The sequence below is a fragment of the Streptomyces sp. G-G2 genome (genome assembly GCF_030063135.1).
Classification (GTDB): Bacteria; Actinomycetota; Actinomycetes; order Streptomycetales; family Streptomycetaceae; genus Streptomyces.
Map to the genome: position 1 here is coordinate 174,411 of NZ_JASISO010000005.1, position 57,671 is coordinate 232,081.

At 75.2% G+C, this 57,671-nt stretch carries 9 protein-coding genes and 1 pseudogene (1 of these 10 only partly in view); 6 read left to right on the forward strand and 4 right to left on the reverse strand.

What is annotated here, in order from left to right; translation table 11 throughout:
* From QMF80_RS06475 to QMF80_RS06490, 4 genes and pseudogenes are all read right to left on the reverse strand, one after another.
* Window positions 1-190 (reverse strand): annotated as a pseudogene (locus tag QMF80_RS06475) (crotonyl-CoA carboxylase/reductase); the annotation flags it as partial.
* A gap of 50 nt (window positions 191-240) precedes the next feature.
* The gene (locus tag QMF80_RS06480) at window positions 241-636 is read right to left on the reverse strand and encodes a DUF3037 domain-containing protein (RefSeq protein ID WP_283450354.1); all 396 of its coding nucleotides are present in this window, start codon (window positions 634-636) and stop codon (window positions 241-243) included.
* Complete coding sequence (locus tag QMF80_RS06485; RefSeq protein WP_283450356.1) at window positions 633-1,412, reverse strand: HipA family kinase; 780 nt, start codon at window positions 1,410-1,412, stop codon at window positions 633-635. Before QMF80_RS06485 ends, QMF80_RS06480 begins: the two co-directional genes overlap by 4 nt.
* Before the next feature lie 198 nt (window positions 1,413-1,610).
* Window positions 1,611-2,282 carry a 4'-phosphopantetheinyl transferase family protein gene (locus QMF80_RS06490; RefSeq protein WP_283450358.1) on the reverse strand — a complete coding sequence of 224 codons (672 nt, stop codon included), beginning with the start codon at window positions 2,280-2,282 and terminating at the stop codon, window positions 1,611-1,613.
* A gap of 435 nt (window positions 2,283-2,717) precedes the next feature.
* Between QMF80_RS06490 and QMF80_RS06495 the strand changes: the two genes are divergently transcribed.
* The 6 genes in view from QMF80_RS06495 to QMF80_RS06520 are tightly spaced (at most 57 nt apart) and all read left to right on the forward strand, a layout consistent with a single transcriptional unit that may run on beyond the window.
* Window positions 2,718-8,891: an SDR family NAD(P)-dependent oxidoreductase gene (locus tag QMF80_RS06495; RefSeq protein ID WP_283450360.1), complete on the forward strand. Its 6,174-nt coding sequence runs from the start codon at window positions 2,718-2,720 to the stop codon at window positions 8,889-8,891.
* A gap of 57 nt (window positions 8,892-8,948) precedes the next feature.
* A complete protein-coding gene (locus tag QMF80_RS06500; protein ID WP_283450362.1) occupies window positions 8,949-22,337 on the forward strand; it encodes an SDR family NAD(P)-dependent oxidoreductase in 13,389 nt (4,462 codons plus the stop codon).
* Window positions 22,334-27,037 carry a non-ribosomal peptide synthetase gene (locus tag QMF80_RS06505; RefSeq protein ID WP_283450364.1) on the forward strand — a complete coding sequence of 1,568 codons (4,704 nt, stop codon included), beginning with the start codon at window positions 22,334-22,336 and terminating at the stop codon, window positions 27,035-27,037. The genes QMF80_RS06500 and QMF80_RS06505 overlap by 4 nt, the downstream gene beginning before the upstream one ends.
* Window positions 27,037-46,620 (forward strand): L-histidine N(alpha)-methyltransferase, encoded by a 19,584-nt coding sequence (locus tag QMF80_RS06510; protein WP_283450366.1) that lies wholly within the window; start codon window positions 27,037-27,039, stop codon window positions 46,618-46,620. Before QMF80_RS06505 ends, QMF80_RS06510 begins: the two co-directional genes overlap by 1 nt.
* Window positions 46,617-53,621 carry an SDR family NAD(P)-dependent oxidoreductase gene (locus tag QMF80_RS06515; protein WP_283450368.1) on the forward strand — a complete coding sequence of 2,335 codons (7,005 nt, stop codon included), beginning with the start codon at window positions 46,617-46,619 and terminating at the stop codon, window positions 53,619-53,621. Before QMF80_RS06510 ends, QMF80_RS06515 begins: the two co-directional genes overlap by 4 nt.
* Window positions 53,618-57,671: the 5' portion of a type I polyketide synthase gene (locus QMF80_RS06520; protein WP_283450370.1), read on the forward strand. 5,213 nt of this gene lie beyond the right edge of the window; only the first 4,054 of its 9,267 coding nucleotides appear in the window; its start codon is at window positions 53,618-53,620; the stop codon falls past the right edge of the window. The genes QMF80_RS06515 and QMF80_RS06520 overlap by 4 nt, the downstream gene beginning before the upstream one ends.

Genomic DNA, 57,671 nt, shown 5'->3' on the forward strand with positions numbered 1-57,671 from the left:
GTTCGGGCACCGGCACCTCGTCCAGGTGTATCGACGCGCGCGGGTCCTTGTCGCGGGTGGCGAGCCCGGAGAACAGGTCCGTCTCGCTCTTGTGCAAGGTGACGGCCCGGTACGCCTCGGGGAGGGCGAGCGCGGCGAAGTCCTCCCGCACCGCTTCCCCGCTCACGACGGCATTGACGATGTCCTGCATGTGGCGTCCTCGGAGGCGGGGGCGGGGAAGCGGTGCGGGAGGGCGGCGGGTCAGCGCACCAGGCGGTTCATCAGCCGGTCCAGTTCGGCCGTCGGGTCGGCCGTGAGGCCGCCGTGCACCGGCCCGGTCTGGACGACGGCGCTGCGGGGGGCCGTGAGCCAGCCGAATCGTGAGCGCAGCGTGCCGGCGCCTGCCTGGCCGGCCTTCGGGTCGCCCGCGCAGATGGCGCGGATCGCTTCGAGCGCGTCGGTGACACCGGTGAGGTCGACCTCGGCGTCCAGGGTGCGCAGCCGTGCGGCGTCGATGTGGATCTCGGCCGCGAGGAAGTCGGCTTCCTTGCAGTAGAGCAGCGCGCCGACGTTGATCCGCTCGCCGCGGTCGACGCGGGGAACGGCTTGCAGCAACGCGTAGTCGAAGCCGAGGGAGGGGGTGAGGGGAGTGCTCATGCCGTGACCTCCGGCCACCAGGCGCGCTCGCCGGAGAGGCGGGCCAGCAGGTATTCGCAGTAGCGTCCGCGCAGGGTCTGCGGGTCCGCGCCGTTCGCCGAGTTCATGGTCACCAGGAAGTCGTCGGGCACGAGTGCGAGGATCCGCTCCAGCGCCTCCGGTGTCACGAGGGCGGTCAGTTCGGCGTCGAGGGCGTCGAGGAACGAGGACTTCAGCGTGGACACCCGCTCGGACAGGACGTGCGAGCCCAAGCCGTAGTCCCGGTTGGCCCAGCCGTCCACCGACGGCCACGAGTGCTGGAAGATCAGCGCCGCGCCGTGGTCGATCGCCCACAACTGGCGGTGCCAGATCAGGAGGTTGGGGTTGGACCAGGTGCGGTCCACATTGGCCGTCAGGGCGTCCAGCCAGTAGATGCGGGCGGCCTCCTCCGCCGGTGCCCGCCAGCCGATGCCGTCGTAGCCCACCGAGCCGGGCAGGAAGTCCATGGCCAGGTTGGGGCCGGTGCTGGCCTGAAGGAGCTGTTGCACCTCCTGGTCCGGCTCGCGCCGGGCCAGTTCGAGGTCCACGTCGAGGAGGACCAGGTCGGGCACCCGGATGCCGAGGTGCCGGCCCAGCTCGCCGACCACGATCTCGGCGACGAGGGCCGCGCTTCCCTGCCCGGCTCCCCGGAACTTGACGACGTAGGTGCCGTCGTTGTCGGCCTCGACGATCCCGGGAAGTGAACCGCCCTCACGCAGGGCCGTCAGATATTGCGTTCCTTTTACTTCTTGCAGCATGTCGATCACCCTACTGTCGCCGGAAGGGCCCTCCAAGGGTGTGAGCGAGTTCCGGCCATTCGCCCGGCCGCCTCGCGCGGGGAGGCGGCACGGGCTCCGGTGAATTACTTGGCTGGTTTTTTTCGGAGGGCGGGGAGGGGAACTCCTCGCCCTTATGAATTTCGGCCAGCGTCTGGGAGGCGGCCGAAATCCGGTGTTTCATGACCGGTCAGCGGACGCCGCGGGTGCCGGGCCGGCCGGTACGACGATCATCGTCGCCACGTACTCGACGCCCTCCCGGGTGGCGGTTCGCCACTGCCCGGTGAGGGTGTCGACCCGACGGCCGCCGACGACCGGGCCCGGTACGTGCAGTGAACTGCTGAAGGTGCCGCTCTCCGGATCCGGGGTGATGGTGCAGTCGCTGAAATCCATCAGCCGGCCCATGAGCGGGAAGCAGGCCTTGTACGTGCTCTCCTTCGCGCTGAACAGCAGCCTGTCCCAGGCGACGCCGGGATGGGACAGGGTGAGCCGGTCCAGCGCGCGGCGCTCCCCGGGCGAGGCGACCATCCTCTCGATGCCCCTGGGCAGCGCGGAGTTGGGCTCGGCGTCGATCCCGACCGAGGCGACCGCGGCGGTCCTGGCGACCGCCGCCGCCCGGTAGCCGGGGCAGTGGGTCATGCTGCCCGCGACGCCTTCCGGCCAGGCGGGGGCCCCCTCGGGGCCGTGCAGGATCGGCCCGGGCGGAATCCCGAGCCCGGCCAGCGCCGTACGGGCGCACAGCCGGACGGTGGCGAATTCGCGTCGGCGCTTGTCGACCGCGCGCTTCACCATGTCCGCTTCCTCCGGATAGAGGTGGATGTCCGGCGGGTCGGCGAACAGCTCGGCGATCATGACGTCGGGCAGTGTACCGACGAGTAGGTCGGACCCCGCGGAGTCGGTGCGAGGGCTGCCTCCCGGTGCCTTGCCGGGCGCGCGATCCGGGCCGTCCGGCCAGGTGGGTGCGGGTATCCGTATCGGATGGCGGACGCCGGTATCCAGCTCTGAAATTCCTGACACGAGCGATGCCTCCACTTGCGTAGGCAACCATGATCACCCAAGATGCTTTCTTGTCGACCTTCGAATTCTGGTCAGAGGGCGGGGGTCGCGGCGAGAGTAGTTTCAATGGTCAACTACCTTTGCCACTGCTGTGCTAGACAGGGTCTACAGGTAAATGCATCGGGGGATGTAGATGATTCAGCGTTGTGATGAGGCATGGCCGCAACCGGGTCGGGACGCACGTCGGTCCGCCGGGACCACCGAGCCCACCCGCGTCGGCCGGGCATCCATATGCTGACCCGCAAGATCGCCCTCGGCCTTCCCGCGCTCTCCGTGGGCGGCCTCTCCGAGAACTGGCTGTTACGCGAAGCGGGCGACCTCCACTGGTCGCTGATCGGCGAACACTTCGGCCTCCCGGTCGCGGAGCTCGCGGACGCCGACGGCGAACGGCTGCTGCCCGCCTTCACCCGCGCCCGGCTCACCGCGGCCGACTCCCTCGGCTTCTTCACCGAACACGACGAGGGCGAGCTGAGCGGAACGCTCGCCAAGCTCGACGAGCACGCCTTCGTCAGCGACATCCGCTTCGCCACACCCACGACGTCGGTCGAGGTCCGCCTCCTGACCTCCTTCGTCCGCCGGGGCGCCGGCAACTGGCTCGTCCCCGGCACGCCGCGGCACGAGGGGCGCGCTCCGGTGGCGGACGCGCGACCGGAACACCGGGACTTCCAGGGCGAGTTCCGCGCCCTGACCCGGCTGGAACCCGACGGCGCCCCCGGCCTGTACACCGACACGTACGAACTGAACCCCTTCGCGGACGTGAACGCGGCGGGCCTGCTCTACTTCGCCTCGTACCCGCACATCAACGACCGCGGCGAGCGCAAATACGTACGGTCGGTGGCGTCCGACGGCGAGTGGGCCGTCGACGCCGTGACCCTCAGCCGGGACATCGTCTACCTCGGCAACTGCGGCCTGGCCGACGCGGTGCGCTACCGCCTGGACGGCTGCCGTTGGGAGTCGCAGGACCGGGTGGTCCTCACCTCCTCCCTGCTGCGGGAACGGGACGGCCGGCCGCTCGCCCGCCTGGAGACCGTCAAGCGGCTCGTCCGGCCCGAGGCCTTCGCGGCCCTCCGGGGCGACAGGGCGGCTCCGGTCGTGATCGCTCCCGCCCCCGCTCCTCCTGCCGCTTCTTCCGTGCCTCCGCAGGCTCCCCTGCCCGAAGACCTCGAAACCCGGCTCCTGGCCGTGCTGGAGACCGTGCTCGGGGAGCCTGCCGGTTCGCTGACCGCCGACGACGACCTCCGCCCGCGCGGACTGGACAGCCTGTCCCTGTCCGAGGCCGCCGTTCGGGCCGAGGACGAGATCGGCCTCGAGGTCGACCCGAGCACCTTGTTCCAGGCGTTCACGGTCACGGCCATGGCGCGCGTCCTGCGCGGCGAACGCCCGCATCCGGCCGCGGCCGTACGGGCGGCCGGTCCCGCGCTCGCACCGGCGGCGGCGCCCCACGCCGCGATGCCGATCGCCGTGATCGGCATGGCGGGCCGGTTCCCCGGCGCGCGGAGCGTGCCCGAGCTGTGGGACCTCCTGGGCCGAGACGAGGATGCTGTCCGCGACATCCCCGCGGACCGCTGGGACGCGTCCGACCACCCCGATCTGATCGCCAAGGCGGCCCTGCTCGACGACGTGCGCGGTTTCGACCACGAGTTCTTCTCGATCAGCCCCCGTGAGGCCGCCCTGATGGACCCCCAGCAGCGGTTGCTGCTGGAGACCGTGTGGGCGACGGCCGAGGACGCCGGATGCGATCCGACCTCGCTCGCCGGTAGCCGCACCGGCGTCTACGCGGGCGTGTGCCACTCCGACTACGCCGCGCTGATAGCCCGGCACGCAGGGCGGGACGAGCCGCACCTGAGCGTCGCGGTCTCCCCCTCCCTGGTGGCCAACCGGGTCTCGTACACCCTCGGTCTGCGCGGCCCCAGCGTCGCCGTGGACACCCTCTGCTCCTCGTCGCTGGTCGCCGTCGCACAGGCCGTCGCCGCACTGCGGTCCGGCGAGTGCGACCAGGCGTTCGCGGGCGGGGTCAACGTCCTGTGCGACCCGGACCGCCACCACGCCTACCAGCGCACCGGCGTCCTGAGTCCGCGCGGCCGCTGTCACACCTTCGACGAGGAGGCGGACGGATACGTCCGGGGCGAGGGCGTCGCCGCGCTGCTGCTCAAGCCGCTGGACCGGGCGCTGGCCGACGGCGACCGCGTGCACGCGGTGATCCGCGGCGTGGCCGTCAACCACGGCGGCCAGGCCCGGTCCTTCACCGCCCCGAACCCGGACGCCCAGGCCGACCTGCTGGTCGCCGCCTACAACGAGGCGGGCGTCGACCCGCGCACCGTCGGGTACATAGAGGCGCACGGCACCGGTACTCGCCTGGGTGACCCGATCGAGATCTCCGCCATGGTCGCGGCGTTCGATCGGCTCTACACGCAGTGGGGCCACCCGCGGCCCGACGGGCCGCACTGCGCGGTCGGCTCGCTCAAGACCAACATCGGCCACCTCGAGGCGGCCGCCGGAATCGCCGGCATGGTCAAGGTGATCCTGGCCATGAGGCACCGGACGCTCCCGGCCGGGCGCAACCTGAGCCGCCCGAACCGGATGATCAAGATCGACGGTACGCCGCTGCGGCTGCAACTCCGGCGCACCGCCTGGGAGTCGCCCGTCGACGGCGGCCCGCTGCGGGCCGGGGTCAGCTCCTTCGGGATGGGCGGCACCAACGCGCACGTGGTCCTGGAGGAAGGCCCCCGTGCCGCGGCGGCCCCCGAGACGGCCGGCCCGGTGGTCGTGCCCGTCTCCGCGCGGACCCCGCAGGCGCTGCGGGAGGCCGTGGCCGGTCTGCTGGAGGCGGTCCGCTCGCCGGACGCCCCGCCGCTCGCGTCGATCGCGCGCACCCTGCGCACCGGGCGTGCGGTACTGCCGTACCGCGTCGCCGTCGAGGCGTCGGACCTCGGCGAACTCGCCGCTCGGCTCGCCTCGGTACTCGACTCCACGCCCGACGCGCCCGTGACCGGACCGTCCGGCGCGGCCGACGGGCTGTCCGGCGCGCGGGGCCACGGTCCGTCCGAAGGAGCGGAACCGGCCCGGACGGCCCCGGACACGCCGCTCGTTTCGCTGCCGACCTACCCCTTCAGCCGCGACCAGCACTGGGTGGCACCCGTCGCGGGCGCGGAACTCCTCACCACCGAGTGGGTGGACGCGCGGGACGCGGCCGCGCCGGACACCGGTGACACCCGCCGGCTGCTGGTGGTCACCACCGATCCGCGGCTGGCCCGTACCGTCCTCGGGGAACGCGCCGTGGCGCACGTCCCGGGGGACCCCGTACCCGATCTGGCCGGCCTGGGCGGGATCGTCGACCTCGTCGACTGGTCCGCCCCCGAGGCGTTCGTCACCGAGCGCATCGCCCTGCTGCAGCGGATGCTCACCTCGAACCCCCGCGTCGGGCTGCGCTGCGTACACGTCAGCGGCGCCGAACGCTCCGCGCTGGCGGGCTTCTACCGCTCCCTGTCCGGAGAGTTCCAGGCCCTCCACGGACGGACCGTCCGCGTCGACGGCGGCGCCGCCGAACTCGCCGCCGCCGTCCGGGCCGAAGCCGCGACCGACGACCGGGAGACGGAGATCCGGTACGAGGGCACGCGCCGCCGCCGGCCGGTGGTGGCCTTCGCCCCGGCGCGGACCGCCGAGGACCTGCTCGCGGGGGTCGACCGCGGCGCGGTGCTCATCACCGGCGGCCTCGGAGGCATCGGCCTGCACCTCGCGGCCCACCTGGCCGACCGGGGCGCCCGCCACATCGTGCTCGTGGGCCGTTCCCGGATGCCGGTCCGCAACCAGTGGGCCGCCCTCGTCGCCGCGCCCGCCACGGACCCGGCCCTGCGCGCACGCCTGACCGCGCTGCTCGCCCTCGTCGAGCGCGGGGTGACGCTGACCATACGGACCGACGCCCTGGACGACGTCGCCTCCTTGCGCCGGCTGATCGGCCGGGTCAGGAAGCAGGCGGGCGGGATCGACGCCGTCTTCCACTGCGCGGGGGTGATGGACCCGCCCGCGTCCTTCCTGTCCCGTACGCCCGAGGACATCTCCCGGGTGCTGCATCCCAAGACCGACGGACTGCGGGTGCTGTGGTCGGCCTTCGGCACCACGCCGCCCCGGCTCATGGTGCTGTTCTCCTCCGTGGCCGGAGCGCTGCCGCGGCTCGCCGCGGGCCATCTGGACTACGCCGCGGCGAACGGCGCGCTCGACGACTTCGCCGCCGCCCACGACTCCGGTGAGGCCGGCTGCGTGGTGCGCGCCCTGCGCTGGCCCCTGTGGAGGGGCGTGGGCATGGGGCTGGAGCGTACGAGCGCGAGCGGCGCGCTCGGCATCCCCGACCTCGCCGCCGACGACGCCCTGGAACTGCTCGACCTCGCCCTGAGGGTGACCGGCGACGCGGTGTCCCTGCCCTGCCGGGTGGAGCGCGGCGCCCTGGCCGCCGGCGAGCTGTTCCTGGCGCCGCGGCCCACCGCCGACCTGCCCACCGCACCGCTCTCCGCCGAGGCCCTGCCCGTACCGGGAGCCGCCCCCGCCCTGACCGTTCCCGCCCCGGCGGTTCCGGGCCCAGCCGTGCGGACCGAAACCGCAGCGGGCGTCGCCGTACCGGCCGTCGCCGTACCGGGCGACGAGTCCGCCGGGGCGGTGGCGCCGGACTGGCTGTACGCCCTCGTGGCCCGCACCACGAAGGTCGACCTCGGCCTGCTGGGCCCCGGCACCCTGCTCGGCGACGTCGGCGTGGACTCGCTGCTCATGGCCGAACTGGTGCGCGACCTCGAAGGGATCCTCGGCCACCCGGTCGACCCGAGCCTCCTCCAGGAGCACCCGACGCTCGGCGGCCTCGCCGCCGCGCTCGGCGCACCCCCCGTCGGCCGCGTGCCCGAGCCCACGGGCCCGGCCGCCTACGAGCCCACGGGCCCGGCCGCCTACGAGCCCACGGGCCCGGCCGCCCCCGAGGCGGTGGCACAGCCGTCCCGGGCCCCCTACCGGGCCCCGTCCCCGGACGGGCGGCCCACGCCCATCGCCGTGATCGGGATGGGGTGCCGCCTGCCGGGCGCCGACGACCCGGCGCAGCTCTGGGAGGCCCTGCTGGCGGGCCGCGACCTCGTCACCGAGGTGCCGTCCGACCGCTGGGACGTGGCCTCCCTCTACAGCCCGGACGGCGGACCGGGACGCAGCCAGAGCAAATGGGGCGGATTCCTGGACGACGCCGCCCTGTTCGACCCGGAGTTCTTCGGATTCGACGCCGAGGCGGCGCGCCACCTGGACCCGCTGGCACGCAAGGCGCTGGAGGTGTCCGTGGAATGCCTCCGGGACGCCGGGTACCGCGAGGACGAGGTACGGGGAAAGGCGGTCGGCGTCTTCGTCGGCACGCGTACGGGCAACCACCGGGCCCACCTCCAGCCCCCCGAGCGGCCCTACATCGCGGGCGTCAACCAGAACTTCGTCGCCGCGCACATCTCGCACTTCCTGGACCTGACGGGGCCGAACCTCGTGGTCGACAGCGCGTGTTCCTCGTCCCTCGTGAGCATCCACCTGGCCGCCGGCAGTCTGGCGTCGGGGGAGTCGTCCATGGCCCTGGCCGGCGGCGTGGACCTCTTGTTCGACGAAGAGCCCTACCTCATGCTCAGCGCGGGCAAGGCCCTCTCGCCCAGCGGCCGCTGCCGCACCTTCGACGAGTCCGCCGACGGCCTCGTACCGGGCGAGGGCGCCGGGATGGTGCTGCTCAAGCGCCTCGACGACGCCCTGCGCGACGGGGACCGGGTGCTCGCCGTGATCGAGTCCTCGGGCGTCAACAACGACGGCCGGACCATGGGCCACACCACGCCGAGCGGCCGGGCCCAACGCGCGCTGGTCTCCGACGTACTGACGCGCGCCGGGGCCGACGCCCGCACCATCGGCTACGTCGAGGCGCACGGCACCGGCACGATGATCGGCGACCCGATCGAGCTCCAGGCCCTGACCGCCGTCCACCGGACGTACACCGAGGACCGCGGCTACTGCGGCATCGGCAGCGTCAAGAGCACGATGGGGCACCTGCTCAGCGCCGCGGGCGTCGCCGGATTCATCAAGGCGGTACAGATCCTGCGGCACGGCAGGATCGTGCCCACGCTGCACTGCGACCGGCCGAACCCGCGGTTCGCGTTCGCCGACTCGCCCTTCTTCCCCGTCACCCGGGTCACCGACCTGCCACCCGGGAGCCGGGTGGGTGTCAGCGCCTTCGGCTTCGGGGGCACCAACGCCCATGTCCTGCTGGGCCCCGGCGCCCCCGGGGAGCCAGGGCGTCCACCGCTGCCCAAGCCCGCCTACCGGCGCAGCAGGTTCTGGCGCCTGCCCGCCGCGCCCGGACCGGCCGCCGAGCCGGTCCGCTCCGCCCGGCTCGACCTGACCTTCCCGTAACCCGGCGCGGCCGGGCCCGATCACGCCCCCGCATCGCCGACCACCAGGAGAGAACACGTGGACCGAAGGTCCGTTCGCTGTGCCCTGCACCTGAAGCGGGACAACCCGATCGTCGACGACCACCGGGTGCACGGGGTGCGCACCCTGCCGGGTGTCACCTTCCTCGACATCGTCTACCGGCTGCTCGCCGCCCGCGACGTCCCCTTGGACGCCGCCGAGCTGAGCGACGTGCTGTTCGTCGAGCCGGTGGTGACCACGGACACCTTCGACCGTGAGCTGACCGTCGACATCGCACCCGACGGCGACGTCTTCCGCGTGACGGCGACCAGCCGCAGGCTCCGCGACGGACTCCCCGTCGACGGCACCGTGACCACCCACCTCCGGGCCACCCTGCGCACCGGCCTGCCCCCGCTGACCGGCGCCCCCGGACTCCCGCGGTCCGGCACCCCGCGCGGCGTCGGCGAGGTCTACGCCACCGGCCGGTCGGCCGGCATCGAGCACCGGGCGTTCATGCGCTGCGCGGGCACCCTGTGGGTCTCGGCGGACCGGGTGTGCGCCGAGATCGCGCTCGGTGCCGAGGCGCGGAGCACGGTGGGGGACTTCCTGCTGCACCCCGCCCTGCTCGACGGCGCGACCATGCAGTCGTACGCGCTCGCCTTCGACGGGACGGACGCGGACGGCCGCCCCCTCATCCCCCTGCACATCGGCTCCTTCCGCGCCGCGCGCACCCTCGGGGAGAACTGCACCGTCGACCTGCGCCTGCACCCGGCCGGGGCGGGTGCCGGGGACGACGTGGTGAAGGCCGACATCGAACTGCGCGACGACTCGGGCGCGTTGGCCGCCCGGTTCACGGACCTGACCTTCAAGCGCGTCCGCTCCGCGGCGGCGATCACCCGGCTCACCGCCGAGCCGACGGAACCGGCGCCGGACCAGGCTCCGCGCGCCGCCGCCCCGGCACGCCCGGAAGGCCCCGCGCACCCGGAAGGCCAGGCACGCCCGGAAACCCCCGCGGACGCGGAAGCCCCCGCGGACGCGGTCCGCCAGAACGGCGGACCGGCGGACATCCGGGCCGAGGTGGTCGAGCTGGTCCGCCGGGCGGTCGCCGACCCCGCACTGGTGGTGGAGGGCGACCGCGGCTTCTACGACCTCGGCCTTGACTCCTCCCAACTCCTCACCCTGGTGCGGCTGTTCGAGGAACACTGGGACATCGCGCTCTACCCGACCCTGCTGTTCGAGTACCCGACCGTCGACGCGGTCGCGGATCATCTCGCCGGACTGCTGCCCGCCGTACGGCCCGTCCGCCCGGCCGCCGCCCCGGCGGCCACCGCCGCACGGACCCACTGCCTGACCGGGCTGTGGCAGGCCGCGCCGCGCCCCCCCGTGCCGACCGCCGGACCCCTGGTGGTGATCGGCGGCCTGCGGGTCCGGCCCGGCCAGATCACGGTCCGGCGCGGTCCCGCCTTCCGCCGGGTCGCCCACCACACCTACGAGCTCCGCCCGTACGAGGCCGGGGACCTGAGGCTGCTCCTCGCCGACCTGGCCGCCCTCGGCACGGCCCCGGAAGCGGTCCTGCACGTCGCGGAGCAGGACGGTGCGGATCTCCCCGAGGCCGTACGGTCCGCCTGCTGCGACGTGCTCGCTCTGGCCCAGGTCCTCGCCGACCGCCCGGTCCCCGTCGTACACGTGGGACCGGCCCGGGTCGCCGCCGCCGTGGCCGGACTGGCCCGCACGGTGCGCCTGGAGCAGCCGCGCCTCGCGATCACCGCCGTCGAGTGCGACGGCCCCGCCGATCCGGACGCCCTGCTCGCGGAGTTCGCGGACCACGGGGAGTCCTGGGTACGGCACACCCCCGGCGGCCGCCACGTCCGCCGCTACCGCGACGCCGACACCGACCTCGGCCGTACGGTCGCGGTCCGGACCGGCGGCGTCTACCTCGTCACCGGCGGCGCGGGCGGCATCGGCCGGGAACTCGCCGCCCGGCTGTCCGCACGCGGGGCCACGGCCGTCCTCGTGGGACGCACGCCGCGCCCGGCGGGACCGGAGGGCCCGTACGTCCGCGCCGACATCACGGTGGCGGCCGAGGTCGACGCCCTGATCAGCGGCATCCTCGAACGGCACGGCAGGCTGGACGGCGTCGTCCACGCGGCCGGGGTGCTGCGCGACGGCCTGTTCACGACCAAGCCCGCCACGGACCTCGCGGCGGTCCTCGAACCCAAGGTGCGCGGAGCGGTCCTGCTGGACGGGGCGACCCGCCACCTGGACCTCGACTTCTTCGCCCTCTTCTCCTCGGTGACCGGCGTCGCGGGCAACGCCGGTCAGTGCGACTACGCGGCCGCGAACGCCTTCCTGGACGCCTACGCACGCGACCGGGGGCTGACCTCCTTCGCCTGGCCGCTGTGGGCCGAGGGCGGTATGCGTACGGACGCCGCCGCCGAGGGCCTGTTCGCCCGGCAGGGCCAGGTCCCGCTGCCGACCGCGGCAGCCCTGGACGTGTTCGAGCAGGCCCTCGCCCTGTCCGGGACCGAGCTGATCGTGCTCCACGGCGATCCGGACCGGGCCCGCGCCTCCCTGGGCCTCGCCCCCGCCGACACCGTCGCCGCCGACACCACCCCCACCACGATCCCCGCCGCCCCCGTCGCCGCGCTCCGGCCCCGGGAGGACCACGGCACACCGGAGGCCGACGACCGGGACATCGCGGTGATCGGTGTCGCGGGCCGCTATCCGATGGCCGAGGACCTCGACCGGTTCTGGGACAACCTCAGCGCCGGGCGGGACTGCGTCACCGAGATCCCGCGGGACCGCTGGGCCTCGGACGGCTTCTACCGGCCCGACCGCGCGCCCGGCCACTCGTACAGCAAGTGGGGCGGGTTCCTGGAGGGCATCGACGAGTTCGACCCCGGTTTCTTCCGGATCACCCCGCGCGAGGCGGCGGGTATGGATCCGCAGGAACGGCTGTTCCTCCAGACCTCCTGGCACGCCCTGGAGGCCGCGGGGCTGACCCGCGCCGACGTGGCGGGCCGCATGGTCGGCGTCTTCGCCGGAGTGATGTTCAACCAGTACCAGATGCTCGGCCTGGGAGTCGAGGACCGGCTACCCGTACTGCCGACGTCCTTCTCCTCCGCCGTGGCCAACCGCGTCTCGGCGTTCCTCGACCTGCGCGGCCCCAGCCTGGCCCTGGACACCATGTGCTCCTCCTCCCTGACCGCGCTGCACCTCGCCTGCGAGAGCCTGCGGTCCGGGGACAGCGAGCTGGCGCTCGCGGGCGGCGTGAACCTGATCGTCCACCCGTACAAGTACCTGCACCTGAGCCAGGTCGGCTTCGTCTCCTCCGACGGCCGCTGCCGCGCCTTCGGCGCCGACGGGGACGGCTACGTGCCCGGCGAGGGCGTCGGGGTCGTCGTGCTCAAGCCGCTCGCCCGCGCCTTGGCGGACGGCGACCGGGTCCTCGCGGTGATCAAGGGCAGCGCCGTCAACCACGGCGGGCGCGCGGGGGGCTTCTTCGTCCCGAACCCCGCGGCGCAGGCCGACGTGGTGCGCCGGGCCCTGCGCAAGGCGGGCGTGGACCCCGCCTCCGTCGGGTACATCGAGGCGCACGGCACCGGCACTTCCCTCGGTGACCCCATCGAGGTCACGGCCCTGTCCCAGGCGTACGGCGCCACGCGGGGCAGGCTCGGATCGGTGAAGTCCGGTATCGGGCACCTGGAGTCGGCGGCGGGCGTCGCCGGGCTGACCAAGGTCCTCCTCCAGTTGCGCCACCGCACCCTGGTCCCCTCGCTGCACGCCGACCCGGCCAACACGAGCATCGACTGGGACTCCGCGGGCCTGCGCGTCCAGCGCGAGAGCGAGCCGTGGCCCGCCGGACCCGGCGGTGGCCCGCGCCGCGCGGGCATCAGCGCGTTCGGCGCGGGCGGGTCCAACGCCCACGTCATCGTCGAGGAGTTCCCCCAGCACCAGCCGTCGGCCGCCGAGGAACCGGCCGCCGCCGGACCGCAGGCCGTACTGCTCTCCGCCCGCACCCCGCAGGCGCTGCGAGAGCTGGCCGAGCGGTACGCGGAGCTGACGACGGGCGAGCGGCCCGACCCGGTGGCCGAAGTGGCCGAAGCGGCCGGTCTCGTCGGCGCCGACCCGGAGGCCGAGCTCGACGAACTCGGCCTGGACGTCGCCGACCTGCGCAGGCTCGCGCGGGCCCTCGCCGACCGGTTCCCGGGACGGGCCCCCCACGTCGACGCCCGCTCGACGCTCGCCGCTCTCGCCGGGGCCCTTCCGGCGGGCACCGGACCGGCCGTCGCGCTGGCCGACATCGCGTACACGACGCAGATCGGCCGGGAACCGCTGGAGGAGCGGCTCGCCGTGGTCGCCTCCGACATGGCCGGACTCCGCACGGCGCTCCACGCCTTCCTGGCCGGATCGCCGACACCGGCCCTCCACCGGGGCACCGTCACCGGGCAGCGCCCCGCCGCGCCCGCGCCGCCGACCGATCAGCACCCGGCCGACCCGGACGCGTGGGCGCGCGGCTGGGCGGCGGGCGCCGCACCCGACTGGCGTGCGCTGCACCGCGACCGGCGGCCGCGCAAGGTGGAACTGCCGCAGTACCCGTTCGCCCGCGTGCGGTGCTGGGTCGACGTACCGGCCGCCCTACCGGCCGCCGGGGCCCCTGCCGAGGCCCGCGCCGAGAACCTCGTACCGGCCCCCGCGCCCGCCGCCCTTCCGGCCGCCGAAGCATCCGCCGAGCCCGGCACCGAGGACCTTCCGGTGGACGTCCCCACCTGGGAGCCCGTCCCGGCGCCCACCACCGCGCCCGCTCCGGCCGGGCCGGTCGTGGTGCTCCACGCCCCCGCCCGCGCGGGCCTGGCCCGCGAGCTGGCCGCCCGGCACGAGGGGGCCGTTCTCGTCGAACTGGGGACACCGCTCCAGGTGACACCGCGGCTGGTCTACGTCCTGACCGGACCCACCGACACCACCGACACCACCGACTCCGCCGTGAACGAGGTGGAGCGGGTCGCCCGCGCCGAGGACGCGGGGGTCAAGGCCCTCGCCCCGTACGCCCGAGCCTGGTCCCGGGTCCCCACTCTCGACTGGGTGATCGTCACCGCGGGCTCCGCCGCTCCGCCCGGCCGCTCCGTCAGCGACCCCTACGCCGCCGGGATCACCGGCTTCGCCCGGGTCATGGAGAGCGAGCACCAGGGCTGGTCCGTCGCCTGCGTCGACCTCGACCCCGACCACGCGTCCGCCGCTCTGCTGGCGCCCGCGCCCCGGGGAACCCGCGTCGCGTACACCGGAACCGTCCGCCACGCCCAGGTCCTGCGACCCGCCCCGGCCGCCGCCGGGCCGGTCCCGCTCCGCCGGGGCGGCACCTACGTGATCGTCGGCGGCGCCCGTGGCATCGGCCGGGCGATCGCCGACCGGCTCGTCGCCGACTGGGACGCCGAAGTGGTGCTGGTCGGCCGGAGCGAGCTGTCCGGCCCCGGCCCCGGCGACCGGATCCGCTACGTCCGCGCCGACGCAACCGACCCCGTCCGGCTGGCGGCCGTCCTCGACGGGGCGGGCCCGGTGCACGGCGTGATCCACGCGGCCCTGGTGCGCCGCGACCGGCTCGTCCGCGACCTCTCGGACACGGACCTCGCGCGGAGCCTGGCGGCCAAGTCCGGCGTCGCGGCGGCCCTGGTCGACGCGCTGCGCGGCCGGAACCCGGACTTCCTGCTGTTCTTCTCCTCCGCCCAGTCGTTCCTCGGCGACCCCGGCCTGGCCAACTACGCCGCGGGCTCCACCTTCCTCGACGCCTACGCCCACGCGCTCGACGCCCGCCTGCCCCACTCGGTGCGCGTCGTCGACTGGGGCTTCTGGGGCACCGTCGGGGCAGTCGCCGACGACACCCACCGGGACCGCCTGACCGCGGCGGGCTTCCGGTCCATCACCCCCCGGGCGGGCTTCGCCGCGCTCGTCGCCGCGCTCCGGGGTCAGGAACCCCAGAGCGTCGTCGTGCCCGGCACCGAAGCCCTGCGTACGCGCATGGGCGCCAAGAGAGCGGAGAGCACCGACGTGACGCCCACCGGCGGACGACCGAACGCCGCCGACCTGCGCGTGGTGGAGGACTTCCACACGCTCGACCGGCAGATGACCCGGATCGCCGGAGGGGCCCTGCTCGCCCTGCTCGACGGCATGGGCGCCTGGCACGGACCCGACCCCGACACCGACGAGCTCCTGCGCCGGGTGGGCGTCACCCGCCGCTACGAGCGGCTGCTGCGCACCCTGCTCGCCGAGCTTTTGGGCGACGGCCTGCTCACCGCCGACGGCGGACGCCTGCGCCCGGCCCCGGACGCCCTGGCCGACGCGCGGGCGGGCGGCCACCTCGGCCGGCTCTCCGCCCTGGCCGACACGCGTCCCGAGTCGGCCGTGTTCGTCCGGTTGCTGGCCCTGTGCCTAGAGCGCTACCCGGAACTGCTCCGGGGTGAACTCCTCGCCACCGACCTGCTCTTCCCGTCCTCCGGCACCTCGCTCATGGAGCGCGTGTACCGGGGCAACCCCATCAGCGACCTCTACAACGACCTGCTCACCCAGCCCCTCGTCGGCCACGTCGAGCGGCGCCTCGCGGACCTGCCGGACGGCGCCGCCGTCCGCGTCCTGGAGGTCGGATCGGGCACCGGGGGCACGTCCGCCGGGCTGCTGCGCGCCCTCGCACCGTACGGCGAGCGGCTCGAGTACTGGTACACCGACCTGTCGGTCACCTTCCTCTCCCACGGACGGCAGGAGTTCGGCGGGCAGTACCCGTTCCTGCGGTTCAAGCGGCTCGACCTGGACACGGACCCCGTCGGCCAGGGTTTCGACGAGGGCGGCTTCGACCTCGTGGTGGGCGCCAACGTCCTGCACGCCACCTCGGACGTCGGCCGCGCCCTGCGCCACTTGCGGCGGGTACTGCGCCCCGGCGGCGAGCTGCTCCTCAACGAGCTGACGACGGTCACCCTGTCCGGCACGCTCACCTACGGGCTGTTCGACGGCTGGTGGGCCCACGGCGACACCGGTCTGCGCCTGCCCGGTTCCCCGCTGCTGGACGTTGCGGGCTGGACGGGAGTGCTCGGCGAGAGCGGGTACGACGCCGTGTCGGCGGCGCCGAGCACCAACGAGACCACGCGCAACTTCCAGCACGTCCTGGTGGCCAGGGCGGCCGCCACCGCCGCGCCCGTCGACGCGGGGCCCCCCGGGGCCGCCTTCGCCGACATGCTGCTGTCCCTCGCGTCGGACGCCTCGGGCATCCCCGTCGACGAACTCGACCTCGACCGGCAGATCGGGGACTACGGCTTCGACTCGGTCAGCTACAACCTCCTCGCGAGCCGGCTGAACGAGGCCTTCGGCCTGGACGTGACACCCGCGCTGTTCTACGAGACCCCCACCCTGCGGGCCCTCGTCGACCGGCTCGGCCGCGACCACCCTGGGCAGCTCCGCACCGTCCCGTCCGTCCCGTCCGCCACGTCCGTCCCGTCCGCCACGTCCGCCACGTCCGTCCCGTCCGCCACGTCTGCCACGTCCGTCCCGTCCGCCACGCCGGTCACGGTCCCGGCCGCCCCCGTCCCGGCTCCGCAAGCTCCCGCCGCCGCTCCCGCAACCCGTCCGGAAGCCCCCGCGGACCCGGAGGCCATCGCCGTCATCGGCATGAGCGGACGGATGCCCTCCAGCGCCGACTTGGACGAGTTCTGGGAACACCTGGTGGCGGGCGACGACCTGGTCACCGACGTCCCCGCGGACCGGTGGGACCCCGACGCGGTCCCGGCGGGCGTGCACGCCCGCCGCGGCGGCTTCATCCACGACGTCGACCGCTTCGACCCCCTCTTCTTCGGTGTCTCCCCGCACGAGGCCGAGGGCATGGACCCGCAGCAGCGGCTGGTGCTGGAAGGGGTCTGGACGGCACTGGAGAACGCCGGGCTGGCGCCCGGCAGCCTCGCGGGTTCCGACGTCGGACTGTTCATCGGGGCCGGGTCGAGCGACTACGACGAGATCCGCAAGGCGGCCGACCTGCCGGTCGACGCGCACGCCGCCACCGCCACCACGCACTCCATCCTGGTCAACCGGGTCTCCTACCAGCTCGATCTGCACGGGCCGAGCGAACCGGTCAACACGGGCTGCTCCAGCTCCCTGGTCGCGATCCACAGGGCCGCCGAGTCGATCCGCTCGGGCGAGTGCGACATCGCCGTGGCCGGAGGCGTCAACCTCGTCCTGTCCCCGCACAACCACGTCCTCCTCAGCAGCACGGGCATGCTGAGCCCGACCGGCGGCTGCCACACCTTCGACGCCCGCGCGGACGGGTTCGTCCGCGGCGAGGGCTACGGTCTCGTCGTGCTGACCGGCGCGAAGCGGGCCCAGGGACATCAGGTCCGGGCCTGGCTGCGCGGGACCGCCGTCAACCACGGAGGCCGGGCGCGGTCCCTGACCGCGCCCAACCCGGCCGCCCAGGCGGCGATGATCGTACGGGCCCACGAGCGCGCCGGAACCGACCCCGCCACCCTGGGCTACCTGGAGACGCACGGCACGGGCACGGAACTCGGCGACCCGGTGGAGATCAACGGCCTGCGGATGGCCTTCGACGAACTGCTGAGCCGCCGGGGCACGCCCCCGCCGCCCGAGGCGCACTGCGCCGTCGGAGCGGTCAAGGCCAACATCGGACACCTGGAATCCGCGGCGGGAGCCGCCGGAGTGATCAAGGTGCTGCTCGCGATGGAGCATGGCGTGCAGCCGCCGCTGGCCGGCCTCGGGGAGCCGAACCCGCACCTGCGCCTCGACGGCAGCCCCTTCCACCTGCCCCGCTCGGCGCGGGCATGGCCGCTCCCGGCCGCCGGGGCGCGCCGCGCGGGCGTCAGCTCCTTCGGCTACGGAGGCGTCAACGCCCACGTGGTCCTGGAGGAGGCCGGGGCCGCGCCCGCGGTGCGGCGCTCGCCCGGCCCCTGGGTGTTCCCGCTGTCCGCCCGTACCCCGCAGGCCCTGCGCCGGTACGCGAGCGCGCTGCTCGCGGCCCTGGAACGGCCCGGCCGGACGGCGGAGCTGGCCGACGTGGCGCACACGCTCCAGCACGGCCGGGACGCCATGACGGAACGGCTCGCGATCACCACCGCCGACCGGTCCACGCTCGCGGCCGCCCTGCGGGCCGCCGCCGACGGCGCCGACCACCCCGCGCTGGCCCGGCCCGCGGGCGGCGCGGACGCCGACCGCTGGGTGGCCGGGCACGCGGTCGACTGGCCGGCGGGCGGAGTTTCGATCCCGCTGCCCACCTATCCGTTCGAACGCCGTCGGTGCTGGGTCGCACCCGTCGCACCACTGCGTCCGGGGGCCGCGGTCGCCTCGGCGAGCGAGGCCGCGGCGACGGCCGCCCCGGCACCGGCCCCGGCGGGCATGTACGTCCCGCGCCTGCGGCCCGTCGCCGAGGCGGCCCCGAGCGGACCGGCCGCCGGTCCCGTCTGGGTGCTCGGCCCCGCAGAGCTGCGCGGAGCCGGGGTCCACCGGATCGGCGAGGCACCGCTGGAGTCCCTGCCGACCCCCGTCGCGGTCCACGCCGTGGTCGAGGGCGAGCGAGGGGTCCTCGACCTCTTCCGGACCGTCCACCACCTCCAGGCGCGCCCCGGCGCGGGCGGCGAACTCGCGCTGACGGTCGTGACCCGCGCCGCGGCCGACCCGGCGTCGGCCGCGGCACTGGGCCTCGCCCGGTCCGTACGACAGGAGTGCGAGCGCTGGCGGGTCACCACCGTCGACACCGGCCCCGACGACCCGGCGCCGGGACCGATCGCCGTCCCCGGCGACCACGCGCTGCGCGACGGCCGCTGGTACCGGGAGGTGCTCGAGCCCGCCGACACGACGGGCGGGGCCGCTCCCGTCCTGCGCGAGGGCGGTACCTACGTGATCGTCGGCGGAACCGGCGACGTCGGCCTGGACGTCGCCGAGCAGCTCGTACGGCGCCACCGGGCCCGGGTCGTCCTCGTCGGGCGCTCCGCGCCGGACGCGGCCACGTCGGCCCGGATCAGGGCCATCGACCCCACGGGCACCCGGGTCGAGGTGCACCGGGCGGACGCAACGGAGCCGGCCCGGCTGCGTGCCGTGCTCGACCGGGTGGGCGTCGTCCACGGAGTCCTGCACTCGGTGACCGTGCCGAGCGACCGGTCGCTGGCGGCCATGGACGAGGAGTGGTTCCTGCGGGGCATGGCGGCCAAGAGCCGCACCACCGAGGCACTCGGCGAGGCGCTGGGCGACCGGAGGCTGGACTTCCTGGCGCTGTTCTCCTCGGCGCAGTCCTTCCTCGGCAACCCCGGCCAGGCCGCTTACGCGGCCGGGTGCACCGCCCAGGACGCCATCGGCCGCGCGCTCGCCGCCCGGCTTCCCTACCCCGTCCGCGTCGTGAACTGGGGGGCCTGGGCCGGCTCCGCGCTCACCGAGCGCCACCTCGGCCGCCTGGCCGCGGCAGGGATCCACCCGCTCTCACCGGAGACGGGATTCGAAGCGCTGAGCCAGGTGCTCGGCCGACAGGAGGTTCAGGTGGTGGTGGTCTCGGGCACGGACGAGTTCCTCGGCCGGATCGGTGTCCCGGCGGCCGGTGCGGACGTACGGCGCCAGCCCGCGCCCGCGGCGGACGTCGAGGCCCCGGCCACGGCCTCGTGGCGTGCGGCGGCGGCCGACGAAATGGTGGCCCTCGTACGTGAGGTGGCGGGCATCCGGCCCGAGGAGCTCGCCCCGGACGATCTGCTCAGCCGTTTCGGCTTCGACTCGATCATGTACACGAGGCTGAGTTCCCGGATGAACGCGCGGTGGGACCTCGACCTGACCCCGGCCACGTTCTTCGGCGTGGCCACCGCCCACGACCTCGTGGACAAGATCCTCCAGAACCATGGAGCCGCGGTCGCGGCGCACTGGAGCGCGGACGCGCGGCCCGGCGCACCGGCGGCCGACCGGGCCCCCGCCGCCGAGCCGGCCCGGGCGCGGGCCGCGGCCGCCCAGGCCTTCCCGGCCGCCCCCGTTCGGGCCACCGCCCCGGAGCCCGTCCCCGGCGCGCCCGCGGCCGTCGCCATCGTCGGCATGGCCGGTCTGCTTCCGGGCTCCGACGACCTGGACGAGTTCTGGGAGCACCTGACGGCCGGTGACGACCTCGTCGGCGAGATACCCGCCGACCGCTGGGACTGGCGCCGCCTGTACGGGGATCCGGAGCCCGGGGAGTTCCGTACGACGGCGAAGTGGGGAGGGTTCGTGCGCAGGGTCGACCTCTTCGACCCCCAGTTCTTCGGCATCTCGCCCCACGAGGCCATCGCGATGGACCCGCAGCACCGGCTGGTGCTGGAGGCGTCCTGGAGCGCGATCGAGAACGCGGGCATCCGGCCCTCCGCGCTCGCCGGCACCGACACGGGCGTCTTCATCGGCAGTAGCACCTACGACTACTTCGAGCTCCAGCACGCCCTCGGCGTCCCGCTCGACGGCTACAGCACGGTGGGCCGGGCCCACGCCATCATGTCCAACCGGGTGTCGTACCTCCTGGACCTGCACGGCCCCAGCGAAACCATCGACACCGCCTGCTCGTCCTCGCTCGTCGCCGTCCACCGGGCGGCCGAGGCGATCCGGAGCGGCGACTGCGAGGTGGCGCTCGCGGGCGGCGTGAACGTCATGGCCTCGCCGACGCTGTTCGTGGACATGAGCCAGGCCGACATGCTGAGCCCGGACGGCCGCTGCCGCACCTTCGACGCGCGGGCCAACGGCATCGTCCGGGCCGAGGGCGTGGGCGTCGTGGTGCTCAAGCGCCTCGACGCGGCGATCGCCGACGGCGACGTCATCCACGGCGTCCTGCGGGGCAGCGCCGTCAACCACGGCGGCCGCACCAACTCGCTGACCGCGCCCAACCCGGACGCGCAGGCCGCCTGCATCGTCAAGGCGCACCGCCGCGCGGGTGTGGACCCGCGGACCGTCACCTATGTCGAGACCCACGGCACCGGCACCGAACTCGGCGACCCCGTCGAGGTCGAGGGCCTGAAGTCGGCCTTCGCGGAGCTGTACGCCGACCACGGCGCCGTCCCCGGCCGGGCACACGTGGTGCTGGGCGCGGTGAAGACCAACACCGGCCACCTGGAGGCCGCCGCGGGCGTCACCGGCCTGATCAAGGTGCTGCTCGCGATGCGTCACGGGTCGATCCCCGGCAACGTGCACATGGAGAAGCTCAACCCCCACCTGCGACTCGACGGCAGCCCGCTGCGCGTCCCGGCCGGGAACGAGCCCTGGAACCGAGTCCGCACGGCCGAAGGGGCCGAGGCGCCGCTGCGGGCGGGAGTGAGCTCCTTCGGCCTCGGCGGGGTCAACGCGCACCTGGTGGTGGAGGAGTACCGGGAGGAGCCGGTCCTTTTGGCGCCGGGGGAGCGGCTGTTCGTCCTGTCGGCGAAGACCCCGGAGCGGCTGCGCGACTATGCGGGGCGCCTGGCCCGCTGGGTCGCGTCCCACGAGGACGTGGACCCGGCGGCCCTCGCCCACACGCTGCGCACCGGCCGGGAGGCCTTCCCCGAGCGTCTCGCGGTCGTCGCCGACTCGCCGGGCGCGCTGGTGGCGGCCCTGGAGTCCTGGCAGGCCGACGGACCGGTCGCGGGCGTCTTCACCGGGGACGGCAAGGACGCCACCACCGCCCTGCTACTGGACGGGCCCGAGGGCAGCCGGTACCTGCGGGCCGTGGTGGACGCGGGCCGACTGGACAAGGTCGCCCGGCTGTGGGTCGGCGGCGCCCCGGTCGACTGGACGCAGCTGTGGCCCGGAACGGAGCCCAGGCGGCTGCCCGTACCGGCCTACCCCTTCGCGCGGGAGAGCTACTGGCTGACCCCCGGAGCGCGCTTCGACACCGTCCAGGCCGCCGCGGCGGGCCTGGTGCCCGAGCTCGCGCCCGAGCTCGCGCCCGAGCTCGCGTTCGAGGCCGACGCCGAAGCCGGTGCCCGGGCCGCCGTGGAAGCCCAAGCCGCCGCGGATGCCCAAGCGGCCGCCCCCGCGCGGCCGGTGGCGGCCGGGCCCCCCGCCGTCGTCGGACCGGAGAGCACGCGGGACGAGGGCGCCGACGCCGAGGGCGCCGTCCGTACGCACGTACGCGCCCTGCTGGCCGCCCACCTGGGCATGCGGCCCGAACGGCTGTCCCTGGACTGGGCGCTCTCCGACGCCGGAGTGGACTCGCTGGGCCTGCGGCGGCTCAGCCGTCGCCTCGGCGCGGACTACGGAGTGGAGGTGCCGCCCAGGATGTTCCGGGTGGCCCAGACGGTACGGGCGGTGGCCCGCGCCGTGTTCGAGGCGTACGGGCCGCTGCCCGCGCCCCGGCAGCCCGAACCGGAACCCGAACCGGCCCCCGCCGCGGCTCCGGCCGCCGACGGGGTGGCCGCTCTGCTGGCAGGGCTGCGCAACGGAACCGTCCGGGTGGACGAGGCCCTGGCCGTACTCGAAGGAGGGACGGGACGATGAGCACCGACCTACGTGAACTGCTGACGGCGATCGCCGCGGGCAAGGTGTCCGGCGAGGTGGCCGAGCTGCTGGTGCGGGGCCTCGTCGACACGGACGGACCGGCCGCACCGGCCGCCGCGCCCGTGCCGCTCCCGGTCCCCGCGGCGGGGTACGCCGCGGAGGCGCCCTCCGGGCCGTACCCGCTCAGCCGCGGGCAGGCCGCTCTGTGGGCCCTGCACGCCGACGATCCGCGGACCGTCTCCTACAACCTGCCGCTGGGCCTGTGGCTCGGCGAGGACGTGGAGGAGGACCGGCTGGTCGAGGCGCTGGCTGCCATGGTGCGGCGACACCCGGAACTGGGCGTCTCCATCCGCCTCGATGCCACCGGGCCCGTGCAGGAGGTCACCGGCCGCGCCCCGGAGGTGGCCCGGCTCGACCTCGGCCACGTGACCGACGGGGAGTTCGCCACCCGCGTACGCGCCCTGGTGCGCCGCCCGTTCGACCTGGAGCAGGATCCGCTGTACCGGATGTGGCTCGTCGCCGCGCCCGGCGGCGCCACCCTGCTGCTCCTGGTGTTCCACCACCTCATCACCGACGGGGTCTCCAGCCACCTGCTGCTGCGCGACATAGTCGCCTGCCACGACGCGCTCGCCCGGGGCCGCGAGCTGCCGGCGGTCGAACCGGCCGCCTCCTACGCAGAGTTCGTGGAATGGCAGCGCACCATGCTGGCCGCCCCGGAGACGCAGGAGCACCGGCGGTGGTGGCTCGACCGACTGCACGGTGCCTCCACGGCCCCGGTGCTGGACGCGCTCGCCGACCACCGGCGGTCCGGACCCGCCCCGCAGCCCGACGGGCAGATGGTGCAGTTGCGGCTCCCGCGCTCCACCTGGGCCGCCGTCCAGGACACCGCCCGCGCGGGTGGGCTGACCCCGTTCAACGTCGTGCTCGGCGCGTTCCTCGCGCTCCTGCACCGCCACTCGGGACACCGCGACCTCAGCGTGATGGTGCCGACCGACGGCCGTCCCGCCCAGCGCTTCGACCGCACCGTCGGCTACCTGATCAACCCGGTGGTCCTGCGCGTGGACTGCGATCCCGACCACAGCTTCGGCGAGCTCATGGGCGCCGTCGGGGACCGGATGGCGGAGGCCGAGGAGCACAGCGCCTACCCCTTCGCCTCCGTCGTCGACGACCTGCGCCGCACGAGCGACGCCGCGGCGGGCTTCGACATCGGCTTCTACATGCAGCAGGGAGTCGGCGGAGACCAGGACATGGCGGCCGGGCAGACCGTCTTCCGTGACGCGCTCGACCTCACCCAGGAGGGCGAGAACGACCTCGTCGTCGAGGTGGTCGTGCGCGACACCGGCGTGCTCCTCTACCTCAAGTACGACCCGCAGCGCTTCGACCGCTCCACCGTGGAACGCCTGGCCGAGCACTACCGGCTGCTGCTGGACGCGGTGACGGCCGATCCCTCCGTACGTCTCCGGGACCTCGACCCCGCCACCTCCGCCGAGCGGCGCACCGTCGAGAGGGCCAACGCCACGCGCGCCGAACGGCCGCGCGATGTCACCGCCGCCGACCTGGTGCTCGCCCGCGCCCGGCGCGCCCCCGGGCGCACCGCCGTGGTCGACGCGACGGGCTCGCTGACCTACGGCGAACTGGCCGGGCAGGTGCACGCCCTCACCAGGATCCTCACCGAGCACGGCGTGCGCCGGGGCGACGTCGTGGGCGTCCTCGTCGGCCGCAGGGCCGCGCTGGTCGTGGCCCTGCTCGCCGTCCAGGCCGCCGGGGCCGCGTACGTCCCCCTCGACCCGGACTTCCCGGCGGCCCGGCTCGCCCACATCACCGCCGACGCGGCCCCGGCGGCCGTGATCGTCGACCCGCACCTCGCCGACCGGCTGCCCGAGGACGCCCCCGGTGTGCGCGTCCCCCTGACCGGCCTGGAACCCGAGGCGCGGACCGTCGCCCCGGTGGCCCGCCGCGACGACGACCTCGCCTACGTCCTCTACACCTCCGGATCCACGGGCGAGCCCAAGGGCGTCGAGGTCTGCCACGGCAATCTGGTGAACCTGCTGGTCGCGGCGGCCGAGCGGCCCGGCTGCTCCGAGGACGACACCCTGCTGGCGGTGACCACCGCCGGGTTCGACATCTCGGGTCTGGAACTGCTGCTCCCGCTGACCCGGGGCGCCACCGTCCACATCGCGCCCGAGGACGTGGTCCGGGACGGATTCGCGCTGGCCGACCTGATCGCCACGTCGGGCGCCACCCTCGTCCAGGCCACTCCGGCCACCTGGGAGATGCTGTCGCACGCGGGCTGGACCGGACACGTGCGCAGGCTGCTGTGCGGCGGGGAGGCGCTGACCGCCGACCTCGCGCACCGGCTGCTGGACCGCTGCGACGAACTGTGGAACATGTACGGGCCGACCGAGACGACCATCTGGTCCTCCGCGCGGCGGATCCGGCGGGGCGGGCCCGTCACCGTGGGCACCCCGCTCGCCAACACCACCTTCCGCACCGCCGGTCCCGACGGCGCGCCCGTGCCGTTCGGCGCGGTCGGCGAACTGCTGATCGGCGGCGACGGCGTCGCCCGCGGCTACCGCGGCAAGCCGGAACTGACCGCCGAGCGCTTCGTACACGACCCGGCGACCGGGGAACGGCTGTACCGCACGGGCGATCTGGCCCGCTGGTCGGCCGACGGCGACATGGTGCTGCTCGGGCGTGCCGACCGGCAGGTGAAGCTGCGCGGCCACCGCATCGAACTCGGCGAGATCGAGGCCGCCGTCCGGCACGCGGGCGAGGCGCCCGCCGGCGGCACCGGCGGCATCGGCGACGTCCGGGTGGCGCTGCGCGAGGACCTGCCCGGGCAGCCGGGCCTGGTGGCCTTCGTACAGGCCGCCCCGGAGGCCGCGGAGGCCGCGGTCGGACGGATCCGGGCGCGGCTCCCCGCGTACATGGTCCCCTCCCGCACGGTGGCGCTGTCGCGCTTCCCCCTGACCCCCAACAGCAAGGTGGACACCGGTCCGCTGACGAGCCTGCCGATCGCGGAACTCGTACGCCGCTTCGGGCACGGGGACCGCCCCGCCGAACCGGAAGGGGAAGCGGACCGGCGGCCCCGGCCGAGCGGCCACGCGGACCTGGCGGCGCGGCTGCGGCAGAGCGCGGCGCGGATCGCCGGGCTGCCGGTGGAGGACATCCCTCTCGACCGGCCGCTGGGGGAGGTCGGCTTCGACTCGATCGGCTTCACCCGCCTCGCGGTCGCGCTGCGCGAGCAGTTCGGCGTCACGGTGCGCCCGACCCTCTTCTACTCCCGCCCGGACCTCAGTTCGCTGGCCGCCCACCTGAGCACGGCCCATCCCGAGGCGTTCGTCACGACGCACCGGGAGCCCGCCCCCCGGACCACGTCCGAACCGGTCGTCGCGGCGGCCGTCGCGCAGCGCGGATTCCCGCCGGTGGCCGTCGTCGGCATCGGGGGACGGCTGCCCGCCTCCGCGAACCTGGAGGAGTTCTGGCAGCACCTCGCCGCCGGGCGCGACCTCACCCGGCCGTACCCCATGGAGCGCGGCTTCTCCGCCCGGGTCTTCCCGCAGGGCCTGCGCGGCTCCTTCGTCGAGGACGTGGACGCCTTCGACGCGGCGCTCTTTCGCATCTCCCCCCGGGAAGCGGCGCAGATGGACCCCCAGCAGCGCCTGCTGCTGCACGCCGCGCACGAGGCCGTGCTCGATTCCGGTCAGGTACCGGCGGCGCTCGCCGGCAGCCGCACCGGGGTGTTCGTCGGACTCAGCGGTACGGACTACCTGAGCCTGCTCGGTCCCGGCTCGCCGGAGATGGGGGACCACTTCCTGATCGGCAACGTCCCCTCGATCGCGGCCAACCGCATCTCCTACGTGTTCGACCTGCACGGCCCCAGCGCCGTCTTCGACACGGCGTGCTCCAGTTCGCTCGTCGCCGTCCACCGCGCGGCCCGCGCCCTCCAGCAGGGGGACTGCGACATGGCCCTCGCCGGAGGAGCCAACCTCCTGCTGTCCCCGCACGGGTTCACCGGCCTGCGCCGCGCCGGGATGCTCAGCCCCGACGGCCGCTGCAAGACCTTCGACGAGCGCGCGGACGGATACGGCAGGGGCGAGGGAGTGGTGCTCCTGGCCCTCAAACTGCTGGACCGGGCGGTGGCCGACGGGGACCCCGTGCACGGCGTACTGATCGGATCGGCGGAGAACCACGGCGGGCACACCCACTCGCTCACGGTCCCCAACCCGCAGGCACAGCGCGACGTCGTGCTCGCCGCACACCGGTCGGCCGGGGTCGCGCCCGACACGATCGACTACATCGAGGCGCACGGCACGGGGACCCCGCTCGGCGACCCGATCGAGATCGACGCCCTCAAGGAGGCGTTCGGCCGCCTGTACGCCGACTGGGGGATCCCGGTGCTCGCGGGGCGCACCGGCCTCGGGTCGGTCAAGACGAACATCGGCCATCTGGAGGCCGCGGCGGGCGTCGCCGGTGTCGTGAAGGTCCTGCTGGCGATGCGTCACCGCACGCTCCCCGGCCTCGTGGACCTCCGGACGCCGAATCCGATGCTCGACCTCGACGGCAGTCCGTTCCGGATCCAGGCCGCACCACAAACATGGGAAACACGCGAGGGGACGCCGGCCCGGGTCGGCGTCAGCTCGTTCGGCATGGGAGGCAGCAACGTGCACGTGGTAGTCGAAGAGGCGGGACAGCGTTGATGAGCGGTACCACCGAGGACAGGACCGCCCGACTGGTCCTCCTGTCCGCCGACGGCCCCGAACAGCTCGAGCAGTACCGGGCCGAGCTGTGCACCTGGCTGGACGCCCACCCGGCGGCCCCCCTGGACGGCATCGCGCACACCCTGCGCGTCGGCCGGGAACCCCTGCGGGAGCGCGTCGCCCTGGTCGTGGGGAGCGTCGCCGAGCTGGCCGCGCGCCTGCGCGACGGGGACGGCCTCGCCCTCGGGACCGCGACGGCCGCAGCCTCCGGCGGCGAGACCGGGTCCGTCACCACCGACGACCCGGCCGAGGCCGCCCGCCTGTGGGTCACCGGCCGGGACGTCGTCCTGCCCGAGCCCGCGGGCGACCGCCCGGCCCGGCTCTCCCTGCCCGTTCCGCCCCGGCCGACCCGCCGCTACTGGATCAAGGCGCCCGCGGCCCTGGCCGACGGCCCCTGCGAACGGCTGCTGACCGGCGCGGAGTTCTACCTGCGCGACCACTCCCTGGGCCGGATCCGGATCCTGCCCGCCGTGGCGGCCCTCGAGTTCGCGGTGGCCGCCGCCGAACAGCAGGGCCACGGCCGCGCCACCGGCATCGCCAACGTGCTGTGGGCCCGCCCCGTACTCGTCGAGGACGAGCCCGTCCGCGTACGTCTGCACCTCGCGCCCACGGCCGACGGGGTCTCCTACGAGGTCCGGCTGGCCGACGACGGCCCCGAAGGCCCGCTCTGCTCCGCCGGTACCCTCCGGTTCGACGCCCGCCCCGAGGCGCCGCGCCTCGACCTGGACGCGATCCGGGCCCGGCTGCCCCGTACCGCCACCGCCGAGGAGTGCTACGCGGTCTTCACCGCGCTCGGGGGCGGCTACGGGCCCAGCCTCCAGGGGCTGCGCGCGGTACTGTCCGCGCCGGGCGAGGTCCTCGCGCAGGTCGCCGTGCCCGCGGCGGCGGACCTCCCCTTCTCCGGCTTCGCCCTCCACCCGTCCCTGCTCGACGCGATGCTCCAGGCCTGCCTGTGGACCGACGAGGCCCCCTCGGCCCCGCGCGCCCGGGAACTGCCCTTCTCCCTGGACGCGGTCGAGATTTTCGGACCGCTCCCCGAACAGGGCCACGTGCACGCCGTGAGGACCGCGGTGGGACACGACGTCTCCCTCGCCGACGACCAGGGCCGGGTCCGCGTGCGGCTGCGCGCCGTCGTCACCCGGCCGGTGAACGGCGCCGCCCGCCTCGACGCCACCATCGGCGCCCACCTGCTCGCACAGCGCTGGCAGGACGCCCCCGCCCCGGCCGCCGGCCGGACCGTGCGGACCCTGCTGCTCGGCGGGGAGACCTTCACCGGAGCCGAACACGCCACCGCGGACTCCGTCTTCCCCCGCGACGAGGAAATCCTGCTCGTCCACACCTCGGACGGCGATCCGCTGCCCGCCCTCACCGGGCTGTACCGCTCCTGGGCGGCCCAGCCGACCCGCCACCCGGTCCGTGTCCTGCACGTGTTCCGCACGTCCGGAGGGGTCGAGGACGCGCGCTCCCAGGCCCTGGACGGATTCGCCCGGTCCCTCGCCAACGAGGACCCGCAGTTCCTCGTCTCGGCCGTCGACGCGGGCACGGCGGCCCTCGCCGCCACCGTCGGGTCCGAGGCGCGCGCCGCCCACGCGTTCCGGGTCCGGTACACGGCCGACGGCCGGCAGGTACCGCGCTGGGAGCCCGTCGCCCCCGACGCGGCGCCGCTCACCCCGCGCGGCACCGTGCTGGTCACCGGCGGTGCGGGCGCCCTGGGCCGCCTGATCGTCGCCCACCTGGGAGGCGACGCCCGCTACGTCCTGACGGGCCGTTCACCGGGGGCCGACCTCACGGAGCTGCGCGCCGCCGGTCTCGATGTCCACTACGTACCCGCCGACCTGGGCGCTCCCGGCGCCGCCGCGGACCTCGTCGAGCGGATCCACGCCTCCTTCGGGCCGCTCCACGGGGTGCTGCACCTCGCCGGGACCACCCACGACGCTCTGCTGATCGGCAAGAGCGACCAGCGGAGCGCGGCCGTGCTCGGTCCCAAGGTGCGCGGCACCGTGGAGCTGGACCGGGCCACCGCGGGCGACCCGCTCGACTTCTTCATCGCCTTCTCCTCCATGTCGGGGGCCGCGGGAAGCCCCGGCCAGACCGACTACGCCTACGCCAACCGCTTCCTGGACGCGTTCACGGCCTGGCGCCGGGGCAGCGGACGGCCGGGGCGCAGCCTCTCCGTGCTCTGGTCGCTGTGGGCCGACGGGGGCATACGCGTCGACGCGGACGAGGCCACCGCGGCCCGGATGGCCCGCCAGGTCGGTCTGGTGGCCATGCCCACGGAGGCCGGACTCACGGCCTTCGACCGGGCCCTGGGCCACGACGGCGACCACGTCCTCGTGGCGCACGGCAATCTGGCGCGCCTGCGCGAGGTGCTGAACGCTCCGGCGCCCTCGGCCCCCTCCGCCTCGGCCGCCTCCGCTCCCTCCATCTCCACTCCCTCCACCTCCCGTGTCCCCGCCGCGCGCGCCGTCCCGTCCGCCCCGTCCGCGCAGCCGACGGCCCTGTCCGCCGACGCGGCCGAGGAGTTCCTGCGCCAGGTGCTGGCCGGAGTCTTCGAGTTCCCCGCCGAGGAGATCGAGGCCGACGCGCCGTTCGAGCGGTTCGGCATCGACTCGCTGCTGATCATGGACCTGACCCGGCGCCTGGAGGAGCACTTCGGGTCCCTGCCCAAGACCCTGTTCTTCGAGTACCAGGACCTGCGCTCCCTGGCCGCCTGGTTCACTCAGCACCACGGCTCGCGCCTCGCGGAACTGGCGCCCGCGCCCGAACCGGTGACCGCACCGGCCCCCTTGGCGGCCGGAGCGCCGGAGCGGGCGGCCACCGCCGCGGTGGCGGTCCCGAGAGCCGCCGTCCCCGTCCCGGCCCCTTCGGGGCCCATGCCCATCGCCATCGTCGGCGTCGCCGCCCGCTTCGCCGAGTCGGACACCCTCGACCAGTTCTGGGACCACCTCGAGGCGGGCCGGGACCTGGTCACCGAGATCCCGGCGGACCGGTGGGACTGGCGGGACTACGACCAGCACACCCCCGCCGACCGGGCGGCCCGCTACAGCCGCTGGGGCAGCTTCCTGCGCGGCATCGACATGTTCGACCCGCTCTTCTTCGGCGTCTCGCCCCGCGAGGCGGAGATCGTCGATCCCCAGGAACGGCTGTTCCTCCAGACGGCCTGGCACGCCATGGAGAACGCCGGACGCACCCGCGCGGACCTGCGCTCCCACCGCGTCGGCGTGTACGTCGGCGCGATGTACGGGCTCTACCAGCTGCACGAGGCCGAGGACGGCCGGATCGGCGCCTCCTCGCACGCCTCGATCGCCAACCGCGTCTCCTACACCCTCGGCCTCACCGGCCCCAGCCTGGGCGTCGACACGATGTGCTCCTCCTCGCTCACGGCCATCCACCTGGCCGTGCGCGACCTGCGCGCCGGGGACACCGACCTGGCCGTCGCGGGCGGGGTCAACCTGCACGTCCACCCGTACAAGTACCGCTTCCTCGGCCAGGGCAGCTTCACCTCCAGTGACGGCCGCTGCCGCAGCTTCGGCGCGGACGGCGACGGATACGTCCCCGGCGAGGGCGTCGGCGCGGTGCTGCTGCGGCCGCTCGCGGACGCCGTACGGGACGGCGACCACATCCACGGTGTCATCCTCGGGACCAGCGTCAACCACGGCGGCCGCACCAACGGGTTCACCGTTCCCAACCCCGTCGCCCAGGGAGACCTCGTCGCGCGGGCGCTCGGCGAGTCGGGCGTGGACCCGGCCACCCTCGGCTACCTGGAGGCGCACGGCACCGGCACCGCCCTCGGCGACCCCGTCGAGATCCGCGGTCTCGCCCGGGCCCTGGCCGCGGCCGGACTGCCCCCGGGCAGCCTGCCGATCGGCTCGGTCAAGTCCAACGTCGGCCACCTCGAATCCGCCTCCGGCATGGCCGGGCTCTGCAAGGTACTGCTCCAGATGCGGCACGGCCGGCTCGTGCCCTCGCTGCACGCGGACCCCCTCAACCCGAACATCGACTTCGACTCCACCCCGCTGCGCGTGCAGCGCGACCTCGCCCCGTGGCCCCGCCCCGACGGCGCCCCCCGGCGCGCCGGTCTCAGCTCCTTCGGCGCGGGCGGGGCCAACGCGCACCTCGTCGTCGAGGAGTACGTCGCCCCGGCGACCGCCGGGCAGGGGGCCGGCCCGTACCTGTTCCCGCTCTCCACCCGCGTGCCCGAGCGGCTCCCGATGCTCGCCGCGCAGCTTGCGGACGCCCTGGAGCGCGGCCTGGCGGACGGATCTCCGCCCCGCCTCGCGGACGTGGCGTTCACCCTCCAGCAGGGGCGCGAGGAGTGGGCGGACCGCATGGTCGTCCTGGCCTCCACCGTCACCGAGCTGGTGGCCCGGCTCCGCGGGGACGACCCGGCCGGTGTCTGGACCGGCAGCGCGCGCGGCCGCGCCGCATCCCGCGCCGCCGCGCCCACGGGCAGCGACCCGGCGTCGACCGCCGCCGCCTGGGCCGCCGGAGCCCCGGTCACGTGGCCGACGGGGAACGGCAGCCGGGTGCCGCTGCCGGGCTACCCCTTCGAGGAGCTCCGCTGCTGGCTCACCGACACCATCTGGTCGCCGCCCGCTGCTTCCGCGTCGCCCGCCGAGCGGAGCGCACCGGCTCAGGTGCACCCGCTGCTCGACGGGATCGACCCGGCCGAGAGCCTGGACGGCCTGACCTACCGGACCGCCTTCGGCCCCGAACACCCCTACATCGGCGGCCACCGGCTCGGCGAGACGCGCCTGCTGCCCGCCGCCGCCGTCCTGGAGATGGCCCGCGCCGCCGCCGAGGCGGCCGGGGCGGGGGAGCGGCTGCGGCTGTCGAACGTCCGCTGGCTGCGGCCCTTCATCGTGGCGGGCGCCGAGCGCACGGCCAGGACACGGCTGCGCCGGGGCGAGACCGGCACGCGCTTCGACCTGCGCGACGACACGGGTGAACTCCTGGCCGAGGGCCGGGTGGAGACCCTGTCCGCACCGGCCGGGGAGAGCCTGGACATCGGCGCCGTACGGGCCCGCCTCGGCAGCCGCCACGAAGGCGTCGACCTCTACGCCGACCTCACGGCGGCGGGGCTGTTCTACGGCCCGGCCCTGCGGGCCGTCGAATGGATCGCCGCGGGTGACGGAGAGGCGCTCGTCCGCCTGCGGATCCCCGCCGAGGCCGCCCGCTTCGCCGGCTCCGCCCTCCACCCCTCGGTGGTCGACGGCGCCCTGCACGCCTTCGCCGTGCTCCGGGACCGGGACAACGGCCCCGCGATGGTGCCGTACGCCCTCACCGCCGCCGAGGTCCACGCCCCGGTGACGGAGCACGGGTACGCCCATGTGCGCACCGTCGGCGCCGACCGCTACGACCTCACCCTGACCGACTCCGAGGGGGGCGTCCGCGTGCGGCTGCGCGACCTGTCGCTGCGGCCCGCACCCGGGGTCGCCCAGGCCCGGCCGACCGCGGCCGTCACCGGAGCGCCCGTCACCGGAGCGCCCGTCACCGGAGCGGCGGTCTCCGCCGCGGCGACGGCCGCCGCGGACGAGCTGATGTTCGTACCGCACTGGACCGAGCGGCCCGCCGGGTCCCCGCAGCCGCTCCCGGCCGGGGCCACCACCTGGCTCGTCCGGGGACCGGACTCCGCACCGCTGGCGGCCGTCCTGCGCCCCCGCCTCGGCGCCACCGTCGTCGAACTGGACCACGACCGCGTCGCCACGGCGACCGGCCGACCCGACCACGTCGTGTTCCTCGCCCCCGTCGCCGGGGCCAGGACCGACGACACCGACGCGCTCGAAGCGGCGCAGGAACGCGGCGTCCTCGCCCTGTTCCGGCTCGCCAAGGCCCTCCAGCGGACCCGCTCCGCGGTCCGCCTCACCGTGATCACCGAGGACGCGATCAGTACGGGGGGCGAGAGCGTCGGCAACCCGTACGCGGCGGCTCTGCACGGCCTCGCGCTGTCCCTCGCCCAGGAACACCCGCGCTGGCAGGTGACCGTCGTCGACCGGTCCTCCGCCGACGCGCCGACCGCCGGGGTCCTCGACGCCCCCGCCGGAGGCCCCTACGCGCTGCGCGGCGGAGTGCTCCACCACCGCCGGCTCCTCCCGGTCGCCACCACGCCCCCGCGCGAGGGGATCCGCCCGGGTGGCACCTACCTGGTCCTCGGGGGCGCCGGAGGCATCGGCCTGGAACTCACCGACTGGCTCGTCCGCGGCTACCGCGCGAAGGTCGTCCTCCTCGGCCGCGGCGAGCTGGACGCGGAGCGCCGCGAGCGGCTGCGCGCCATCGACCCGGAGGGGACCCTCGTCTCGTACCGCAGGGCCGACGCCACCGATCCCGCCGCACTGCGCGGGGCCATCGACTGGACCAGGACCACCCACGGCGCGCTGCACGGGGTCTTCCACGCCACGATCGTCCTGCGCGACCAGACCGTCGCCACGATGACGGAGGAGACCTTCCGCACAGTCCTCGCCGCCAAGGCACACACCTCGGTCGCCCTGCACGCCGCCCTGCGCGGCTCGGCCGACGTGGACTTCATCCTGTTCTTCTCCTCGGCGGTGGCGCTGGCAGGCAGCGCCGGCCAGGGCAACTACGCGGCCGGATCCACCTTCGAGGACGCCTTCGCCCACCACCTCGACGGGGTGCTGGACGCCCGGGTGGCCGTCATCAACTGGGGCTACTGGGGAACCGTCGGCATCGTCGCCAACGAGAGCCACCGCGACCGGCTCGCCGCCACCGGAATCCACTCGATCACCCCGGAGGAGGGGATGGCGGCCGTGCACGCCGTGCTCGGACGCGACGACCGGCAGGTCGTCGTGGTCAAGGCCGACGCGGCCGTGCTCGCCGCTGTCGGCGTACAGCAGCGCCGAGCCGCGCAGGAGGACCGCGCGGACGCGGGGGCCCCGTCCGACGACACCGCCCTCGTACCGGAGCTGGCCCGGCTCACCCCGGTCGCCAGGCTGCTCACCGAGGCCGACGACGCCCGCCTGACCGAGATCATGTGCGACTGGCTGTGGACGCTCTTCCGGCAGGAGGGCGTGTTCCTCGGCGACGCCGAGAGCTGGCGTCCCGCCGCGCTCGCGGAGCGGCTGCGGATCGTCCCCGCGCAGCTGCGGCTCTTCACCGAGCTGCTGCGGCAGCTGACCGAGGGCGGCTTCCTGGACGACCGGGGAGGCTCCCTCGTCCCCACCGGACGGCGGTCCGCCGAGGACCCCGAGGGCGACCTCGTCGGCCTGTGCGAGCGCAAGCCCGCCCTCAACCGGTTCGACCGGCTGCTGCGCCCGTGCATGGGGAACCTGTTCGGCGTGATGCGCGGCAGCGTCCGCGCCACCGACGTGATGTTCCCGGGCGGCTCCAGCGCCCTCGTCGAGGGCGCCTACCAGGGCAGCCCCGTCGTCGACCGGGCCAACGAACTCGTGGTGGGCGCCGTCCAGGACCTGCTCTCCCGGCACCAGGGTCCCCTCAACGTCATCGAGATCGGTGCGGGCACCGGCGGCACCACCGCGAGCGTGCTGCCCGCCCTCACCGCCTCCGGCACGGAGGTGACGTACGTCTACACGGACATCTCCCGCGCGTTCCTCCGGCACGGGGAAAAGCGGTTCGCGCAGACGTACCCCTACGTCAGCTTCCAGCGGCTGGACATCTCCGGCGATCCCGAGGCCCAGGGCTTCACCTCCGGCAGCGCCGACCTGGTCGTGGCGGCCAACGTCCTGCACGCGACCTCCGACCTGCTCGCCACCCTGCGCGCGGTCAACCGGCTGCTCAAGCCCGGCGGCCGACTGGTGCTCAACGAGGCGAGCAGCAACGTCCTCACCGCCACGCTCACCTTCGGCCTGCTCGACGGCTGGTGGCTGCACGAGGACGCCGAACTGCGGCTGCCCGGAGCCCCGTTGCTCTCCGCCTCCGGCTGGCGCAAGGCCCTCGCCCTCGCCGGGTTCGCCCGCAGCCGGGCCGTTCCGGCGGACGAGGGGCTGAGCCAGCACGTGGTGGTCGCCCAGACCTCACCGGACTCGGCGGCGCCCCCCGCGATCGCGGCGCCGCACGTGCCGCAGGAGCGCCCGGCCCCGGCACAGCCGTCGGAGCCGTCGGAGCAGTCGGGAGGGGAGGCCGGCGCGCTGCTGGAGGCCGCGCGGGAGTACGTGAAGGAGGCCTTCGCGCAGATCCTCCAGGTCCCCCTGGAACGGCTCTGGCTCGACGAGACGTACGAGAACTTCGGCGTCGACTCGCTGACCGTGCCCCTCATCGTGGACGTGCTCGCCGAGGGCATGGGCGAGCTGCCGGTGTCGATGCTGTTCGAGTACCCGACGATCCGCGAAGTGGCCGACTACCTGGTCGAGCGGCACGCCGACCGGGTGCGTACGCTCCTTCCCGAGCCGGCCGCCGACTTGGCCGCCGAGCCGCTTCCCGAGCCGCCCGCCGCGTCGCGCACCGGCGTGACCGGCGTGACCGGCGTCAGCGGCCCGGACGCCCGGTCGGCCGTCCCCGCCGCGCGCCCCGCGGCCGGTACGGACCACCGCGTCGCGATCGTCGGCGTCGCCGGACGCTATCCCCAGGCCGCGGACCTCGACACGTTCTGGGACAACCTGCGGTCCGGCCGCGACTGCGTCACCGAGGTACCGGCCGACCGCTGGGACCATCGGGCACCCGCCGTCGTGGACGGCCAGAAGGTCGGCCGCTGGGGCGGATTCCTCGACGGCATCGACGAGTTCGACCCCCGCTTCTTCCAGATGTCCCTGCGCGAGGCCGAACTGACCGACCCCCAGGAGCGCCTCTTCCTCCAGACCTCCTGGCACGCCCTGGAGGACGCGGGCTACACCCGGGCCCGGCTGCGCGGCAGCCGCGTGGGCGTGTACGTGGGCGTCATGTACGGCCACTACCAGCTGTTCGAGGACGAGCGGGGCCTCGCCGGTGGCATGGGGTACGCCTCCATCGCCAACCGGGTCTCGTACGTCTTCGACTTCCACGGTCCCAGCCTGGCCGTCGACACCATGTGCTCCTCCTCGCTGACGGCCATCCACCTCGCCTGCGAGGCCCTGGCGGCCGGTCACGCGGACTACGCGATCGCCGGTGGCGTCAACCTCGCCCCGCACCCGCGCAAGTACCGCCAGCTGGCTGCCGGAGGCTTCACCGGCGAGAGCGGACGGTGCCGCAGCTTCGCGGCGGACGGCGACGGCATGGTGCCCGGCGAGGGCGTCGGCGCCGTCCTGCTCAAGCCGCTGGCGGCGGCGGAACGCGACGGGGACCGCATCCTCGGCGTGATCCTCGGCAGTTCCGTCAACCACGGCGGCAAGACGGGCGGATTCGCCGTCCCCAGCCCCGGCGCCCAGGGCGAGGTCATCGCGCAGGCACTGCGCACGGCCGGAGTCCCGGCCGACGGGATCTCGTACGTCGAGGCGCACGGCACGGGCACCGCACTGGGCGACCCGGCCGAAGTGGCCGGTCTCGTACGGGCCTTCGGCGACCTTCCGGCCGGCTCCGTCGCGCTCGGCTCGGTCAAGTCCTCCATCGGCCACCTCGAATCGGCCGCCGGTATCGCGGCCCTCACCAAGGTTCTGCTCCAGCTGAAGGCCCGGGAACTGGCGCCGTCCCTGCACGCGGACGCCCTCAACCCGGCCGTCGACTGGAACGCGGTGCCGTTCCGGGTACAGCGCGAACTGGCTCCCTGGACGGGCCCGGGCCCCCTGCGCGCGGGCATCAGCGCCTTCGGCGCGGGCGGGTCCAACGCCCACCTCGTGGTCGAGGAACATCCCGCGGCGGCCCCGCGGCCCGGCGCCTCGGCGGGACCGGCCGTCTTCCCCTTCTCCGCACGGGACGCGGAGGGACTGCGCCGCGTCGTCGCGGGCATGCGGAGCTGGCTGGGACCGACGGGGACCGGAGCCGACCCCGGGGACATCGCCACCGCGGCCGGTGTTCCCGTGACGGCGGTGGACGAACCCCTCGACGAGCTCGGCCTGGACCCGGCCACGATGGTGCGGCTGATCGGACTCGGTGACACCGCCCTGGCGGGCGCCGTACACGGCGGCACGACCCTGCGCGAGCTCGCGGGCCGTGTCGGCGCCGGCGCCGGCGCCGACGTCGACCTCGGCCGACTCGCGCACACCCTCCAGGCAGGCCGCGAGGCCATGCCGCACCGGTTCGCCGTCGTGGCACGCACGGTGGCGGAACTCACCGAGGTGCTCGACGGGTTCCTCGCCGGGCGGTCCGTCGGACACACCGGCGTCGTGACGGCCGAGCCCGGTGCGGCAATCCCGCCGTCCCCGGCCGATCCGGACGACACGGCCCGCCGCTGGGTCCGGGGAGAGGTCTTCGACTGGGCGGCCGCCCACCCGGCTCCGGTGCCGCCGCTCTCGCTGCCCGGATACCCCTTCGCGCGCACCCGCTGCTGGATCGACGCCGTCACCCCGGCCGCACCCGCCGCCGCGGCCCCGACGGCTTCCGCCACCCCGGCCGCCCCCGCCCCGGGCACCCGGCTCCGGGATGCCGTACTGGCCCTGCTGGGCACCGTCAGCGGTTACGCACCCGCGGACCTCGACCCGGCGGGCTCCTTCCACGAGCACGGCCTGGACTCGCTCGGCCTCATCCGGCTCGCCGACGAGGTCTCCAACGCCTTCGGCGTGCCCGTCGGCCCCGACCAACTGCTCGCCACCCCCACCCCCCTCGCCCTCGCGCGGTGGCTGGAGGACGAGCACCCGCACACCGCCCCGCCGCTCCCGGCCGCTCCCGCGGCGGACCGGACGCAGGACCGGACGGCGGACCGGACGGCCGGGGACGACCCCGTGGTGATCGTCGGCATGGCCGGCACACTGCCCGGCGCACGGAACCTGGACGAGTTCTGGGCGGCCCTCCAAAAGGGCGGCGACCTCTTCTCCGAGGTGCCCGCCGACCGCTGGGACAGCCGTGCCCACTACGGGGACCCGGCGCTGCACCCCGACCGGACCCGGATCACCCGGGGCGGCTTCATGCCGGACATCGACCGGTTCGACCCGCTGTTCTTCGGCATCTCGCCCCGCGAGGCCCGCTGGATGGACCCCCGCCAGCGGCTGCTGCTGCGCACGGTGTGGTCGGCGCTGGAGGACGCGGGCATCGATCCGACCCGTCTCGCGGGCACCGACACGGGACTGTTCGTCGGCGTCGGCTCGTCCGACTACGCCGAACTGGTACAGCGTTCGGACACGGCCACCGACCCCTACTCGTCGACCGGCCTGACCCCGTCCATGCTGGCCAACCGGATCTCCTACCACCTCGACCTCCGCGGCCCCAGCGAACCCGTGGACACGGCCTGCTCCAGCTCACTGGTGGCCCTGCACCGGGCGGCGGAGGCACTCCGGCTCGGGCACTGCGACACCGTCATCGCGGGCGGCGTCAGCCTCATGCTGTCCCCGGTCACCTTCGCCTCCCTGGAACGGGCCGGCATGCTCAGCCCCGACGGCGTGGGCCGGGCCTTCGACAAGAACGCCTCGGGGTACGTGCGCGGCGAGGGCGTCGGGGCCGTCGTCCTCAAGCGGCTCAGCCGCGCCCGCGCCGACGGCAACCCGGTGCTCGCCGTCCTGCGGGGTACCGCCGTCAACCACGGCGGCCGGTCCAACTCGCTGACCGCCCCCAACCCGCGCGGTCAGGCCGAGGTCATCGTGCGGGCCCACCGGGAGGCGGGCGTGGATCCGGCGACCATCGGGTACGTCGAGACGCACGGCACCGGGACGGTCATCGGCGACCCCGCCGAGACCAACGGCCTGCGCCAGGCCTTCGCCGAGCTCTACCGCGACTGGGGCCACCCGGCGCCGACCGTCCCGCACTGCGCCCTCGGCGCTCTGAAGAACACCATCGGCCACCTCGAACCGGCGGCGGGCATCGCCGCCGTGCTGCGGGTCCTGCTGTCGATGCGCCACGGGCGGATCACCGGCGACCCGCACGGCCCCGAGCTCAACCCCCACCTGGCGCTGGAGGGCACGGCCTGCGAGATCGCGGTCGAGTCCCGTGACTGGCTGCCCGCGGCGCCCGGTGTACCGCGCCGCGCCGGGGTCAGCTCCTTCGGCTACGGCGGGGTCAACGCCCACGTCGTACTCGAGGAGTACCCGGCCGACGAACCGTCACCGGCCGCCCGGCCGGCCGTGTTCGCCCTCTCGGCCCGTGACCCGGAGCGGCTGCGGGCCACCGCGCGGTCCCTGGCCGACGCGCGGGACTCCTGGGCGCACGACCTGGCCGGAACCGCCCACACCCTGCAGACCGGTCGCGCGGAACACGCCGAACGCCTGGCGTTCGTCACGGACTCGGGCGAGCACGCGGTGGAGACCCTCCGCCGCTTCCTCGCCGGGGACGTCTCCGGAGTTCACCTGGGGCGCGTGGAACGGCACGCCGACCGCTCGCCGTTCGACGGGCGGGGCGACGAGGAGACCGCCGCCGCGTGGGTGCGCGGCGCGTCGGTCGACTGGCCGGCCCGGTGGGAGCGGACGCCGAAGCTGCGCTCGCTGCCGCCGTACCCCTTCGCCGCCGAACGGTACTGGTTCACGGAAGGAGCCCCCGCGGCTGCCGCCTCGCCGCCGGCCGCCCCGGCGGCAGCCGCGCCGACCGCCCCGGTGACCGGGGCGGAGGCCGCCGCACGTTCCGTTCCCGAGCCGGTCGCCGCGGCAGCCGACGGGACCGGTGCCCCGGCGCCCGTCAGCCTCTTCACGGCCGCCTGGGTGGCCGAGCCCGTACCGCCCGCGGCCCCGCACCCGGGCCGGGTACTGGTCTTCGGCGACCTGCCGGTCCCCGGCGCCGTCACCGTAACGGCCGGATCCGCGTACGCCGACGAGGGCTCCACCGTCACGATCCGCCCCGGCGAGGCCGAGGACTATGCCCGGCTGCTCGCCACCGGCGCGGACCGGATCGTGCACCAGTGGCCGCTGCTGCGGCCCGAGCGCCCGGACCTGGGCATCGAGTCGGTCTTCCTCCTCGTACGCGCCATGGCGGCCTCCCGCGCCGCCGCGCGGATCCAGGTCCTGGTGCCGGAAGGTGCCATGGCGGAGGCCTGGGGCGGGTTCGACACCTCGTTGCGCGCCGTCCTGCCCGGCACCGCCTTCGGTGTCGTACGCGTCGTCGGCCGGGTCGAACCGGCCGCCCTGCTCGCCGAGGTGGCCGCCGAGCGGCTCTCCTCGGCCGCTGTCCGCCTCTCCGCGACCGTGCGCACCGTGCGCGTGCTCACGGAGACCGACCCGAGCCCCGTCACGGAGTCCCCGCTGCGCGCGGGCGGCGTCCACCTGGTGACCGGCGGCGCCGGGGGCCTCGGCCTGCTGCTCGCCCGTACCCTGCTGTCGCGCGGCGCCCGGGTGGCCCTCACCGGCCGGTCCTCCGCCGCGGACCGGGCCCGGGAACTCGCCGCGCTCCGCGCCCTCGGTGACGTGGCCTACTTCCAGGCGTCCGTGGACGACCGGGCCGCCATGGCCCGGGTCGTGGCGGACGTCAAGCAGAAGTGGGGCCCGCTGCACGGGGTCTTCCACCTGGCGGCGACCGCCTCGCGCACGCCGCTGCCCGGCAAGGACCTCGCGGAGTTCCGCTCCCACCTGCGGGCCCGCTTCGAAGGCACCCGCGTGCTCGACGAGGTGACCCGTGACGAACCGCTGGACCTGTTCGTCCTGTACTCCTCCCTGGCCGGGCAGCTCGGCGACTACGGCCTGGCCGACTACGCCGTCGGCGCCCGCTACCTCGACGGATTCGCCGAGGAACGCGAGGCACTGCGCACGGCGGGCCGCCGCAACGGGCGCACGGTCTCGGTCGACTGGCCCATGTGGCGTGCCGGAGGCATGCACGTGGGGGCCGAGGACGAGCGCCGCTACCTCGCCGACACCGGCTTCCGCTACCTGGAGACCGAGGAGGGCGAGCGACTGCTCGACCTCGCCCTGAGACTGGGACGCCCCCAGGTCGCCGTACTGCCCGGAGCGCCCGAGCGGATGCGCGAGCGGGTCGAGGCGATGCGCGTCCGGGAGCGCGGGCACCGCGCCCGCCCGGCCGCCCCGGCGCCCGCCGCTCCCGTACGGGCGGGCGAACTGACCGACCGGCTGCGGGAGCTCGTCGCCGAGCTGCTGGGCCTGACGCCGAAGGCGCTCGACCCGGAGGCCGGTTTCGGCGAGTACGGCCTGGACTCCTTCGGGCTCCAGTCCCTCTCGGTGGCCCTGGAGGAGCGCTACGGCGTCTCGGTGCCGACGACGGTCCTGTTCGGTGAGAACACGGTCGAGAAGCTCGCCCGGCACCTGCTCGCGGAACACCCATCGCTGGCGGACCGGCAGGAGACGGCCGCCGCCCCGATCACGGAGCCGGTCACCGCGACCGTCACCGCCACCGCCACGGTCAGTGCTCCGCCCGCCGCTCCGGCCGCAGCGCCCCCCGGGGAGGACGCCGTCGCCATCGTCGGCATGTCCGGACGGTTCCCCGGCTCGGCGGACCTGGAGGAGTTCTGGCGGCACCTCAGGGACGGACGGGACCTGATCACCGAGACCCCCGCCGACCGCTGGGACTGGCAGGAGGTGTCCCGGCGCTTCGGCGGAACCGCCCGCTGGGGCGGCTTCCTGAGCGACGTCGACCGCTTCGACGCACGGTTCTTCAAGCTCTCGCCCGCCGAGGCGGAGGTCATGGACCCGCAGCACCGGCTGTTCCTCGAACACACCTGGGCCGCGCTGGAGGACGCCGGCTGCCGGGCCGACCTGCTCGCCGGCCGCCGGGTCTCCGTCTTCGCCGGCGTCCAGTTCAACGACTACGAGTCGATGGTCCTGCGCGGCGAGCAGATCAACCCCCACGCGGGCACCGGACTCGCCCGGACCATCCTGACCAACCGCATCTCGTTCCTGCTGGACCTCAAGGGCCAGAGCGAGAGCATCGACACCGCCTGCTCCAGCTCCCTGGTGGCACTGCACCGCGCCGTCCGCGCCCTGCGCGCGGGGGAGAGCGAGCTGGCCGTCGCGGGCGGCGTGAGCCTGGTGCTCTCGCCGCAGACCGTGGTGGCGGGCAACCAGCTCGGGGTGCTCTCCCCGGACGGCCGCTGCAAGGCCCTGGACGCGCGGGCCGACGGGTACGTCAAGGGTGAGGGCGTCGGCGTACTCGTCCTCAAGCCGCTCTCCCGCGCCCTCGCCGACGGCGACCGGGTGCACGCGGTGATCCGCGGCAGCGCGGTCGGTCACGGCGGTCACGCCTCCTCGCTGACCGCCCCCAACCCGCTGGCCCAGGCCGCCCTGCTCGTCGAGGCCTACCGGGACGCCCGGGTACCGGCAGGAACGGTGTCGTACACCGAACTCCACGGCACCGGCACCGCCCTCGGCGACCCGGTGGAGATCGACGGCCTCGTCCGGGCCCACCGGACCCTGGCCGACGGCCCCGCCACCCCCTGCGGCATCGGCACCGTGAAGAGCAACATCGGGCACCTGGAGCCCGCCGCCGGCATCGCCGGAGTCATCAAGGTGGTGCTGGCGATGCGCCACCGGACCCTGCCGAGGACGCTGCACCTCCAGACGCTCAACCCGCTGATCGACCTCGCCAATACCCCCTTCCAGCCCGTACGGGAAACCACCGCGTGGGCTCCCGAGGACGCCGACGGAGCGCCCCTGCCGCTGCGCGCGGGCGTCAGCTCCTTCGGCTTCGGCGGCGTCAACGCGCACGTCGTCCTGGAGGAGGCGCCCGCCACCGCGCCCAGGGCCCGACTCCAGGGCGAGGCGCCCGAGGTGTTCCTGCTGTCGGGCAGGGACGCCGCCGCCCTGCGCCGGTACGCCGTCGCGATGGTGGAGTTCCTCGACGCGGAGGCGGAGGACGGCGCGGACGCGGACGAGAGCGAGGGCGCGCCGTCGCTGGCCGCGCTCGCGTACACCTCTCAGGCCGCCCGCGTGCCCATGGCCGCCCGGCTCGCGCTGGTCGCCCGCTCCACCCGCGACCTGCGCGAGCAGCTGGCCGCCCACCTCGCGGCCGAGCACGCCCACGGCCGTACGGACGCGGACCACGCGTGGCTGTCCGAACCGGAGGGCGCCGACTACCTCGCCCGCCTGGTCCGGGAGGGACGGCTCGACCAGCTCGCCCGGCTCTGGCAGGACGGCGCCGACATCGACTGGGCCGCCCTGCGTCGCGGCGACCGGCCGCCGCTGACGTCCATGCCGACCTACCCGTTCGCCCGGGAGCGGCACTGGCTCACGACGGAGACCGCCACCGGAGCGCCGCCCGCCGCGCGGGACTCCTCGCTGCTCCTGGTCAAGCGCTGGGAGGCCGCGCCGCTGCCGCCCGCCGAACTGCCCGCCGGCGTCCTGGTACTGGCCCGCGCCGAGAACGAGGCCCTCGCCACGCGGGCCTTCGGCCCCTCCGCCACCGTGGTCCGGGTGGACGACGGCGACGCGGACACCGCCCGGCGGATCACGGAAGCGGCCCGCCGGGCGACGGCCGTGATCGACCTGGCCGACGTATCGGACACGGCGCTCACCGCGCCGGAGCCCGACTGGTCCCGGATCGAGCTCCTGCGCGAGCTGGTCACCGGGAACCGCACCCGGGGTTTCGCCTACCTCCACCTGACCCGGGGTCTCACCACCTTCCGGACCGAGCGGCCCACGCTGCGCGGCGCGGCCTACGCGGGCCTGGTGCGGATGCTGACGGCCGAGTACCGGGGCCTGTCCGCCCGCACCCTCGACCTCGACACCCTGGACCCGGCCGCACTGCGCGAGGCGGCCGCCGCCGAACTCGCCGCCACCGACCCGGTCACCGAGGCCTGCGTACGGGCCGGAGTGCGCCACCGTCCGGTGCTGCGGCCCGCCGACGGCGCGCCCGCGTCCACCGGCTGGTCCGCGGACCTGGCCGGAGGAACCGTCGTGATCACCGGTGGGACGGGCGCCCTGGGCCGACTGCTCGCGGCCCGGCTCGTCGAGCGGGGCGCCGACCGTCTCGTGCTCCTCGGCCGCACCCCGCTGCCCGCCCGGACCGAGTGGCCCGCGCTCCTCGCGGACCCCGGCACGGACCCGGCCCTCGCGGCCCGGCTGCGTGACCTCGCGGCCCTGGAACGCCCCGGTGTCCGGCTGGTGGTCGAGGCCGTCCCGCTCGACGGGATCGCCGAGGTGCTCGACCGCGCCCGGCGCGAGATGGGCCCGATCGTCGGCGTCGTGCACTGCGCCGGACTCGGCGTCATGCGCGACCCGGCCTTCATCGGCAAGCGGATCGAGGACGTACAGCGGGTCATGGAACCGAAGACCGCGGGGCTCCAGGCCGTCCTGGACGGCTGCGCCGACGACCCGCTGCGCTTCGTCGTGCTGTACTCGTCCGTCGCGGGCGCCGTGCCCGCGCTGGCCGTGGGCATGAGCGACTACGCGCTGGCCAACTCGGTGCTGGACCGCGTCGCCGAGTACCGCACCGCCACCGGCGGCGCCCACGCCCCCGTCATCCGCTCGCTGCAGTGGCCGAGCTGGCGCGCGGCGGGCATGCCCGAGGCCGACACCCAGGCCTACCGGGGCCTCGGCCTGCGCACCCTGGACCCGGAGGCGGGGCTGGACCTGCTGGACCGTGCCATGAGCGGGTCCGACCCGGTCGTGCTGCCCTGCGTGGTGGACGCCGCGGGCTTCGACGCCGCCCGGCTGTTGGCGGTGCCCGCGCCGGGCCGACCGGACGGGACGGCGCCCGCGCCAGCCCCTTCGGCGGCCCCGCGCGGGGTACCGGCCGCGCCCGGTCTCGTCCGTCGCGTGAGTGACGTCATCGGCTCGACGCTCCGGTTGGAGCCCGGCACGTTCGGCGCGGACGAGGAGTTCGCCGACCTGGGCGTGGACTCGATCATGATCGCCCAGATCCTTGCCGCGCTGGAGCGGGAGCTCGGCGTCGTCGCGGAGCCCTCGACCATCCTGGAGAACCCGACCGTGGCCCTCCTCGCCGAGGCCCTGCGGGACCAGGTGCCGGACCTCGCGACCGCTGTGCGGGACACCGGTCCGGCCCCCGCCCCCGCCGCGGCCACCCCCGCGGCCGGGGCCACCCCTCCCACCACGGCCACGGCCACCGTCCCCGTCCCGGCTCCCGCGCCCGTTCCGGCCGCACCCGCGGCCGCGGCCGAAGCGTCCGGCGCTCCCGACGCCGGAGCGGCCGCGCGGCGCGAGGACCTCGCCGTCATCGGCATCGCCGCCCACTTCCCCGGCGCCCCGGACCACGGGACGTTCTGGCGGAACCTGCTGTCCGGAACGGACTCCGTCACCGAGGTGCCGCCCTCCCGCTGGGACCCGGACCGCTTCTGGCGGCCCGACCCGCAGCCCGGCACCACCGTCAGCAAGTGGGGCGGATTCCTCGACGCCATCGAGGACTTCGACCCGGAGCACTTCCGGATCGACCCGGCCGGAGCCGCGTACGTCGACCCCCTGGTCCGGCAGGTCCTGGAGACCGGCGTGGAGTGCCTGGCCGACGCCGGACTCACCCCCGAGCAGGTCGCGGGCCGACGCGTGGGAGTCTTCGCGGGCGCCCGTACGGCGAACTTCGGCGCGCACGTCGCCGCCGCCGGTCCGCACTCGATCAGCGGAATGGCGCAGAACTTCATCGCCGCGCACCTCTCGCACCACCTCGACCTGCGCGGACCGGCCGTCGTCGTGGATACGGCCTGCTCCAGCGCACTCGTCGCCGTGCACCTGGCCGCCGCCAGCCTGCGGACCGGGGAATGCGACCTGGCCTTCGCGACGGGGGCGGACATCCTCCTCGACGAGGTGCCCTTCGTCGGGATGAGCGGGGCGGGCGCGCTGTCGCCCACCGGGCGCTGCCACACCTTCGACGAGCGGGCGGACGGCATCGTCCTCGGCGAGGGCGCCGGCACACTGCTGCTCAAGCGGGTGTCCGACGCGGTGCGCGACGGAGACCGGATCTACGCGGTGATCGAGGGGAGCGCCGTCAACAACGACGGCCGCACCATGGGCATCACGACACCGAACCCGCGCGCACAGCGGGAGGTGATCGAGGCGGCCCTGGCCGACGCCGGTGTCTCCCCGGCCCAGCTGGGTTACGTGGAGGCCCACGGCACCGGCACCATGATCGGTGACCCGATGGAACTGAAGGCGCTCACCGAGGCCTTCCGCGCCCGCACCGACGAGGTCGGCTTCTGCGGCGTCGGCAGCGTGAAGACCAACATCGGACACACCCTCAGCGCGGCGGGCATGGCCGGACTGATCAAGGTCCTGCTGTCGGTCCACCACGGGCAGTTGCCGCCGACGCTGCACTGCGCGAACCTCAACCGCCGCTTCCGCTTCGAGGACTCCCCGCTGTTCCCCGTACGGGAACCGCGGGGATTCCCCGGGCGCGACGGCACGCGCCGGGCCGCCGTCAGCTCCTTCGGGTTCGGCGGCACCAACGCGCACATGGTGGTGCGCCAGGCACCGGACGCCCACGTCCCCGCCCGCGGACCGCTGGACCCGCCCCGCTACGAGCGGCGGCGCTTCTGGTTCGACCCGCCCGCGCGAACGGCCGCGCGAGCGCCCGCGCGCACACCCGTGCAAACGCCCGCGCCGCCCCCCGTACCGGCCCCCGCGCCGTTCTTCGAGCTCGAGTTCTCCACTGTGCCGGAAGGAAAGAAATGAACGCGTTGGACGGCCTGACCTGCACCGTGGTGGTGCGGGGGACCGACCCGGTGCTGCGTGACCACCGGGTGCACGGCACGCGGATCCTGCCCGGTGTGTCGTTCCTCGACATGATCTACCGGATCCTGCGGGCACGTGGCGTCGACACCTCGCGGGTGGAGCTGCGCCGCGTGCTGTTCCGCAACCCCGTGGCCGCCGGACCGGACTTCGAGACCGAGCTCCGGGTGGAGTTCGCGGCGGACGCGGGCGCCCACCGGGTCTCCGTCACGGGAATCCGCCGTCCCTCGGGTGAGACCGAGCCGGTGCTCGACTGCCGGCTCCACCTCGACGTGCCCTTCCCGGCCGAGACCGTAGACCTGTCCGCGCTGCGTGCGGGCACGCCCCGTACGGCCGACATGGCCGACCTGTACGCGCTCGTCCGCCGGACCGGCATCGAGCACGGGGAGTTCATGCGGGCCCGGGGCACCCTGCACGTGGGCGACGACGAGCTCCTCGCGGACCTCTCACTGGGCCCGGAGGCCGCCGCGTACGCCGACTACTTCCACCTGCACCCGGCCGCGCTGGACTCGTCGACGCTGCTGCCGACGCAGTTCGCCACGGCCACGGCCGGAGCCGGAGCCGGAGCAGGGGCGGGCCGCCCCTACATCCCGATGCTCATCGACTCCTTCCGGGCCAGGGGGCCGGTCGGCGCCCGCACACTGGTGCACGCCACCCCGCCCCGCGCCACCGGCCCGGCCGGTGATCTGACCACCTGCGACCTGCGTTTCCTCGACGCCGACGGCGGCGTACTGCTGTCGCTGCGGGGCCTCACCTCGAAGCGCGTCCGGGAGGAGGACGCCATCACCCGGCTGGACGGCCACCCGCGAGCGGCGGAGCCGGCCCCGGCCGCGCCGGAAGGCGCGGCGACCACGGGGGAGACCGCCGCGAGCCTGGTGCGCGGGCTGCTCGCCGAACGTCTCGGCCGGACCGAGTTCGACGAGGAGGCGGGCTTCTACGAGCTGGGGCTGGACTCGACGGCGCTGCTGGGCATCGCCGCCGACCTGGAGCGTGCGTACGGCACCGACTTCTCGCCCACCCTGCTGTTCGAGCACAGCTCCTCCGCGGCCCTGGTCGAGCACCTGGGCGCGTACGCACTGCCCGAGGGCGGAAGCCGCCGGACGGGCGGGGCACCGCGGGACGAGGACGACGTACGCGAGGACGCGCCCGCCGAGGTGGTCTGGTTCGAGCCCCACTGGCGCGACGCACCGCTGCCACCGGCATCGGCACCGGCACCGGCCTCCGTCCTGGCCGTCGACGCGAGCACCAGGCGCGACTGGGCGGCCCTGCTCACCGAGCAGGACGCCTCCGACGTGCTCTGGACCCCCGCCGATCCGCAGGACGTCGAGGGCGAGGCGGTCCTGCTGACCGGCTTCGCGGCCGCCGTGCTGCGCACCCGGCGCGGCCCCGTACGGATCGTCTGCCACCTGCCCCTGGGCGCGGCGGCCTCGGCGGTCACGGGTCTGCTGCGCACGCTCCACAGGGAGCAGCCCGGCGTGCGCGCCGCCGTGGTGTGCTCCGCGGAGCGGGCCGACGCCCTGGCCGAGCTCGCCGCCGGCGTACCCGACGCGGAAGTGCGGTACGAGGCGGGCAGGCGTCTGGTGCGCGAGATCCTCCCGGTCCCGGCGCCGGACCGCCCGGCCCGGCTTCGGGAACGGGGCGTGTACCTGATCACGGGCGGGCTCGGCGGCGTGGGCCTGGCGCTCGCCCGGTACCTGGCGCGGACCGTGCGGGCCCGGCTCGTGCTCTGCGGACGGACGGCTGCCGGTTCCCCGGCGGCCGCCGCGCTGAGCGCCGAACTGGCCGCCCTCGGAGCGGAGGTCGAGGTGGTCGGCGCGGACGTCTCCCGCGCCGAGGACGTGCGCCGCCTGGTCGACCGGGCACTGACCCGGTTCGGGGCGCTGCACGGGGTGGTGCACGCCGCCGGTGTGCTGCGCGACGGGATGATCGCGGGCAAGAGCGCCGCGGACGTCCGTGCGGTACTGGCCCCCAAGGTCACCGGGACCCGCCTGCTGTACGAGGCCACCCGGCCCCTGGGGCTGGACTTCCTCGTGCTCTGCTCGTCCACGGCCGCGGCCTGGGGCAACCAGGGCCAGGCGGACTACGCCTGCGCCAACGCCTTCCTCGACGGTTTCGCTCAGGACAGGCCGGGGGTCGTGTCGATCGGCTGGCCCGGCTGGTCGGACGGAGGCATGCGGCTCGACGACCGCGCACTGCGCCGGATGGGCCTGACGGCCATGGACACCCCGACCGCGGTGGACATCATGCTGCGCGCCGTCGGCAGCGGGAGGCCGCACCTGGTGGCCCTCGTGGGCTCGGCCGCCGAGATAACGGAACGGTTCACCCCGGCGGCTCCGGTCGTGGCCGTCACTCCCGAACCGGCCCCCGCGACCCCCGTCCCCGAACTCTCGGGCGGCACCCACACCAACACCAACACCGACACCGGCACCGGCACCGGCACCGGCACCGGTGACGAGGACGACGCGATCGCGATCGTGGGCATCAGCGGCCGCTACCCCGGCGCCCGGACGCTCGACGCGTTCTGGGAGAACCTCAGGGCCGGCCGCGACGGCATCACCGAGGTGCCCGCCGACCGCTGGGACCACCGTGCGATACACAGCGACGCCAAGGGGGTGCCCGGACGCTCGTACGGCCGCTGGGGCGGATTCGTCGACGGCATCGACGAGTTCGACGCCGTCTTCTTCCACATCTCGCCCAACGAGGCGGCCGTCCTCGACCCGCAGGAGCGGCTGTTCCTCCAGGAGGCCTGGCACGCCTTCGAGGAGGCGGGACACGCCCCGTCCACCTGGCGGGGCCGCGCCGTCGGCGTGTTCGCGGGCGTGATGTACAACCAGTACCAACTGCACGGCGTCCGCGAGGAACCGGGCCTGGTGCCCTCGTCGTTCAGTGCGTCGATCGCCAACCGCGTCTCCTACTTCCTCGACCTCAAGGGGCCGAGCATCGCGCTCGACACCATGTGCTCCTCCTCGCTGACGGCCCTGCACCTGGCCGTCGAGGCGATCCGGCGGGGCGAGTGCGAGGCCGCGCTCGCGGGAGGGGTCAACCTGCACGTCCATCCCAACAAGTACCTGCTGCTCAGTCAGTCGTCCTTCCTCTCCACCGACGGCCGCTGCCGTTCCTTCGGCGAGGGCGGCGACGGCTACGTGCCCGGTGAGGGCGTCGGCGTGGTGCTGTTGAGGCCGCTGCGCGACGCGCTGCGCGACGGCGATCACGTGCACGCCGTCATCCGCGGTACGGCCCTCAACCACGGCGGACACACGGGCGGGTTCTCGGTGCCCGACCCGGCCTCGCAGGCCGCGCTCGTCCGCGATTCGATCACCGCGGCGGGCGTCGCCCCCGACGACCTCGGCTACCTGGAGGCCCACGGCACCGGGACCAGCCTGGGCGACCCGATCGAGATCACCGCGCTGGAGCGGGCCTTCGACGCGGTCGGCGCGGGCCGGGGACCCTGGCCCATCGGCTCCGTCAAGTCGAACGTCGGCCACCTCGAGTCAGCGGCGGGCATCGCCGCGCTCACCAAGGTGGTCCTCCAGATGCGCCACCGCGAACTGGTGCCGTCCCTGCACGCCGATCCGCTCAACCCGGCGGTGAACTGGGCGGCTTCACGGTTCCGCGTGCAGCGCGCCCTGGAACCTTGGAACCCGCCCGCGGGCGCTCCGCTCACCGCGGCGATCAGTTCCTTCGGCGCGGGCGGCGCCAACGCCCACGTGGTGCTGTCCGAACACCCGGTCCCGCGGGGCCCGCAGGCCCCGGAGGGGGACCGCCCACGGCTCTTCGTGCTCTCGGCGAAGGACGCCGCCCGGCTCGACGAGAGCGTGGCACAGCTGCTCGCACACCTGGACCGGGCGGGCCGGGGCGCGGAACCCGACGCCCTGGAGCGGATCCTGACCGAGGTCGTCGGCTTCCCCGTCGATCCCGGCGAACCCTTCGCGGAACTCGGCCTCGACTACCCGCGCCTGTCCCGGCTCGCCCGGCGCATCGAGGAGGAGTTCGGCGTCCGGATCCGCGTCGACGGGGGGACGACCCCGGCCGAGCTGACGGCCCGACTCGCCGGCGCCGGCAGCGCCGTGGACCCGGCGGCGCTCGCCTTCACGCTCTGGTCCGGACGCGACCACCTGGACGAGCGGCTCGCCGTCGTCGCCACGACGACGGCCGAGTTCGCCGACGCGCTGCGCACCGGTACGGGCTGCCACCGCGGCCGCCGGCGCCGCTCCGCCGCACCGGCCCGCGGTGACGACCTGCGCGAGCTGGCCGCGGCCTGGGCCGAGGGCGCGGCGATCACCCTGCCGGTGCCCGACCGGCCGCGGCGGATCTCGCTGCCCGGCTACCCGTTCGCCCGCGAGCGCCACTGGGTCGACACCGGCCGTACCCCGTCCGGGAGTTCCCCTGGCGCGGCCGGTCCGCTCGAAGCGGTCGAACTGCCGGACGGGCACGTGTTCAGCACGCGGATCTCCACGGCTGAGCGGCCCTGGCTCGCCGACCACACCGTCGACGGCGCCGTGCTCGTCCCCGGAACGTACTTCGTCGACCTGGCCCTCCAGGGGGGAGCCCGGCTCCACTGCCCCCGGATCGCCGAACTCGTCACCCACACCCCGCTGGCCTGCGACGAGGCCGAGCTGCGCCTCGTCGTGGACCTCGCCGAGCCCGACGGGACGCGGGCCTTCCGGATCCACGCCCGCACCGGGGACGCGGGCTGGACGAGCCACGTCACCGGAGTCCTCGCCCCCGCGCCCGAGGAGGCCCCGGCCACCCCGGCCCTGCCCGCGGACGCCGAGGAGCTCGACGTCACCCGCCTCTACGAGAAGCTCACGGGGTACGGGCCCGCCTTCCGCGGCCTGCGCCGTGCCTGGCGCACCGGCGACGCCGTCTTCGCGGAGGTCGTCGTACCCGACGGCGTTCCCGCCGCGGACCCCGGAGCGCACGCCCTGCACCCGGTGCTCCTCGACGCCGCCCTGCACACGGTCGCGCTCACCTCGGCTCTCGACGGAGACAGCCCCTACCTGCCGTTCGCCTGGTCCGGCGTACGGGTGCACGCCCCCGGTGCGACCGCCGCCCGGGTACGGGTGACCCACCACCGGCCCGACGCCGTCGAGCTCCGGCTCACGGACCACACGGGCGCGCCCGTGGCGTCCGTCGACTCGGTGGTGCTGCGCCGGGCCGACGCTCCGGCCGAGCCGCTGCACCACGTGGAGTGGCTGCCGGTCGCCATCCCCGAGCCGTCACCGGCGGCCCGCTACGCGGTCGTCGGCGCGGATCCGGACGGATTCGGCGCCGCCCTGGAGGCCGCCGGGGCCCAGCTGGTGCGGGCCGCGGACCTGGACGCCTTGACGGACGTGCCGCCGGTGGTGGTCCTGCCCGTCGCGGCCGTCCCCTCCGGTGCCTCCGAGGAGGCCGCCGCGCGCGCCCTCACCACCGAGGTGCTCGGCCGCCTCCAGCAGTGGCTCGCCGACCAGCGCTTCGCCTCCGCGCGGCTGGTCCTCGTCACCGCCGCCCCCGGCCCGGCCACCGCCGCGGCCTGGGGGCTGGTGCGGTCCGCCCAGTCCGAACATCCGGGCCGCTTCGGCCTCGTGGACGCCGAGGACCTCGCGCCCCTGCACCGCGCACTCGGCTCCGACGAGCCGCACCTGCGCCTGCTCGACGGCCAGGTGCTGGGCGCCCGGCTGGTCCGGGTTCCGGCCGGAGCGCCGGCGACCGGACCGCGTCCCGCCGGTACCGTCCTGGTCACCGGCGCGAGCGGCGCCCTCGCCGGACCGGTGGTCCGCCACCTCGTGGAGCGGCACGGCGTACGCGACCTGCTGCTGGTCAGCCGCAGCGGCCGGGCTCCCGCGGGGCTGGACGGGCTGGACGCCCGCGTCGAGACGGCCGCCTGTGACGTGGCCGACCGCGCCGCCCTGGAAACCCTGCTCGCCGGCAGGCGGGTGACCATGGCGGTGCACGCCGCGGGCGTCCTCGACGACGGGGTCGTCACCGCCCTCGACGCGGAGCGCCTGGAGCGGGTACTGCGGCCCAAGACCGCGGGCGCCGCCCACCTCGACGCACTGCTGCCCGACGCCGAGCTGGTGCTGTTCTCCTCCGTCGCGGGCGTACTGGGCGGGCCCGGCCAGGGCAACTACGCCGCCGCCAACGCCTTCCTCGACGCCCTGGCCCGGCAGCGCGCCGCATCCGGCCGACGGGCCGTGTCCGTGGCCTGGGGGCCGTGGGCGCTCGACGCGGGCATGGCCGCCGACCGGGACCGGCTGGCCCGCGGCGGCATCGAGCCGCTTCCCACCGAGGTCGCCCTCGGCCTGCTCGACGCCGCCCTCGCCGGACCGCACCCGGCGGTCACCGCCCTGCGGCTCGTACGCGGCCCGGCCACGGCCGTACCGCACGTGCTGCGCAGCCTGCTGCGGGCGCCGGAGGCGGCCCCCGCCGCCGACCCGGGGCTGGCGCACCTCGGCCCCGACGAACGGCGGGCCAGGCTCTCGGCGCTGGTCCGGGGCCAGGCCGCGGCCGTCCTCGGCTACGCGGACGCCGCCATGATCGAATCCGACCGGTCCTTCCAGGAACTCGGCTTCGACTCGCTGAGCTCCATCGAGTTCCGCAACCGGCTGGGCGCGGCCGTCGGCCTGTCCCTGGAGGCCACGCTCGTCTTCGACCATCCCACCCCGGCCGACCTGGTCGCCCACCTCGACGAGCGGTTCGCCGGCGCGTCCGAGGCGACCGACCTGCCGACCCTGTTCGCGGCCTTCGACCGCCTCGCCGCCGCCCTCACGGCGGCGGCGACGGACGAGGTGTCCCGCGACCGCACCGCGGAACGCGTCCGGGGCCTGCTCGACCACCTGACACCCCACACCGCGACAGAACCCGTCATCGGTTTCGCCCAGGCGACCGATGACGAGGTCTTCGCCCTGATCGACGCCGAGCTCGGCAGCCCGCTGCCGGGACTGGAGGAACGCTCCCGATGACCAACGAGGACAAGCTCCGCGACTACCTTCGCCGGGTGACCGCGGAACTGCAGTCGACGCGGCAGCGGCTGCGCGACGTGGAGGAGCGATCCGCCGGACCGGTCGCCATCGTCGGCATGGCCTGCCACTACCCCGGCGGCGTCGAGTCACCGGACGACCTGTGGTCACTCGTCGCCGAGGGCCGGGACGGGATCACCCCCTTCCCCGGCAACCGGGGCTGGGACCTGGGCGCGCTCCACCACCCGGACCCCGACCACCCGGGCACGACCACCGTCCGCGAGGGCGGATTCCTGCACGGCGCCGCAGGGTTCGACGCGGGATTCTTCGGGATCTCGCCCAAGGAGGCGCTCCACACCGACCCCCAGCAGAGGCTGATCCTCCAGACCTCCTGGGAGGCCGTCGAGCGCGCGGGCCTGGACCCGACCTCGCTGCGCGAGAGCCGCACCGGCGTGTTCACCGGCGTCATGCACCACGACTACCCGGGCGCCCAGGGCGGCGGCAGCGTCGTCTCCGGCCGTGTCGCCTACCAGTTGGGCCTGCGCGGCCCGGCCATCACGGTGGACACCGCCTGCTCCTCGTCGCTCGTCGCCCTCCACCTGGCGGTCCGGTCCCTGCGCCGGGGCGAGTGCGACATGGCCCTCGTCGGAGGGGCCACGGTGATGGCCACCCCCGCCGCCTTCGTGGAGTTCAGCCGCCAGCGCGGCCTGGCCCCCGACGGCCGATGCAAGCCCTTCGCCGCCGGGGCGGACGGCACCGCCTGGTCCGAGGGCGCCGGGGTCGTCGTCGTCGAACGCCTCGCCACGGCCCTGGCCGCCGGCCGCCGCGTGCTCGCCGTGGTCCGGGGTACCGCCGTCAACTCCGACGGCGCCAGCAACGGCCTCACCGCACCCAACGGCCCCGCCCAGCAGCGCGTCATCCGCGAGGCCCTCGTCGACGCGGGCCTGACTCCCCAGCAGGTCGACGTGGTCGAGGCACACGGCACCGGCACCCCGCTCGGGGACCCGGTGGAGGCCCAGGCGCTGCTCGCCGCCTACGGCAGGCAGCGCACCCGGCCGCTGCGCCTGGGGTCGGTCAAGTCCAACCTGGGACACACCCAGGCCGCGGCGGGCGTCGCCGGGATCGTCAAGATGGTCATGGCCATGCGGCACGGAGTGCTGCCCCGGACCCTGCACCTCGACGCACCGACCCCGTACGTGGACTGGTCGTCGGGCGATGTGGAACTCCTCGCCGAGGACGCCCCGTGGCCCGCCGGGAAGGAGCCCCGGCGGGCGGCCGTGTCCTCCTTCGGGGTCAGCGGCACCAACGCCCACGTCATCCTGGAGGAGCCGCCCGTACCGGTGGACGACCGGACCGCCGAGGGGCGGGACGGCCGGCCGACGGAAGCGGCGGGCGCCGGGAGTTCCGCGACCCCGCCCCCCGGGACCGGCCCCCTGGCCTGGACCCTGTCCGCCCGCTCCGACGCCGCACTGCGCGCCCAGGCCGCCACCCTCTCCGCCTTCCTGACCGGGCACCCGCACCAGCCCCGCCCCGAGGACGTGGCCCTCTCCCTGGCCACCACCCGCGCCTCCCACGAGCACCGCGCCGTTGTCCTCGGCGGCGACCGGGCCGAACTCCTCGGCGCACTCGACGACCTGGCCGCCGGACGGCCCTCGCCCACCGTCGTCGAAGGAACCACCGGCCGCAGCGGCGGCGTGGCCTTCCTCTTCCCCGGCCAGGGTTCGCAGTGGCGGGACATGGCCGTGCGCCTGCTGGACACCAACACGGTGTTCAGGGACCGGATAGCGCAGTGCGAGAGCGCCCTGTCCCCCTACGTGGACTTCGAGCTGACGGCCGTCCTGCGCGGGGAACAGGACCTGGACCGGGTCGACGTCGTCCAGCCAGCCCTGTTCGCCGTCATGGTCAGCCTCGCCGAGGTGTGGCGCTCCCTCGGCGTCCGCCCGGCCGCCGTCGCCGGACACAGCCAGGGCGAAATCGCGGCAGCCTGCGTGGCAGGCGCCCTCACCCTCCAGGACGCCGCCCGGGTCGTCGCCCTGCGCAGCCGGGCCCTCACCACCCTGTCGGGCCGCGGCGGCATGATGTCCCTCGCACTGCCCGCCGACGAGGCCCGCGACCGGCTCCGCCGCTGGGACGGCCGCCTGTCGCTGGCCGCCGTCAACGGCGCGGCCTCCGTGGTCGTCTCCGGGGACACCGGCGCCCTCGACGAACTCCTCGCCGCCTGCGAGGAGGAGGACGTACGGGCCCGGCGCATCGACGTCGACTACGCCTCCCACAGCGCGCACGTGGAAAGCGTCCGCGCACAGGTCCTGGAGGCCCTCGCCCCCATCAGCCCGCGCGCTCCCGAGATCCCCTTCTTCTCCTCCGTGGAAGGCCGCTGGATCGAGGCCGCCGACGCCTTCGACGCCGACTACTGGTACCGGAACCTGCGCGAGACCGTCCGCTTCGACGAGGCCGTCACCGCCCTCGTCCGGCGCGACTGCACCACCCTGCTGGAAGTCAGCCCCCACCCGGTGGTCACGCCCGGAGCCCAGGAGACCGTCGACGCGCTCGGCACCGACACCACCGTCGCCCACACCCTGCGCCGCGACGAAGGCGGCCCCGAGCAGCTCCTCCACGCCACGGCCCAGCTGTACGTGAAGGGCGTGCGCCCCGACTGGGCCGCACTCTGGCCCGAAGCCCGCCGGACCGACCTGCCCACCACCACCTTCCTCACCGAGCCGTACTGGCTGCGCCCCGGCGCCGGCGGCGGCGCGGGCTCCCTGGGCCTCGACGACGTCGACCACCCCGTCCTGCGCGCGTCCCTGCCCGCCGCCGAAGGCCTGGTGCTGACCGGGCGGCTCGGCCTCGCCGACCAGCCCTGGCTCGCCGACCACACGGTCGAAGGACAGGTGGTCCTGCCGGGCGCGGCCCTCGCGGAACTCGCCTCCCGCGCGGCCGACGAGGCCGGATGCGCGGCCGTCGACCAGCTCACCCTGCTCACACCGGTCCTCCTCCCCGACGAGGGCGACATCCGGCTGCGCGTGGACGTCACGGCCCCGGCCGAGGACGGCTCGCGCGGACTGACCTTGCACACCCTCACCGGGGCGGGCCTCTGGACCACGCACGCCACCGGCGTCCTCCTGCCCGACGCCGCCGTACCGGCGCCCGTCACCACCGCGTGGCCGCCGTCCGGCGCCGAACCCCAGGACGTCGAAGCCCTCTACGCCACCCTGGAGGACGCGGGCCTGACCTACGGCCCGGCCTTCCGCGGCGTGCGGGCGCTGTGGCGGGGACGCGACGGAGACGTCCACGCCGAGGTCGCGCTGCCCGACGCCGACCAGGCCGGCGCCTTCACCCTCCACCCCGCCCTGCTCGACGCGTGCCTGCACCCCGTCGCCCTCGGAGGGTTCCTCACCACCGGAGACGGCCGCCGCCCCGCGCTGCCCTTCGAATGGCAGGGACTGCGCTTCCACGCCTCGGGCGCCGACACCGTCCGCGCGACCCTGTCCGCCGCGGGCCCCGACACCGTCCGCCTCACCCTCACCGACACCACCGGGGCACCCGTCGCCTCGGTCGACACCCTCGTGCTCCGCGAGCTCCCGGCAGGCACCCTCGGCCGCCCGGACCGGGGCGACCTGCTGCGCCCCGACCCGGTGGCCCGGGCCCTGCCCGGCGGCGACCACGAGGGCTACGCCGTACGCGACCCGGAACTCGCCCGCCAGCTGGGCATCCAGCCCACCGAGGACCCCGCGCGCCACGTCCTGGTGCCCGCCCCGGCCGGCGATCCCGAGGAGGCCGTGCGCGGCGCGCTCGCCCTCGTCCACGACTGGCTGGCGGACGAGAGCCGCACGGACTCCACGCTCGTCCTCGTCACCCGCCGGGTCCACCACGATGTGGCGGAGGCCGCCGTCGCGGGCCTCGTACGCTCCGCCCAGCTCGAACACCCCGACGGCTTCAGGCTGCTGGACCTGGCCGACCTCGACGAGGCCACCCTCGCCGCGATCCCCGCCGCCCTCGCCACCGACGAGCCCCAGCTCACCCTGACGTCCGGGACCGCGACCGTACCCCGGCTGG

Bases quoted from the DNA above. Each gene is read 5' to 3' on its own strand.
- QMF80_RS06480 (WP_283450354.1), bottom strand. From the start codon at position 636: ATGAGCACTCCCCTCACCCCCTCCCTCGGCTTCGACTACGCGTTGCTG.
- QMF80_RS06485 (WP_283450356.1), bottom strand. From the start codon at position 1,412: ATGCTGCAAGAAGTAAAAGGAACGCAATATCTGACGGCCCTGCGTGAG.
- QMF80_RS06490 (WP_283450358.1), bottom strand. From the start codon at position 2,282: ATGATCGCCGAGCTGTTCGCCGACCCGCCGGACATCCACCTCTATCCG.
- QMF80_RS06495 (WP_283450360.1), top strand. From the start codon at position 2,718: ATGCTGACCCGCAAGATCGCCCTCGGCCTTCCCGCGCTCTCCGTGGGC.
- QMF80_RS06505 (WP_283450364.1), top strand. From the start codon at position 22,334: ATGAGCACCGACCTACGTGAACTGCTGACGGCGATCGCCGCGGGCAAG.
- QMF80_RS06510 (WP_283450366.1), top strand. From the start codon at position 27,037: ATGAGCGGTACCACCGAGGACAGGACCGCCCGACTGGTCCTCCTGTCC.
- QMF80_RS06515 (WP_283450368.1), top strand. From the start codon at position 46,617: ATGAACGCGTTGGACGGCCTGACCTGCACCGTGGTGGTGCGGGGGACC.